A 57,671-nucleotide genomic window follows, 5' to 3' on the forward strand; every position below is an offset into this window, starting at 1 on the left:
ATCTAGGTTCACCACGACCAGAATCAGCAATCGCAACAGCAATTGAATCTTTAGATACGTCTAAACCAACAAATTTTTGAACATCCTTCATAATATAGGCTCCTTTTCGTGTGTAGCTCTACACTTGTTTTTTTATTTTTGGTAGTAACATTATGACCAAGTGCAATCTACGTTAAGCGATGGGAGCCGTTTTCGTTCATTATGACTAACGGGTGCGTTTGCTGAAGATCGGGGCTGTCTTTAAGGCAGCTTTTTCTTATGGCACTAAGGGGGCAGGTTAGTTCATGAAGGGCAAATGAAAGTTTATGTCGAAATAATTAAGAGGTTTGATTAAATGTAAAAGAGGTATAACAATGACTGTTTCCTTAAATCAAATTTCCACAGATGAAAAGCATATTCTTAAGAATTTATATTCCCTTTATTTACATGACCTTTCGGAGTATACCGAGGGTTTAGACATATCATCAGATGGTTCATTCGAATTTGATTCATTTGAATTAATTTGGAAGAGGGAAGGGTTAACACCATATTTTTTGAAAAAAGATAAGATGACTGTAGGGTTTTTATTACTATTGGAAAGGCCGTTTTTAAATAAGGAATATGATTACAGCATTAATGATATTTTTATTTTGAAAAAATATAGAAGAAAGGGTATGGCCATTGCATTATTAAAGGAATTGTTTAAACAAAAAAAGGGTTGCTACTTTGTTGTTGAATTAGCCAAGAATATTCCTGCCGTTATATTTTGGAGAAAGATTTTTAGTGAGCTGAAAATAGATTTTGAAGAAAAAAAGAAAATGATAGATGATGAAGAATGTTTGATGCAATCCTTTCAAGTTTAAACCGGATTATTAACTACAAGGGTTGCTGCGGCAGCCTTTTTCTAATGGAATGAACGGGCAGATGCTTATAAATTTAACTAGTGTGACGATCCAATGAGGATTCATGCATTTTTTATCATTAAATTTATAAAATGGTTAAAACTACAATAATGTGACTTGAACTTGTTAAGAGTGCATGATACGGTTCCTTTATCATGCAACCATACAGTTGCTTATTATTGACAAGCAACCTTGGGGTTGCTTATACTCGATATATGAATGGGGACAAAGACGCTATATTCAAAGCACTTGGAGACTCGACTAGGCGGCTTATATTAGACGAACTATCCGAACGCAACGAACTGACGTTGTATGAACTTACGGTACGTCTCATTATGAAGCACGACATTTCCATTTCGCGACAAGCGATAGCTAAACATCTTTCTGTATTGGAAGATGCAGGGCTCGTAAAATCAAAACGAAAGGGAAAGTATCGAGTAGTTATATTCAACAACGAACCACTTAAAAATTTGCTAAAAGGATGGATCGAGTAATTTTATAAAATCGGAACAAGACTTCTGGCAATTGTGTGGGTCCCTTTTGCTCGCAGCCGGATTGTTAGCACAGCACCATGCGTCACAAATATCAAAGGAGGTAAAACATTATGAAAATCATTGTTACCAGCATATTCGTACAAGACCAAGACAAGGCACTGGAATTTTATTCAGATAAGCTGGGATTTGTAAAAAAGCAAGACGTTCCAATGGGGAAATACAGGTGGATCACGCTTGTTTCTCCCGAAGCTCATGACGGTACCGAGCTTTTGCTCGAACCGAATGAGCATCCTGCCGCACAGGAGTATCAAAAGAAGATATTTGCAGATGGCATCCCGGCAACAATGTTTGGCGTTGCAGATATTCATGAAGAGTACAAACGATTATTGGAAAACGGCGTGAAGTTTACTATGGAGCCGACAAAAATGGGCGAAGTCACAATAGCTGTCTTTGACGATACATGCGGCAATCTTATACAGATAGCGCAGCAGTAACTTCATTGGTTTGTTTTAAGTTGGGTGAAGGCTTTAATCAATAATTAAACAGCTTTATGGTAACCCTGTCCTAATTTTAGGACGGGGTTATACATGTTTAGGAAATGGTTCTCATTCTGCAATGGAAATGTGCCATTGTGGATCATCTAAACTAACGGGTGCGTTAGCTGATTAAGGTCAACGGAATTAATAATTAATTCTTATAACTTTATAGTAATTCTGTATTTTACTGAATCACGGAAAAAGTGATACAGTTTTTGGTATATTTACAAATATTTTTTTAAATGGGGAGGTTGTCTATGGAAATGTAGATTCAATTTTTAAAGGCCATTTCTTCATTCTCATTCAATAGTCAAATGAGAGTGGAAAGATCTATTTAATGACATATTGTGTGATGAGGCTATTAATCTTTCGTTCAGGGAGGACAACATATGAAAAAGTTTTTTGCTTTTCAAGTATTAATAGCACTGTTTATTGGAGCACTTATCGGACATTTTTTTCCTGTACTTGGCCAATCCTTAAGACCGATTGGCGACGCTTTCATTCATCTTATTAAAATGATTGTTGTGCCTATTGTTTTCACCACTATCGTCATTGGGTCATCAGGCGACGGAAACATGAAAAAAATGGGTTCATTAGGACTTAAAACAATTATTTGGTTTGAATTTATTACCACTCTGATTCTAGGTATAGGTCTTATACTTGTTAACATGTTAAAGCCTGGTGCCGGGCTTAATCTGTCCCACCTTGCTCAAAAGGATATCACACAATTAAATGAAAGCGTTACCAAAGTTGTCGATTTTAAAACGATGCTTGTTAACATCATTCCAAGCAACATTGTTGATGCGATGGCAAAAAGCGATTTATTAGCTGTTATATTCTTCGCTATTTTATTTGGTGCAGCCGCCGGAGCAATTGGCAAAAAGTCAGAGCCGGCAATGAAGTTTATGGAATCAGTTGCAAATATCATGTTTAAACTGACACAAATGGTCATGGTAACGGCACCGATTGGTGTACTCGCTCTCATGGCAGCCTCTGTAGGTCAGTATGGCATTGCCCTTTTAATCCCTATGACAAAGTTGATTGGGGTTGTGTATCTTGGGCTTGCTATCGTTATTTTCGTTCTATTCCCATTAATTGGTTGGTTCTTGAAGATTTCTTACTTTAAAGTGTTTCGAATGATATGGGATTTGTTCCTTATCGCTTTTTCTACAACAAGTACGGAAACAATTCTGCCTCAGTTAATGGAACGAATGGAAGCATACGGTTGTTCGAAACGCGTTGTTTCATTCGTTATTCCTTCTGGGCTATCACTGAATTGTGATGGTTCGACATTGTACCTTTCAGTGTGTTCTATTTTCTTGGCACAAGCATATGGCATCCCGATGGATTTTGGCCAACAGTTGATTGTAATGGGGGTTCTTGTTGCAACCTCAAAAGGAATTGCCGCTGTTCCATCCGGTTCGCTAGTTGTCCTTTTAGCTACCGCCTCAGCAGTAGGGCTTCCTGCAGAAGGCGTCGCAATTATTGCAGGAATTGACCGTGTGCTGGATATGGCACGTACTGCTTGTAATACACCAGGACATGTTCTCGCTTGTATTGTCGTTTCGAAGTGGGAAAAAGAGTTCCGTCAGGGAGAATGGAAAGCTCAAACCGAACAGTCAAACATTCGGCAGGTGCCACCAACATTTTGATGATACGTTAAGCAAGCAAGAGCCTGATATTCTCTGACCCACTGTTGAAAGTCATGAGTATGGGGTCTGAATAGTCATCTTGAAGATTTTTTTGAATGCTATAGACATGGATCAGGAAAAAACGTCAGTGAAAGTTGAGAAATAACGTCTTCCTTATCTCACGTCTGTGTTAGCTTAAAATCGGAACTGCCTTTTAAGGCAGTTCTTTCTTTATGGAATTAAAGGGGAGGGATAGTTCAGGCACAGGGAACAGTTCGGATGGACTTGAGGAGGGCTGCTTAATGGCCAGTAAGAAGTCCTTCGAGAATTTGAGGGGAAACGGTTCAATGGAAGCTTCATCATTAGTAAAGTTCAATTTATTGTTTCTATTAGTGTATAGATTATTTCTATAATTCATCACTTCGTATAAAAATTATAATGAAGTTAAGTATTAAAGAAACTATATTATAAAATTCAAATATAAGTGGTGAAGAAGATGCAAAAAGTAGTTGGGATTATTGGTGGAATGGGACCATTAGCAACTGTTGATTTAATGAATAAAATTATTTCTTATACACCTGCAAAGAAAGACCAGGATCATATCCATATTATCGTGGACAATTATTCACAAATACCTGATCGAACAACAGCTATATTGGGAAAGGGTACAGATCCTGTTCCTTTTATTGTACAATCGGCACAAAGGCTAGAAAATGCTGGTGCGGATTTTCTGGTAATGGCTTGCAATACTGCTCACTTTTACTTTAAATCAATAAAAGAATCCGTTAGTATCCCGATTCTACATATGCCTTTACAAACAGCTCGCTTTTTACACGTAAATAATATGAGGAGAGTAGGCTTGTTGGCTACTGATGGAACAATAAATGCAAAACTGTATCAACAAAGTTGTCAATCCTACGATATTCATGCCATTGAGCCTGATAAGCAAATGCAAAAAGAAGTGATGGAAGGAATATATGCTATTAAAGGTGGGGATTTGGAGAAAGGTCGTTTTCATCTTTCAAGAATAGCTGATAAATTAATCAAAAGAGGGGCAGAAGCTATAATAGCAGGCTGTACAGAAATCCCTCTTGTACTTGAATCATCCCCAAATATCTGTATTATTGACCCGACAGAAATTTTAGCCAAAACGGCAATTAAAACAGCTACTGAGACAGAATCAGCTAAAGCAATTGGGTAAAGTGGATAGACGCAATGGTGAACTAAAATAAGGAGCTGTAAATATGAATATTGAAAATATTGAAGCCTTCATCTATGTTTGTCAACTAGGTAGTTTCAATAAAGCAGCCGATGCTCTTTATTTAACTCAACCTTCCGTAACGGCACGTATTCAATCCCTTGAACGTGACATTAATTTAAAGCTTTTTCATCGAAACGGAAACAAAATTTCTTTAACTGAAAAGGGAGAATATTTCTTTCCGCACGCACAAAAAATTCTTCAATCCTATCAGGAAGCAAAGTACGGATTGCAACAAGTAACTGTACCTTTTGAGCTCGTACTCGGGAGTGCTTTGTCCATTTCCAACAACATTCTCCCTGATATTTTGCCAGCTTTTAAATCTAAGTTCAAGGATGTTAGAATCAAAATTATAACAGGGCATTCTAAAGATATTTTACACAAGGTCATTAATAAAGAGGTTGACTTTGGCATTATACGAACAGAAACCCACCCTCAAGTAGAATCAATCCGTCTTTATAATGATCCTATTAGCCTTGTTGTACCTTCCAATCATCCGTTTTTAAAAGAAGAAAGAATAACAGTGGAGGATGTAAGTAAACAGCCTCTAATCTTTTTTGATTATGGATCTATCGATTGGCTTATCATTCATCGTCTATTTCAAAGTAATGGTGTAAATCCGAATATATATGTAGAAGTGGACAATATGGAAACGGCTAAAAATTTAGTATTACAAGGCCTAGGCATTAGCTTTTTACCTGAGCATTGTGTAAGGAAAGAAATAGAAAATGAAGAGTTATTTAGAGTGGAAATGACTCCTCCTGTGAAAACGAATATTAGTATCGACTTTATCTATTTAAAAGGTAAAACTAAATCTGTTTTTATGGATTTTTTAGAAAATCAAATGTGTGAAAAACAATAAACGAATGATGTGTCAATCATTGGTTGGAGGGGATTCGGAGACGATTGGACGATGGTCCTTAGCGTTGACACAATCTCATGTTGACTATGTTCTACAATTATTAAAAGTAAAGCAGACGGTACAGTGAGAATTTTATAGGAATTCTCGCCGTGCCGTCTATTTTTAATGAACATAAAGTTTTTGAGGCATTTCAATTGTTCTATGAACCAGCTAATTCAATGAATAGAGAATTAAGTTCATTTGAAAAACCCTATCTAAACAATGCCTACAAGGCAATTGTTTAGATAGGGTAGGGAATGCGAATTAAAGGAGAGATTTTGGCCAAGCCATAACATGAGGATCACTTAAGATTTCCAGATGGTTACTTAATCTTGCAAAGGCAGCTGTCTTTGGAAGTAATGCCCCTCGTGCTCCATTCTCAAAAGTCAAATTTATTACAACCTGGGAAGGACTTTTCTCGCGCCAAGGAAAAGCCAGGTACTAAGTACGAAAGGCATTGTCAGGGCTGGAAGTCCATAGGGTAAAAGCCAGGTAGCTACACTTGCCGTTAAGGGTACTGTCACACAAGCTGCGATGATCCCTGATATAGGCGCAAATCGATTATGGTCCTCTTTAAAAACTATAGATACGGCAATGCTGGTTAAAATCGCATTGTAGCCATAAAGACCCAAGATAATTAAAGAGTGTTCCCCTCCGAGTACGAATGATATGAGTAATGCAAAAGCATTACCTAAAATGGAAAAAAGGCCATATTTCCATCCGGCCCAAAATACGCCAATAAATAATAGAATGCCAGCTAAGGTGCTATCTAGAAAAAAAATTTGCCCAATCCCATTAAAACTCCCTTCCAGCCAATCAACCTTTCCAGAGATGTTTAAGGTCCAGTGTGATAAGTCTTGAGGAACTAGTCCCGGACTTAACTGGAAAGCCTTTAACTTGTAAGATGCAAGCAACATAAACCAAGTCAGAATGATAAACGGGAATGTAAGGATGGGAATCCCTGTGTTTCTCATAAAATGCATCATTGCTGCGGAAAAGACTGCGGCTAAAGCAGCTCCGACTAAAGCGATAAACCACTGAGAGGGTCCAGTTAAAAACAATGTTAGTGCAATGCCTGTTAGCACGGAGTTATATCCGTATAAACCTGAATTCACATTGTTTTCATTAGCACCTCCCAGTTTTCCGATTAGCGTTCCTATGATTGAGGAAGATAGAGTAATAATCCCTAAAGGATAAGAAAAAATCGTGATCGCCATTAGGATAATGAAACCAGTAACAGCATTCTCAATCAATATGACTTGAGAGATTCCTTTCAGTGATGACTTCATTAAAGAAAGAAACATTCCATCGGTCAATGAAGTACGTTTGTCTTTTTGCATAAACTAACCCCTCAATTAAGATATTTAAAAAAATAGGTTCAGATTCAATCATTTCATTTTCTGCAGTTTTAAAAAATATCCTCTGAAACAAAACATGTTAATCATGCATTAAGAGTTTAAGTACAGCTGAAGGACGATGTAAAAACCTAAACGAAAAATGTAGATAATCATTTTTCCGAGTTTACCTTTTTTATAGGGGATTTTTGCAAGTCCTATGTTTCCGGAAAGAGTTCTTCCTCCTATGAATATAATCCTTTAGCTTTTCTTAAATTTCCTCCTTACAAAGTCCATTCACTTACCTTTAAATTCATAAAATTATATATAATTTGATATATATGTATATTATGATATATTAATATTCCAGGGGAATCAATCCTTCATTTTATTGTAAAATCTGAATTTTTTTGTAAATAAAAAATAAAAAAAAGTTAATTCCAACATCATTGATTTTCTAAAATAGTGATATTCTGTATGGGATTTAATAGTATTTTTTTATCGTGCGATTGCAGATAATTCAGGTAACTTTATTGATGAATATTTGATTCTCCGTTCATACTTCCCAATTGGTTCAACTAAGCATCAATGGGTTTAGAAGAAATGTCTCGATAATTGATGGAATTTTCGCCATAGTTGGTCATTTTGAAAATGAGGAGGCTTTACGATGCAATTATTACCGCGTGAGATGGATAAGCTCATGATTGTAGTGGCAGCTGATCTTGCTAAGCGACGAAAAGAAAGAGGATTAAAATTAAACCATCCGGAAGCTGTAGCACTTATTACCTATGAAGTGTTAGAAGGGGCGAGGGATGGAAGAACAGTTGCACAATTGATGGAATATGGAGCAATGATTTTGTCGCGCGAAGATGTTATGGAAGGTATTCCAGAGATGATCCACGATATTCAAGTAGAAGCTACTTTTCCTGATGGAACGAAACTAGTAACGGTTCATAATCCAATCAGATAAGAATAGACAAGGAGGCATGCTCAAATGATACCAGGGCAGCTATTTTTAAAAGAAGAAGAAATTATTTGTAATGCCGGGAAAATAGTCACAAAGCTGTCTGTAATTAATACAGGAGATCGGCCTGTTCAAATTGGCTCTCATTTCCATTTTTATGAAATCAATGAAGCTATTCAATTCAATCGCGAAGAAGCGTTTGGGAAACGGTTAAACGTTCCTGCGGGTGCCGCCGTTCGTTTTGAGCCTGGAGATGAAAAAGAAATAGAATTGATTGATTTTGGTGGAGAACGTCGTGTGTATGGATTAAATAATAAAACAGATGGATCCGTGGAAAGAGGGGGAAATCAATGAGTTTCAAAATGTCAAGAAAGCAATATTCTGGGATGTATGGTCCAACGACAGGAGATTCCATTCGTTTAGCGGATACAGATTTAGTGATCCAAATTGAGAAAGATTATACTACATACGGTGAAGAAGTCGTTTTTGGCGGCGGAAAAGTAATCCGTGACGGGATGGGGCAACATCCTCTTGCAACTCGCGAAGATGGAGTTCCGGATGTAGTCATTACAAATGCTGTTATTCTAGACTATACCGGAATTTATAAAGCGGATATTGCAATCCGTGACGGGAAAATTGCTGGAATCGGAAAAGCCGGAAATCCTTTAATAATGGATAATGTGGATATTGTAATTGGTGCTTCTACAGAAATTATTGCTGGGGAAGGGATGATCGTCACTGCTGGTGGAATCGACTCACATGTACATTTCATTAATCCAGCACAGGTTGAGACTGCGTTGGCTTCCGGCCTTACAACTTTAATCGGAGGAGGCACGGGACCTGCTGCAGGATCAAAAGCCACAACTGTTACTCCAGGTGAATGGAATATTCATAAAATGCTGCAAGCAGCGGAAGGATTTCCAATTAACGTAGGCTTCACTGGAAAAGGACAAGCTGCGAACGAAGAGGCGTTGGCTGAGCAAGTACGTGCAGGCGTGATTGGATTAAAAGTGCATGAAGACTGGGGAGCTACAGCCTCTGCTATCGACCACGCTCTTCGAGTAGCGGACCAATATGACGTACAAGTTGCCCTTCATGCAGACACGTTGAATGAAGGCGGATTTTTGGAAAACACGCTAGCGGCGATTAAAGACCGAGTTATTCATATGTACCATACGGAAGGGGCAGGGGGCGGACATGCTCCTGATTTAATTAAATCAGCGAGCTTTATGAATGTTCTTCCATCATCTACAAACCCGACTTTGCCATATACAATTAATACGATCGATGAGCATTTGGATATGTTAATGGTGTGTCACCATTTAAACCCATCTATTCCTGAAGACCTTGCCTTTGCTGATTCACGGATTAGACGCGAAACGATTGCGGCTGAAGATATTCTTCAAGATATGGGTGTATTCAGTATGGTTAGCTCAGATGCACAAGCAATGGGACGAATTGGCGAGGTTATTTTACGTACATGGCAAACAGCAGATAAAATGAAAAAACAGCGAGGGGCGTTGGAAGGTGACAGCGAGCTTTCTGATAATAATCGCGCGAAGCGTTATGTAGCTAAATATACGATTAACCCCGCTATCACTCATGGTATTTCTGAATATGTCGGCTCGATTGAAGTCGGAAAAATGGCGGACCTTGTCATTTGGTCACCGGCATTTTTCGGCGTGAAGCCTGAAATGATTCTTAAAAATGGCTTTGTTGCAGAAAGCTTAATGGGTGATGCCAATGCGTCCATTCCGACACCACAGCCAGTTATTTATCGTCCAATGTATGGATCCTATGGAAAAGCCATGTCTAAGAGCTCAATTACCTTTGTTTCTCAAGTCGCTTTTGATGATAAAGTGCATGAAAAATTAGGCTTGGAAAAAACGGTTCTTCCAGTTCATGGTATTCGAAACTTAACGAAAAAAGATATGAAGCTTAATTCCGAAACGCCTGAGATTACGGTTGATCCACAAACGTATGAGGTAAAAGTAAACGGGGAACTCATTACTTGTGAGCCTGTGGATATAGTGCCGATGGGACAACGCTATTTCTTATTTTGAGTCTTATTTTGAGGTGAAAATATTGATTATTGAAAAAATCGTTGCAAATATCGAAGCAATGGACAGAGAAGAAATTGCGAAACGCCATATGGAAAAGGTGTACCTGGAAAGTGCTAATTTAGTGAAGCGGATTCAAAGAGTGACCACCGATCACGGCCACGAAATTGGCATTCGCTTAAAAGAACTGCGTGACCTTAAGGCTGGCGATGTTTTATATATGGATGATAAAAATATGATTGTCGTAGATGTCCTTTCCGATGATCTGTTGGTCATTAGCCCGCGAAGTTTAAATGAAATGGGAACGATTGCCCACCAATTGGGGAATCGTCACCTTCCAGCTCAATTTGAAGAGAACGATATGCTCGTTCAGTATGATTATCTTGTTGAAGAATTGCTGCAAGAGCTTCAAATTCCTTTTACACGTGAAGAGCGGAAAGTAAAACAGGCTTTTCGTCATATTGGACATAGCCATGAATCCTAATATTCTTTCTTTATTCCAACTATGTGATTCGAATTTTCCAACTGGTGCTTTTAGTCATTCATATGGTCTAGAGACGTATATTCAAGAAGATCAAGTGTATGATCAAGCATCGTTTTCCAAGTGGCTTCATGTATATTTAAATGAACAGCTCGTTTATTCAGATGGGCTGGCAACCCGTCTTGTCTATGATGCCTTGGAAAATGAGGATATACAAACGGTGTGGAAGATCGATCGAATGCTGACGGTTCAAAATTTGCCGCGTGAAACGAGAGAAGGTACCAAAAGAATGGGAGAACGCATGGTAAACCTTGTAGGATCTTTATATGAGTTTCCTGTTCACTCGCTATATCAAAAACGGATTAAGGAGAAGCACTCCTTTGGACATCCAGCTATTGCTTTTACGATGATAGGGCACCATCTTGGTGTTCCGAAAACAACTACCACCCTCTATTATTTGTATTCTACTGTTTCAAGTCTTGTTCAAAATGCCGTTCGGGCGATTCCGTTAGGACAGACCGCGGGACAGAAGACGATTCATGAGTTTCAAAGTGCTTTAATAGAAGCAACAGAAAAAATTCAAACTTTGGATAAAGAGGATTTTGGAATCATTTCACCAGGTTTAGAGTTATCTCAAATGAAACATGAGCGTGTGAACATTCGTATTTTCATGTCTTAATTATAGAAGGAAGTGTTTTTATATGGAAGCGATTAAAATTGGAGTAGGCGGACCTGTTGGAGCCGGAAAAACGATGTTGGTTGAAAGGCTAACCCGTCATTTAGAAGGTGAAATCAGCATGGCCGTTGTGACGAATGATATTTATACAAAAGAAGATGCCAAATTTTTAATGCAAAATGGAGTCCTACCGGCAGACCGTATTATTGGGGTTGAAACAGGCGGATGTCCACACACAGCTATTCGTGAAGACGCCTCCATGAATTTTGCGGCTATCGATGAATTAAAAGAGAAGCATCCGGACGTAGAGCTCATTTTTGTGGAAAGTGGAGGCGATAATCTTGCGGCGACTTTCAGCCCAGAGCTTGTGGATTTCTCCATCTATATTATTGATGTAGCTCAAGGCGAAAAAATTCCGCGTAAAGGCGGACAAGGGATGATTAAATCAGATTTATTCATCATTAATAAAACTGATTTAGCACCTTTCGTTGGCGCAAGCCTCGAAGTGATGGAGTCTGATACGAAGGTTTTTCGCGGAAATAAACCGTTTGTTTTCACCAACTTAAAAGATAACAAGGGTCTTGACCAGGTCATTAATTGGCTTATGAAGAATGCATTATTAAAAGGATTGGAATAATGGAAGACTGGACTGGAGTTTTGTGTCTGGATGTCGAAGATCGGAATGGAAAGACTGTAGCGAAAAATGTATATTTTCAGGGCGCATTGAAAGTGATGCGTCCGGTTTATCATGATGACTCTGGACAAGCTTGTTATTATATTTTGAACCCCGGTGGAGGCTATCTAGACGGAGATCGCTATAAAATACAAATTACGCTCGAGAAGCAAGCGAGACTAACCTTAACGACACAATCCGCAACAAAGGTTTATAAGACACCTAACACTCATGCCTATCAGGAAACAGAGATCTTTCTAAAGTCTGGATGTTATCTCGAGTATATTCCGGATCCGCTAATTATGTATCAGGACGCGCGCTATAAACAAAAAAATGTCATTCGCATGGAGAAAGGGGCGACTTTCCTTTATTCCGACATTTTAACCCCGGGGTGGTCTCCGGATGGAGATCGTTTCAGTTATAATCGGCTTCAATTCATCAATGAAATTTATATGGACGATGAGCTTGTGGCCTATGATCACATTCAATTGAATCCTGCTGCCCAAAATATAGAGAAGATTGGATTCATGGAAGGGTTTTCACATTTAGGTTCCATGATTGTGGTTGGCGAACAAACAAGCCCTGACCTCCTTGATCGGTTATATCAGGCCATTAATGGAAATACAGATCGATATAAAATTGGACTATCTTTATTATCTGTACCAGGATTTACGGTTCGTGTATTAGCCAACTCGACACAAGTAATAGAGGAAGTCTTTACTGAGTGTCACCGAATTATTAGTCAAGAGTGGTTTATAACCGAACCGTGTTTTCTAAGAAAGTATTAATGCTTAGAACCCGGCAATCAAAAGGTTGCCGGGTTTTTATCCGGGTTAATCAGGCTGTGGTAAACCCCACTTATGGAAGTTTCACTTTATACGGGACAAAAAGTTTAAAGGAGAAATATTTATGGATGTTACATTGTTTTCAGTTTTAACGATAGGTTTTGTTTTGGGAATCAGGCATGCAATTGAGCCTGATCATGTAATTGCAGTATCAACAATTGCAAGTCAAAGCAAAAAGTTATGGCACGCTTCTCTAGCAGGAGTATTTTGGGGGATAGGTCATACGATAACATTATTTATAGTTGGTATTATTCTTATTCTTATGAAGGGTGAAATACCAGGGAAATGGTCTATGTCCTTAGAATTTTTAGTAGGAATCATGCTTGTTTATCTGGGTGTTACAACGATCCTTTCTTTCAAAAGTATCCATGTTCATACGCATGCACATGATGGAGATGAACATAAACATGTCCATGCCCATCCCCATGAGAATGGTGGTAAACATGTGCATAAACACAAACATAAAGATGTTTCATATTTGAAATCGATGTTTATTGGTCTAGTCCATGGTCTCGCAGGAAGTGGCACTATGGTTATATTGACGATGAGTACAGTAAAGAGTGTTTGGGAAGCGGCTATTTATATCCTTTTATTTGGAGTAGGAACGGTCATTGGTATGCTTTTTTTCACTACGATTATTGGCATCCCATTTGTGTTAAGTATGAAACGCGTTAAAATTAGTAGAACACTTGTATTCACAATGGGCACAATTAGTATGGTTTTTGGAATATATTATATGTATAATTTAGGGGTAAATGAAGGATTATTTAACCTTTGGTTTTAAGTCAGTAAGGAATGTTGGATCGATGAGTGCGAACATACACACTATTATTGAACGATATATATGGATGAAGGGGGATTAGATGAATACGCTTGGATATGCGATACTTAGTTCGCTTGGTAGAAATCCATGTTCTGGCTATCAATTAGTTAGGTATTTAGAGGTATTATGGCCTGCGAAGCATAGTCAAATATATCCTCTGTTAACTAAAATGGAGAAGAATGGGCTTTTGGAATTTGAACATATTGAACAAACGAGTAAACCCGATAAAAAAATATATTCAATTACAGAAAAGGGAAGAGAAACTCTGGAAAAATGGGTCACTGAATTGCCTTCTGATCCCATCATTCGAGATGAATTTTTTATTAAGATATATTCGATTTGGTTATCGAATGAAGAAAATGCGAAAAAATTAATTCAGGACCGAATTTCTAAATTAGAACAAACCGTGGCTTTGCGAGAAGAAAATATAGCCAAAATTGAACAAGCACATGGGAAAAATGGGTTAGAAATGACTTCTAAACATTTTGGAGGTTATATTCTTTTTAATAGAAGGAATAGGTTAGATGAAGAAGAAATTTCATGGTGTAAGTGGGTTCTGAATTTGATTGAGAAAGCAAAATTAAACAATTTATTGTTAGGAATCATGGTAGGAAAACTTAATATAATTATTCAAGACACGACCTTGATTTATTGACTATAGTAAAAAAGTTACACATAACCTAATGTAAAGATAAACATGACTGAAATGTATCATGCCTTTTACTTTTTACTTTCACAATCGCGCCCGATTGCTGGAATTTGTTTACCTTATTTCTGAATTCGTTGCCGTAAGATTCCCACGAGCAGTTTTATAAAAAAGATTGATTAAAATCATCTCACCTCTATAGATTTCTTAGAGGTGAGATGATTTTTTTATTGAATATTTATGTTCGTGTCACTATTAAGATTGTGAAGAAATGTACTTAAACTAACGGGGCAGTTTACTTCAAAAGGAAATATTTGAATACTATAAATATCATTGTTCTTTTTTTTGATTGCATGATAAAGGGCACCCAAAGGGATGCCCTTTTATTACAAATTATTTTTATCCTTCAACTTTATTTTGCTTTTCCATTATCTTTTGGAGAACGATAGGCAGTATTCGCTGCTTCAGCAAGTGGTAATATGGTTTCCAGGCAAAATGAGTTTTTTGTTTTGGCTGTTTTCGCATACTTTGTTGCTATTTACCAAGTAGTGAGGTGTGGCTGATTTCCCCTCCAGATGCTCGCTTTCCGCGGGGCGGGCGGTGAGCCTCCCCGGCGTAAATACCTGTGGGGTCTCACCTGTCCCGCTGCTCCCGCAGGAGTCTCGCACTTTCGCTCCAATCAACCTTAAATCGTTTCATTTTAAAAACAACAATCTTTACGAAAAGAGCCTTTGTTTTTAAAGGTGAAAAGAAAAGTTCGAAATTAATATTAAAGTCCATACTTATTTATCTTTTTGTAAAGAGTGACTCTTGAAAAGCCTAATTCCTTAGCTGCCAATGTCTTATTACCGTGCGTTTTTTCTAATGCACTTTTTATTCGTTCTTTTTCTATTAAGCTTATCTCATCTTGAAATGTGATAGTAGCATGTTCAAACGCTATTTTTTTCGCCTTTTGCGGAAGAATATTCAATATGTCACTGGCTTGCAATACAGCGTCATCAGTCATGACCACAAGTCTCTCTACAAAATTTCTTAATTCTCTTATGTTACCAGGCCAGTGGTATGAGGAAAATAACTCCATCATATCATTCGATTGAAATTGTATTTCTTTTTGATATTTAATAGAGAACTCCTCTATAAATAAATGTACCAGCTCTGGAACATCTTCTAATCTCTCTCGAAGTGAGGGGATATGAAGGGGAACCACATTCAGACGATAATATAAGTCTTCTCTGAATTCCCCTTTTTCCACCATCTCCTCCAGCATGCTGTTTGTAGCTGCTATTACCCTTATGTCTACTTTGATTGCTTTTGTGCCACCTACTCTATATATTTCTCCTTCTTGAAGAGTTCTCAAGAATTTAACCTGGATATCTAAAGGCATTGTGCCTAGTTCATCTAAAAATAGTGTACCACCATTTGCTTCTTCTAGTTTTCCTGCCTTGCCACCCTGTTCAGCTCCTGTAAACGAACCTTTTTCATAGCCGAAGAATTCGCTTTCAAACAAGGGGGAAGGGATCGCACCACAATTAATAGGAACAAATGGCCTTTTTTTTCTAGAACTTGACTCATGAATGGCCTGTGCAAAAAGTTCCTTCCCTACACCGCTTTCTCCTAATATCAGCACTGTTGCGTCAGTTGCTGCTACTTTAATAGCGGATGCCTTTATCTGATTAATAATTTTGCTGCTGCCTTTTATGCTGGAGAACGGTAAGTTTTTAGCCTGATTAATGATTTGCTGTTTTAAATCTTGTAGCTTCGAGGTTGTAACGGAAAGCTTATCATTTAGTTTTACGGTAGCTGTTATATCACGATCTACCGATATGGCGCCAATCAGGTTGCCGCCATGGTCAAAAACAGGAGAAGAACTGATTGAAATATGCTTATCAGGACGAGGTTGATGATAAACATCAAATATCGGCTGTTTACTCTTTAAGATTTCGTACAATTTAATGTCCTTCATTTGAAAATAGTTCTCTATGTTTTTCCCTATTATTTCATTTGATTTAATTTGATAAGTATTTTCTGCTGCTTCATTCCAGTAAACGACCCGCCCCGTTTTATCAACAGCTGTGACTGCATCTTTACTGGTTTTTAAAATAGCTTCTAAATAAAAAAGGATAGTATCTCTGCTAAAATCCGCTATTTTGATCTGCCTCCTTTTACGGCTCTTTTGTGTAAGTTTACAGGTTTACATTATGTAAATAATATTTACACTTTTTATAATATTTTAAAAATGAAGTCTATTCAATATTTATATGTAGAGTTTGATTTTTTTTTTTATTATTACGTATTAATCTTGCTATTGTACCCTCCCTTTAACCCAGCTCCATCAGTTCAGAATAAGGAACATACACGTTATATAAAAGAGAATGACTTATTGTTAATTTTGTTTTTCTGATCGAAGTTATGCTGGAAAAAGGTTTTTGGCATGCAAATTGCATTATGTCTAGTAGAATGCAAATTTTTGTGAAAAAAGAGAAGGTGTAGTGATGATCAATTTTTCTAAATTTATTGAAACAATCGATACCCACACAATGGGTCAGCCAACAAGAATTATTGTAAGTGGGGTTCCAAAAATTTCAGGAGATACAATGTTAGAAAAGAAAAATAATCTTAAAAAAGAAATACCTTGGCTAAGAAATTTATTAATGAACGAGCCACGCGGTCATCAGGATATGTTTGGGGCTATTCTTTGTGAACCTTCTCAAGAAGGTTGTGATGCAGGCTTAATATTCATGGACAGCGGTGATTATCTTAATATGTGCGGTCATGGCACAATCGGCACTATTACTGCAGGTATACAGTTTGGCTTGTTACCTCAAAAGGAATTGTTTTTTCTTGATACACCGTCAGGCAAGGTGGAATGTACAGCTAAATATAAAGATCAGAAAGTTAGTGAAGTGTCGTTCCGGAATGTGCCATCTTTTGTTCTTGAAAAAAATGTGAATATTGTTATTGAAGGCTATGGAACCATCAAATTAGATATTGTATTCGGCGGCAGCATATTTGCTATTGTGGACGCGTCACAATTTAATTTGAAATTAGAAACAAGCGAAACCCTTGTCTTATCTAAACTTGGTATGAGAATAAAACAAATGCTTAATGAGCAATTTTATTTTGAGCATCCGCAAAACCCAAATATTTGCACGGTGGATCTTATAGAGTTCAGCTTAAAAAAGGAGAAGAATCATTATCGCAATGTTGTTGTTTTTGGGAATGGACAAATTGACCGTTCCCCATGCGGCACAGGTACTTCAGCCAAATTAGCAGCCCTGGATCTTCAAATTGGTGAAAGTATTATTCAAGAAAGTATTATCGATTCCAGATTTATAGGTAAGGTAGTTGGGAAAACGACAGTATCAGGTTTCGATGCTATCATTCCTGAAATTACAGGTTCAGCCTGGGTTACCGGATTACATCGATTTGCTTTAGAAGAAACCGATCCGTATCAACAAGGCTTTACTTTAAATCAACAGTTTGTATTGGAAAATGCTTAAGGCACAGGAAGCTGGTGACAGTGAAGTATACCTATATGGCTTGCTGCACTTAATCAAGATTGATGAGGTTTCCACATTATTTATAAGCCTGTTTACGAACTTATTTTCTATAAAGGAGAAAACTACATGACTATGAATGCTACATTACAAGAAAAATATAAGCACGAGCCATTCACCGATTTTACGATTGAAGAAAATAAAAATGGATTTAATCAAGCATTAAAAGTTGTTCAATCAGAGAGGGGTAAAGGCTACCCCTTAATTATCGGGGGCGAGTCGATTACAACAGATGAACAAATCATTTCGATTAACCCAGCGAATAAGGAAGAAGTAATTGGAAGTGTTTCCAAAGCAAATAAAGAGTTGGCTGAAAAGGCGATGCAAGCCGCGCTAGTTGCTTTCGATACTTGGAAAAAAGAAGACCCTGAAGTACGGGCGAATATTTTATTTAGTGCAGCAAAGATTCTCCGTGAACGAAAACATGAATTTTCTGCTTACCTAGTGAAGGAGGCCGGAAAGCCATGGAAAGAAGCGGATGCAGACACGGCAGAAGCGATTGATTTTCTGATTTTTTATGGACGCCAAATGATGCAACTAAAAGGGGGGGCTCCTGTAGAAAGCAGAGAAGGAGAAGCAAATACTTTTAATTATATTCCACTTGGTGTAGGGATCATTATTTCCCCATTTAACTTTCCATTGGCGATTATGGCTGGAACTGCGGCAGCGGCAATCGTAGCAGGGAATACCATTCTTTTAAAGCCATCGAATAATACACCTGTAATAGCAGCTAAATTTGTAGAACTATTACAAGAAGCTGGCCTTCCTGAAGGAGTAATCAATTACATTCCAGGAAGTGGTGCAGAAGTAGGTGATTACCTTGTTGATCATCCTAAAACCCGCTTTGTATCTTTCACTGGTTCACGTGAGGTTGGCTGCCGTATTTATGAACGTGCCGCAAAAGTACAGCCAGGCCAAATCTGGTTGAAGCGTGTGATTGCTGAAATGGGTGGAAAAGATACTGTTGTAGTAGATAAAGATGCTGATTTAGATTTAGCGGCATCCTCGGTCGTGTACTCAGCATTTGGATTCTCGGGGCAAAAATGTTCGGCTGGTTCACGCGCGGTTGTACATCAAGATGTCTATGACGAAGTTTTAGAAAAAGCAGCTGCTTTAACAAAGACTTTATCAATCGGTAATCCAGAAAACATGAATAACTACATGGGGCCAGTTATTGATCAAGCTTCTTTTAACAAGATTACAAAATATATTGAAATTGGAAAAGAAGAAGGCAAGTTGATAACCGGCGGTGAAGGGGACGACTCTAAAGGCTACTTTATCCAGCCAACTATTTTTGCTGATGTGGATGAAAAAGCACGCATTATGCAGGAAGAAATTTTTGGCCCTGTTTTGGCTTTCTGTAAAGCCCGCGATTTTGATCACATGATGGAAATAGCGAACAATACGGATTATGGGCTAACTGGAGCGTTACTCTCAAATAATCCTGATCATATTGAACGGGCAAAAGAAGAATTTCATGTAGGAAATCTTTATTTTAACCGCGGCTGCACAGGAGCCATTGTTGGCTACCAGCCATTTGGCGGTTTTAACATGTCAGGAACAGATTCCAAGGCAGGAGGCCCTGACTATCTTATTTTACACATGCAGGCAAAAACGATTAGTGAAACAATTTAAGAAAGAAGGCAGCTTTTATGCTGCCTTTTATAAAGGATGTTAGCAACCGGTTTGAAAAATTGAAGTAAATTTTATTAAGTGAAATTCTGGGATTAACGCTAAATATAATTGAATGGGTAAAAAGTCCAGTTCAAAATGATGGAGGTCACTACTTTGACAATAACAAAAGATTTTTTTATTATGCTTTCTCAAAATAAGATGCTTAATAGCGGTGCAAAACGATGGGGGCTTAAACTTGGTGCCCAGTCTGTCGTAGCAGGAACGAATATTGAAGAAATGGTGAAGAGTGTTAAAGAATTGAATGCAAACGGAATTTCTGCAACAATCGATAACCTTGGTGAGTTTGTATTTGAAAAGGAAGAAGCCTTGCAGGCGAAAACCAAGATTCTTGCCGTTATTGAAGCTATTTATGAGCATCAATTAGATGCCCATATTTCCTTAAAGCCTACTCAGCTGGGCCAGGATATTGATTATAGTTTCTGCCTTGAAAATCTATCGGAAATTGTTGAAAACGCGTACAAATATAATGTATTCATCAATTTTGATATGGAAGATCATGGTCATCTTCAGTCATCATTTGATTTAATTGATGAACTTTCCAAAGACTATGATAATATTGGAACGGTTATTCAGGCTTATTTTCATGATGCGAAAGATATGATTACAAAATATAAAAATTACCGGTTAAGAATCGTAAAAGGCGCTTATAAAGAGTCTGAAAATGTCGCATATCAAGACAAAAAAGATATTGATCAAAATTTCATTGAGTTAATCGAGTATCATCTCCTGCATGGTAAATTTACATCCATTGCTACACATGATCACCAAATCATTAATCATGTGAAAAAGTTCGCGAAAAAGAATAACATACCAACAGAGAAATATGAATTCCAAATGCTTTACGGATTCAGAAAGGATATGCAGTTGAGTTTAGCCAAGGAAGGATACAATTTTTGTACTTATGTTCCGTTTGGAGTGGACTGGTATGGATACTTTATGCGCCGTTTGGCGGAGCGTCCCCAAAACCTTAACTTAGTAGCTAAACAGACATTCAACAAAAAAACGAAAACCCTAATCGGGATCGGAGCGGGTGCCTTTCTATTAGGAAGATTAAGCAAGAAGAAACCAACGAAAGTATAAAGAAATATGCAGCCATTTATTACAGGATATTTTAGGAAGGGCTCTTTCAGCCGTTCCCGCAGCTTTAATAAGTATTAAGGGGGAATAACAATGGATAAGAAAGTGTCCTTTTCACAAGTGCTGTCTATTGGGTTAATGCTCTTTGCCATGTTTTTAGGAGCGGGGAACGTTATATTTGCCCCGATGTTAGGTCAACAGGCGGGAACAAACACCTGGCTTGCCATGGGAGGTTTTTTGATAACAGGCGTTGGACTGGTTTTACTAGCTATCATTGCTCTGACTCGTGGAGGTGGTACGGTAGAAAAACTTGCAGGAAGGGTCCACCCACGCTTTGCAACATTCTTTTCAATGTTACTTTTTCTAACGTTGGGACCTATTTATGTTATTCCCAGAACAACTTCCGTTGTTTATGAAATCGGTTTAAATCCCTTAATTCAAAGTGTAGCAAATGAAAGGCTGTATCTGCTTGTATTTTCAGTGTTATTTATTCTATTGACGGTTCTGCTCTCCTGGGATGCAAAGAAATTGGTAGATAACCTGGGTAAAATTATTACCCCCATCTTTTCAATATTGCTGGCAGTATTGATTATAAAATCATTTATAACACCGATGGGCAAAATAGGGGCTCCTGGAGAGGAATACATAGATGGCGTTTTCTTAAAAGGGTTTACGCAAGGCTACTATACAATGGATGTACTAGCTGCTTTTATATTTGGCGGCATTTTCATTAAGTCAATTGGTTCGTTAGGAATAAAATCTGAAAAAGAAGTTTCCAAGCTATTTATCAAAGCAGGGATCATAACTATTATTGGGTTAGTTGCTTTACAGGTTTCAATGGCTTGGATGGGTGCTTCCAGTGTAGATGCAATTGGGTTAAAAGAAAACGGGGGAGAAGTTTTAGCTGCGAGTGCTATTGCTCTGTTTGGGAATTATGGAATTTATATCATAGGAACAATTATTTTCCTCACAGGAATTACAACAAATGTTGCATGCCTGGCAGCCGTTTCTGAATACTTTGAACGAATTGTTCCGTCTATTAGCTATAAAAAATGGATTATAGTTTTTTCTATCATAGGAACAATCATTACAAACTTTGGATTGAATACTGTATTGACACTTGCTTCTCCAATATTGCTGCTGCTTTATCCATTGGCCATTGCTTTGATTGCTTTAATATTTGCCAATAATCTATTTAAAGGTTATCGGTCCGTATATGTGAGCACTGTAGCGGGAGTCGGATTGGTCGCTCTGCTTGATGCTTTAAAAGAAGCGCATATCTTAACAAATGCAATTAACCATACATTTGGATTCATTCCATTATTCGAGTATGGAGTTGGATGGATTAGCACAGGATTAGTGGGCTTTTTGATTGGACTAATAGTCGCGAAAACTAAACAAGAATCCAGCGTAATTATTGATATAGCTGGACAAGTAACTGATAAAGTTTCGTAATGGGGCAATGGTATACAGATAGAAAAAGTGTCTGTAATAGGTTTCATTTGATCAACGGTTGTTATTTTTACGTACCGGGGCAGAAAATGAATTTTTTTGAGGTATATAGTATTTTAATTTGGAATGAAGAACCGAAAATAATTAAAAATAAAAAGCAGACGGTACTTTGAGAATTTTATAGAATTTCTATCTGTACCGTCTATTTTTAAATGAACATAAAGTTGTTGAGGCATTTCAATTGTTTTGATATTACCAATTATTTTTCAAAACTATTTTTCCTATCGCCTTGCCGGACTCCATGTACTCATGGGCTTTTGAAACCTCATCAAACGTAAAAATGTTTGGATCCACAAGCGGACGCAGCTGCTCTTCCTCAACCAACCGGGCAACCTTCTTCAAAATTTCCCGATAATGCTTATGCATGTCCTTGTTTAATATCTTTAACAACATAAAGGTAACATGCAGAGAAAGTCCCTTTGCATGCACGGAGGAGAGGTCATGGGTCGAACGGGCAGCGATGGCTGCTACCGTTCCATGTACTGCGGCCGCCTCAAAGGAGCGATCAAGGTTTTCTCCTCCTACCGTGTCAAACACAACGTCAAATCCTTTTCCGTCTGTATATTTCTGTACATAGTCGTGAACGCTTTCTTCTCGATAATTAATCGTTACATCTGCACCAAGACGCGTGCCGATCTCCAGCTTCTCCTGCGAAGAGGCGGTTGTATAGACTGTCGCCCCTCCCCATTTCGCCAGTTGGATGGCAATGTGTCCTACTCCGCCGGTCGCTGCATGGATCAGTATATCCTGTCCAGGGACAAGATTTGCCCGATTGAATAATGCTTCCCATGCAGTAATGGCAACCAATGGTAAAGCAGCGGCTTCTTCCATCGTCAAATTTTTCGGTTTGTGAGCAAGTAAATCGACATCTGCAAGCATAAACTCTGCAAGTGCACCGCCAGTCCCTCTAAAACCTCCCGCACATCCAAACACTTCATCGCCAATTTTAAACTCGGTTACTCCTTCACCTACTGCAGCTACCAAACCTGCAACATCTCCATGTAATACTGCCGGAAACTCGGGGGCAACGGCTGGAACTGCACCAGCACGGACTTTCGTATCAATGGGATTTACACTTGTAGCCTTGACTTGAATAAGTACATGTCCAGGTTTTAGTTCAGGTTTTGAAATCTCTTTACATTGAAATACGGAGGGTTCACCAAAAGATTGAATAATTTGCGCCTTCACTTTAGTCACTCCTATTTATTTTTTTTGGGAAATGTCTCATCACTTATTTTGAAAAGAACGAATATTTAGTCTTCTCTTGTAAAACCAATGATACTTCATATAATATAAAATGAAAAGTAGGCACATTTTTGTTGGTTAGGGTAAAATTTGTAATATAGCCTTACTTTCATATGGGAGTTGCTTAGGCAACTCTTCTTTTTATGCAACCAGAGGGACATGTTAACAAGGAAGGTATAATGAAGGAACTTAATGAGGTGCAAAAATGCTTTTAAACGATTTTATGAATGGGAATTTCCCGAACTTAGAACTTAGACCGCCGTTGTTTTATAGTTGGAAAACGGGCATCCGTTTTGAATTAGGTGTGGACTATGATAGTGAATTTGCTTATGAAAATAGCCCATATCTACAAGGCGTATATAAAAGGGCTATCACTTTATTCAAGTCCTTGCATTCTTATAACGATGATATTTATATCGTAGTTGACGTAAACGATTATGCCGATGGTTTTAAACATAAATCAAACACTTTTTCACGGTATATTAAGGAGAAGTCGATCTTATACCGGTTAAACCAAAAGACAACCCTTCATGACGATGATGAAGAAGGAACATATAAAACACATAGATTTACGTTAAAGTGCAGAACGTCTGACTTCAAATACATTCCTATGCTAAAAGCAATCTGTAATCAAGATATGGGAATAAAGCCAAGTATATTTAATAGGGTCTATTTTATAAACATCAACAGGAAAACTATATTTCACGTGTATGATGACAGGGGTTGTGATTTATTGGCGACTTCACCCGAAACGATAAGAGATGTTTATGATAAATTTAACGACTGGATATTAGATTATGACAGAAATGAAATAGACGAAGTATTCAAATAAGGGATAGCACCTTGTTAAGACATCAGGTGCTTTAGCAAAGATCAGAGCTGCCTTTAAGAAGAGTTTTTAGACAAAAGGTGTATCCAGAGTATAAGAAAGTTGATTGGAGCAGGTGTACGACACTCCTGCGGAAAAAGCGCGTCCAAGCGTGAACCCGCAGACGCAAAGAGCGACGAAGGCGAGTGCCTGGAGGCAACGTTTGAATGTACGAACCCTCAAAAAAATATAGACAAAATCAATTACTATCAAGTTAGTCTACAAGTATGGAGCTGTCTTTATGGCAGCTTTTCTTTCCAGGACAATGGTTCATAACAACTTTTACTTCAATAAGGAAGGTTGCTGACGCAGCCTTTTTCTAATGTACTAAAGAGGTAGATTAGTTGAATAAGGAAATGTGATTTTGGAGATGGAGAGAAACTTTTTTAAAAATATTCACATTTAATAATAGGTTGAAATATCAGGGGTTGCTGCGGCAGCCTTTTTCTTATGGAACTAACGGGGCAGGTTAGTTCCATAAGGATTCAGTAAAGAGGTTTTCCAAAATAGAAAAAGAATAGATAAGGATATAAGTTTTTTAGTTTGGGGGATTCATATGCCATTTGAGCAATGTCATAGCATTACTTCTTTAATGTCAGGGTTTAATAAAACGTGGTTCTTTGCAGGTGGTTGGGCAATTGATCTTTTTATCGGCAGAGAAACAAGAGAACATCAAGATATAGAGATTGCACTATTTCGAGAAGACCAATTATATCTGAAGGAATATCTTAAAGAATGGGATTTTAAAAAGGTTATTAAAGGTAAATTCTATTCTTGGGAAAATGAGTTTTTAGAGTTACCTATTCACGAAATACACGCTTTGAATAAGTCAAATGGAGATAAATTAGAAGTTCTTCTAAATGAAACAAAGGAGAATGATTGGAAATTCAGAAGGGATTTAAGGATTTCCCATCCACTTAAGTCAGTTTGGAGTTATTCTAATACAGGCATTCCTTATCTAAATCCAGAAATTGTACTTTTATATAAAGTGAAAAACACAAGAGAAAAAGACCATCAAGACTTTATGGCGATAATAGACAAACTAGATAATCAGAGGAAAAAATGGCTTCATTATGCTATACAATTGCACGAACCAGAACACAAATGGCTTCAATTCTTAACATAATGTCATAAAGAACTAACGGGGCAGGTTAGTTGTATAGTGCTGTTTGATCTTTATTCAACAATTAGGCCAAAACCCCACTTTTTTAATGTGTACGCTGTTTCTGCGTTGATCAATCAATGTGTATTTGGAGCTCGGTTATAAAGTCTTCATCATTTGAAGTAGCATAATTATTCGGCAGTGAAACTTCGTTCACATTATTTTTCATTGGGAAGCCTGACGTATAGTAGGCTTTTTTTAGTTTGCTGAAGTGACCATAATAATCGGCTTTAGACCACTTAAAGGCGATACACATATATGTCCCTTTTGGGATGGAATCGACATAAACACCTGAGGGATTTAGATCGGTTTTAGTAATATGAGTATAAAGACTGCTGTAATGAATTTTTTCTGTTGATTCGTAATGCTTTAACGGATATATACAGCCATATTGAAGATCAACAACTGTCCCTTCTTTCTCAAGTGCATCCGCAAGTTCTCTGAAATATATATCGGGTTGATCTAGTGGAGTCACTACGTTTTGGCAATCTACTTTTAATACGTTGCGCTCATCTATTTTACGGGTATAGACGACACCGAGTTCCTGATTGTTTAGAAGTATTTGCTCGTGAAGCTGGCTTTTGTAGTGATTTAGCAAATGTTGAATATTTTCTAGTTTTTTGATTTGTTCTTCTATAGTCAATTCCTGCTTTTCTAGGAACTCATACATTGATTCAGGAGGCAGTGCGATCATTTGGCGAATTTCCTCAAGTGGCGTACCGATGTGTTTCAAGTATTTGATAATATCTAAATAAAAAATTTGTCTAACACTATAATAACGATAATGATTATCGGGATTAATGTATTCTGGTTTAAAAAGGCCGATTTTATCATAATAACGAAGAGTTTGAATTGATACATTATTTAACTTTGACATGTCGCCTATTGATAAATATGTCATTATAATTTACTCCTGTATTTAAAAAATATTATAAAAAACACTTTCATTTTCAAATAGTCTTGACTGTATAGTAACTATAGACTTTATTATACATCCATAGGATATCTTGTACAGGATAGTATCATTTGAAACTGAATTATATTTTTAGAGTTATTATAAATGGAGGTTTGGTGTTTATTATGAGTAAAACAATAAGGTTAATAGCCCCTGATTGGCAAGGGGGGAATAAGCGAGAATATTATTTTGGTGCAGAATTACTGTCATGGTTAGCTCCTAATAATGCTAACCAAAAAGAGATAAAATTAGATATTGAGGAACCGAAAAATGAAGAATTAGAAAAAGAAAATGGGGTGGTTGCTCAATCTAGTGTTAAACGAAATGTGAGTATGGCAGCAGAAGTATTGAAAGAAGAATTACCTGATAAAATTATTACTTTTGGTGGGAGCTGTTTAGTATCTCAAGCCCCTTTTGATTATCTTCATGGTAAATATGGCAAAGAACTCGGAATCGTTTGGATAGATTCTCATCCTGATGTTTCAACTCCAAAAGAATATCATCATGAACATGCTATGGTTTTGGGGAATTTATTAGGAGCAGGAGATCCAGAGTTATCTATAAGTGTTGAAGTTCCTTTTAATTCAAATTCATTTTTATATGTTGGAATGCAAGAGCCGAATGATTTAGAAGTAAAATTATTAGAGGATTTAAATCTAAATTATACTGTTCAAGATAAAAGGATTTTAAAATTTGAAGAAATACAAAAGTGGATTAAAGAGAATGGTTTTACAAAAATAGCTGTTCATCTTGATTTAGATGTATTAGACCCAAATTTATTTAGATCTTTATATTTCTCTGAGCCTGGTGTGACAGAGTTTCCCTCAGAATCAGGAAAGATGACTCCTAAAGAATTACTGAATATATTAAAAGGCATTTTTGAAGAAAATGATGTTGTGGGATTAACGATTGCCGAATTTTTACCATGGGATTCTATAAATTTAAAAAATATATTATCTGATTTAGATATTTTTGAATAATAGATAAAAATGGATCTGTTTTTTTAGCAGATCCATTTTTGTTTTTGTGGTATTGAAACGAGTTTCCTCTTGTCTTGAATTAACAGAAGTACATTCTAGATGCGGCAGCAAATCAGAATTGTAAAGGGTAGCAAAAGATGTACTGTGAATCGTAATGGCTTATATTAAGTGACAATAGCGTTTGGTTCAAGGATGCTTTAATGGAGTAACGCAAAATCCGGATTTTTCTATTTTAATACTGAGGAGCTGAGATTTTTAATATGTGAATTTCTGTAACTTTGTAAACTCACTAAATATTATTCAACAATCGGGCGCGATTCTGGAATAAGTTTCGCTTTTCTTATAGAACTAACGGGTGCGATAGGGGGAGGGCGATAAAATGTGGTGTGTTTTTATTGGTATAACACTTCTTCTTTTGGTAATTTCATGATGTCAATCAAATAATATTGAGGAAGTAGAACTTATTTATCGTTTAAAGTTATTCCCCCATGGTAAAAATGTTTTAAAAAAGAGGTGATTTATTATAGCTACTATTAAAGTTAATGATAATGGTTCATTACGTGTATCAGGGAATGTAGAGCTAGTCGATGGTGAAGGGAATAAAATTGAAACAAAAGAAGCCTTTTCCCTATGCAGATGTGGACTTTCCGATAATAAACCTTTTTGCGACGGATCCCACAAAAGTAATTTCGAAAGCGTAGTTAGGGCTGAATAAAGCTAGTGGGACAGAAGCTTTAGGGCACCCTTTTGGGAAATCGAACCCCAAAAAGTCGCCCGATTCATTTTTCTTTTACGAAAGAGTATGTTGTTGAACTATCGGGTGCGTTAGTTGAGAACCGGGGCTGCCATTTGGTGGCCTTTTTGCTTAATGAACTAAAGGGGCAGGTTAGTTGCATAAGGCGAACATGTCCTTTACGTCGCATAAGACACAAATTGTGATGTTAATGCTGGTGATTTGATGTATAACCACACAGTGGTAAAAACAATTCCGGTGATAATGATGTAATTTTATAATTATTGGCTCTGTTAAAGGATGTTGTTGATTTTTTTGATGAACTAAAAGGACAGTTTAGTGTAACAACAATACAGTTTTTTTACGGCGATGAAAATTGTTAACAACGACTAAATACTTTTAAAGTGTTACATCCAAGGTGGATGAACAGAGTTTACTGTAAAAGATTTAAAATGCCAAAATAGTGATCAAGGTTATTTTGATCACTATTTTTGGTTCCAAATTTCCTATGTCTTCTATTCAATTTAAAATTAAATACTAGAGCAATGATCAATATGGGTTTCCTAAATTATGAATTATATGTTTCTCTGTTTAGATTCACAATATCTTTATGTGAAAATCTAGCTGAAAACTTCTCCATCGCCGTATCCCGTAGGAATGGGGCTTTTTCTTTATTTGCCTTTTTTAACCCTTCCGTTAGTTCCTCTTTTGTTAGTTCTGTGCAGTATGCAGGAGTTCCTGGCTGTTGTCTCCATGAATCATTTAAAGAACCACTATCTACTGCGTCGAAGCCTAGCTCGTTTACTACGTTCATGATTATTTGTTTTTGTGATAGGTTATTACCAGCAATCGCCATGGCAATGCGTCCACTAGTACCTTCGGGGGTTTCCTTATTTTCTAAAGTATAAGCTAATTGATTGTTGAAAGCTTTAATGATAGGTCTACCTAATTGATTTGAAACCCAAGCACTTTCAACCATCCCGTTCTCAATTTCTTCAATTTTATTGTCTCTAAAAGGATAATAATTTGAAGTGTCTACAACGATTACTTCCTCTCCAGATTTATCTACAATGTTGCGAATGCTTGGCATTACATGAAAAGGGATAGATATTATAAGAACATCAATATTTGTTATTACATCTTCTACACTCACAGTTGTTCCAGCAAGCTCTTTTCCTTCTAAACGTTCAATTCCTCGAGCATCTGCAATTTTGACATCATGTCCATTCTTAACTAATTTTTTAGAAATAATTGTCCCTATTGGTCCTGCACCTATAATTCCAAATCTCATTATTGTTCCTCCTAAATATAATTTTGTTCGATTATGATTTAATATCAGCTAGCCTCAACACGAAATTGGCTACATTCCTTTTTTGTAAGCATTAAGGTAATTGATCTTGGTTATAAATAATATAATGAACTCATTACTCTTACTTTTGAAGTAGGCAATAAAAAATGATATAGTACACTTTTTTGTACTTTATGGAAGAAAAGGGATGTAAGTATGGCTAGAATATGCAAGGATGGATTTGAAAAAGAGTTTATTAAGGAGCAAAGAGACGTTTATGGTATTGCGTATACCCAAAATATGCTTTCAGGGCGCTGGAAGTATCTTATTCTTTGGTTTTTAAAAACAAAAGAACGTCGTTATAGCGAAATTAAAGCTTTTTTATGGGACATTTCACAAGGTTCTCTTACAAAACAGTTGAGAGAATTAGAAACAGATGGATTAATTAATCGAGAAGTTTTTCCTGAGGTACCTCCACGTGTTGAATATTCATTAACAACTAAAGGGCGTGAATTTATCCCAATACTTGATATGATGGAGAATTTCGGCAAAAAATTCGGGGAGAAACCTGAGTGAAATAATAAAATGATATTTTTTATTAATTGAGCCGATATTGTGAAGGGTTGTAATTAAACTAGCGGATGCATTAGCTGAAGATCAGAGCTGTCTTTAAGGCAGCTTTTTATTATGGAACTTTCGGGGCAGGATAGTTCAAGAGTGCTGTTTGATCTATGTTCAACAATTTGGCTATGTAATTGAATAAGCTAAAATGATAAATTTGAGTATAAAAGGATTTTTTTTTATGAAGAGGTAGTGATTATTTTGATTAAATAAGAAAGTATCAAAAAATCAAATCGATACTTTCTTATGTTATTCGGAGAAATTAGAACGAAGGGTAAGCAAATTATTTATTTATATAGATCTGTGCTTAGATATTTAAGACCAGAATCATTTATAGTTAATACGATATTTGCTCCTTTTTCTTCCTGCTTCAATAGTTTTAATGCAGCAGCAACATTCGCTCCTGAAGAAAATCCTGCAAATATCCCTTCTTTTTTTGCTAAATCTCTTGCAACTTGTGTAGCCTCTTCATCTGTAATATGAATATAGTTTGTAACTAAATTTTTATCCAAAAGAGGCAAGTTCATTAAATATCCACCGCCTTGAATCTTATGATTTGGATTCATTACAGGTTTACCAGAGTAAAAGGGAGCAGAATCTGGTTCAACTAAGTAGCAACGAATGTCGGGTTTATACTTTTTTAAAGTTTTTGCACATCCGGTAAAAGTACCACCAGAACCTGCAAAATCTAGAAAAACATCTATTTCTCCATTTGTTTGTCTCCACATTTCTTCCCCTGTGTGATATTCGTGAGCATGTATATTTCCAATATGATTAAATTGGTCTGCACGGAATGCGTTTCTTTCTTTTGTTATTTGTTCTGCGACCTCTTCAACTTTGGCGAGATCCTTTCCAGATACTTGCCCTACCGGTGAACCAGGGACTTGGTCTACTAATACAACCTCTGCTCCCAGTGCTTCCATCATTCTTGCTCTTTCTAAGGAATTTCCCTTAGACATTACAGCTACAAATTTATAACCTTTCACTCCACATACAATAGCCAGTCCTGTACCAGTATTGCCACTTGTCAGTTCCACAACAGTTTGATTAGGCTTGAGTAATCCTGCCTTTTCAGCCTCTTCAATTATCTGTAAACCAATTCTATCTTTTTTGCTAAAACCAGGATTTAAATATTCAAGTTTAGCAAAAATATTTCCATCAAGACCTTCTGTAATTCTAGATAGGTGAACCATGGGAGTGTTACCAATAACTTGATGAACACCTGAAAGTATAGAACGGTTTTCCATAGACAATTTCCCCTTTTTCATATATTTTGGACTATATAGTGTATATTTGAACGCTATATAGTTTATATAGTATATTATAACGTACGTTTGTGCAATATAACGTATATATATTTTATTGGAGGTTCATATATGGATCAAATTAATAAAAGTATCAGCAAAAATATAAAAAGTGTCCGGCAAGAAAGAAATTTAAGTTTAGAAAAAACATCTGAATTAACAGGTGTTAGCAAAACTATGTTAGGACAAATCGAAAGAGGCGAGTCGAATCCAACTGTAACAACTCTTTGGAAAATAGCTAATGGGTTACGATTATCATTCTCTTCACTAATTAGTCAAGATAGACCATCTGTTACTTTAATAAAAAAGAATGAAGTAGTGCCAGTTATTGAAAATAATGGACAATATCGTGTGTATCCACTTGTATCATTTAATCCAGAAAACCAGTTTGAAGTCTTTTTAATAACCCTAGAACCAGGATGTGAGCATAAATCAGAACCGCATAATGCAGGTGTTGAAGAATACATTTTTGTAAATGAGGGGACTTTAGAAGTTGAAGTTAATGAAAAGCTTTATGAAGTCGATTGCGAGGACACTATGATTTTTGATGCAGATAAACCTCATATTTACAGGAACAATGGAAATAAGATAGTAAAGTGTTCAGTATTAATTCATTATCCTATTTAATCATTTAAAAATTACTTTGGAATATTTTTTGATTTACTACGAATCCTAATTTTAGGAGGCGACAAAATGAAAAAACAAGAAAAATCAAAAAATCTCGGCCAAAAAGCCGATTCAATGAATGCTTTGGATCAGGGGTTAAACTTGTTTCCGCAAGTAGTTAATAACGCCACTGGTATTGACAAGGGGAACGACGGTAAAATAAATAAAAATGATTAAATTGAACGCCTTTTTTGGGGCGTTTTTCTATCTTTTCTAATGATCTTCCCCAGCCTATTTCCTCCTTCACTTGTCCACTCAACAATAAGTCTGATAGAACTACCATGAATTTTAAGAATGAAAAAAGAGGAGAGCGATAATTAATTAGTCTATGGATTAGGTGATTTACAACGTTAAGCACATTTTCAAGACGTTACCCCTATATATCTTTGGATTGATCATTTTTGCCATGTATCGAAAAAATGGCGATTCACCACAAATAATGAAAGTAGTTAGGGAGTGTTAAGTGTAACTATAGCATTGAACGCGACAATGTTTCCTCATCTTTTTCCCCCAGAAATATGATCTAGGAACGGCACATAGAATAGTATAGAAATACTGCGGCTAATGCCGGACATGGAGGGGATGTATTTATATGAGTACCAGATTAATCAGGCAGCTGATAAGGTCAAGGCAACAGGAATTAGTCGAACTTGCTGCTTCATTCATTCGAATTCCATCTGAAAATCCATCGCCCGAGTTTAAGAAGCGGTCAGCAGAAATGGGACGCCATATTAGCCGATACCTGGCAGCAAAAGGTTTCTTGATTACCGAGCACCGCCGTAGCGAAAATTCGCTGGTCACCGTCGTCTGTGATGCTCCCTTAACCAGGGCACCTGGTCCACGGCTCCTATTTTGTGGACATACAGATGTCGTACCGGCAGGCGATTATTCACATTGGACCTTCGATCCTTTCTCAGGAGAAGTCAGAGCAGGTATGCTTTTGGGCAGGGGAGCCTCCGATATGAAAGGAGGCTTGGCATCACTGGTTTTTGTGGCTGGACTACTTCAGGAGTTCGCCCCCACACTTAATTTAAAAGGAAGTCTGGGAGTTATTGCTTCTCCGGATGAAGAGACTGGCGGCATTGAGGTGGCCTCGCTCCTGGATCAAGGATTGATTAAGGGGGATGCTTGTCTGATCGGTGAACCGTCGGATCCCTACCATCCCAATGCCGGTGAAAAGGGCAAGGCATGGATGCAGGTGATCATACCAGGTCAGGCAGATCATGGAAGCCTACAACCGCTTTATGGAATCTCCGCCGTACGAAGAGGGGCAGCCGCGGTCGAAGCACTAACCAAGCTATGGGAGCTCAAGGCAACACCTCCGGCAGAGCCTTGTCAACTTTTGTACAATACTGAGTGGCTCCTATCTCAGAGTCCAGAAAATCCCCTACTGTCACAGCTACTTTATCGCCCCTCTTACAATCCAGGTGTAATCCAGGGCGGAACAAATGTGAACGTCGTCGCAGACAAGTGTATCATTAAAGTGGATACCCGGGTTCCATTCGGTATGAAGCCCGAGTTTGTACTTGATGTCGCTAGGAATCTTGTTAGTGCTGTAGCGCCAGGTGCGGTTGTAGAGCCAATGGTACCCTTTATTAACCCGAACTGGACCTTAGAGAATCGTCCAATTGTGAGGGCCATAGAACTGGGAATCCAGCGTGTCCTCGGAATGGAGGAACCCGTCTTCAGCGTACTTTTGCTTAGTTCAAGTGATGCCAGTCACTTCCGGCGCCATGGCATTGATACTGTCCTTTACGGTCCTGGCCTGGATAACACTATCCATGGGTACGATGAGCGGGTTTCAGTGGAGAACTTAGTAGAATCTGCCGAGATATATGCTGAGACGGCAGTCAAGTATCTTAGGTCATTTTAAATCTATTTTCACGAAACTTTATGTAGGGGTAACGTCAGGATTTTGACAATTTATAAGGTTAAGATAGAACCCCTTGTATCCATATTACATGAAACAAGGCTTACTAGTGTCCCGTATAACTTGTCACAACAACGATATCCACTTCCTAGAACAGCTTAACGTTGTAAATCCGCATTTTCCTGACGCTGCCCCATAGCCATAGGGGTGCAGCCAACATCGTGTAAAAGCAGGTCACTAATGGTGATAAATACCATTAAGTGGCCTGTTTACTTTTTTCCTATTCATATTCCTCCAAGGATTAAATGGGTACCCTCGACACTCTCCCAATCCTAGTCATTTAGCTGAAGCCCACTTTTCAAATTCACTGGTGTGCTCTGTAATAATGTTTGATTAAAATCACATAACCTCATTAGGTTTTCATAGATGGTTTTTTGATATATATGTTAAAAATTATAAAGATTGTGAAAACATGCACTTAAAATAACGGGGCAGGATAGTTCCATAAAGAAACGCAATAAAGTCTTGGTTTTATTGGTGATAATTGAATGAGCAGAATTAAATTCCAACAAAGTCATATTTTATGGTAAAATAAGGTTTTGTTTGAACTGGAAGGAAGGGTCGATGGAGTGTATTTAATTAATGGTAGTTTGCTTATTGGAATTGGAGTTATATGTTATTTGGCTGGAAGAGGTATTTTAATAGGGTTTAAATTAAAAAAAGGAAAACAAGTATATTGGTTAAGGGAAGTTATTAATTTTCTTTTTGTTTTATACGTACTTATGGTTGTTTCCGTTACACTGTTTCCATTAGCTTTATGGATTGATTTTAATATGCAAAATATTAAGTTTGGCTTAAACCTAATTCCACTTGTTGGAATTATAAATGATATTAAAAAAATAGGTATTGCATATGACGGTGATACCGTGTTTATGATTAAACTAATTATTAGAAATGTGGGTGGAAATATATTATTATTGATGCCTTTGGGTGTATTATCACCGATAATATGGAATAAATTTAAGGATTTTAAAAATATTGTACTATTCGGATTTGTTATATCAATTAGTATAGAATCTATACAATTTACTGAACTAATAGCAGGTGGTTGGGGAAGAACAGTTGATATTGATGACGTAATTTGTAATGTATTAGGTGTTATTCTTGGATACTTCATTTATAAATTTACGTTTAAATTAGCCGATAAATTTCAAATCGAAATATTACAAAATTTAAACTCTAGGAATTCAAGATTGTTTGATAACGATAAAGGAACTCAATTATAAATTTTATTGAACAAACGGGTGCGTTAGCTGAAGATTGGAGCTGTCTTTTAGACAGCTTTTTCTTATGGCACTAACGGGGCAGGTTAGTTGAAGAAGAATAATGGGTTATTATGGTAATATGAGATTATAAGGGGGCTATCTAAATGAAAAATCTAATTATTGGTATCATAGTTTTATTGGTACTTTGGCTAATACTTCCGTTATTCAATATAAACTCATCATATTTAATTCCTATTGTTATTGAATGGGCTACAAAGTTTATACTTCCGTGGATAGTATTGTATTGGATTATCAGACTCATTAAAAATTTAGAAAAAATTTATTAGCCTTTATTGAACTATCAGGTGCTTTAGCTGAAGATCGGAGCTGTCTTTAAGACGGCCTTTTTATTATGGAACTATCGGGGCAGGATAGTTCCATAATGAAAACCTTAATAGTAAATCTAAACGATGTTATCCATAAAAATAATTTTTTTGGGACAGAATATAAAGAAAAAGGATTGAAAGAGGACCGGTGCTATGGTTTCTTTTTTTAAACAAAAAGGACAAATGAAGAAACGCAAGAAGCAAAAGGTAGACGAAAAAGGAAAAGATCAATCTATAATGAAACCTCCCCAAAATATTGAGAGCTCTATAACAGCCAATCTGGATATCGTGAAGCAGAAAACAGGAAGCAGCCCGGATATCATTGTACGAACGTTGAAAACTAGTCAAAATCCTGAGATCAAGGTGACTATTTTGTATGTACAGGGTCTGATAGACAATCTAAGTGTTACCGATTTTTTAATTGAATCCATCATGAAAAATCCTCATCTAAAAGAAAAGTTACTTCCACATGAAGTGCTGGAAGTGATCTCTAAAGACGTGGTTTCACTCGGCGGTGTAGAAACCGTCACGGACTGGGAAAAATTATTTTTGTCATTATTATCAGGGGATAGCGTCATTTTTGTTGATGGCATAAGCATAGCCCTGGTTGCCAGTACAAAAGGGGGGGATAGGCGTTCTATTCAGGAACCAAGCACAAATTCGGTGGTCCGTGGGTCAAGAGAAGGGTTCACTGAATCGAATGCAACAAACATAGCCCTGGTACGCCGCATTATTAAAAGTCCAGATTTATGGATAGAGTCGATGAAAATAGGCACTGTGACAAAAACGGATGTTTCCATTATGTATATAAATGGGATAGCAAAAAAAGGAATCGTCGAAGAGATCAAAGACCGCTTAAAAGGAATAAATATCGATAGTATTCTTGAATCAGGATATATTGAACAATTGATAGAAGATCAGGTTTTGACCCCATTCCCTACCCTTGATCATACAGAAAGACCTGATAAGGTCGCTGGCAATCTCCTTGAAGGAAGGGTAGCCATTTTTGTTAACGGAACGCCTTTTGTCTTGGTGGCGCCTGCGTTATTTATTCAGTTCTTTCAATCTGTCGAGGACTACTATGCTCGCTTTGATATAGCCTCATCTATACGTGTTTTACGTATTATTATTTTCTTTATTTCGTTAGTTGCCCCGTCTGTTTATGTAGCAGCTACAACATATCATCAAGAAATGATTCCTACAAAGCTGCTCGTCATTCTTGCAGCACAACGGGATTCCGTTCCTTTTCCGGCAGTTATCGAAGCACTCATCATGGAAATAACATTTGAACTCTTACGAGAAGCAAGCCTAAGGATGCCCAAAGCCATTGGGGCGACTATGTCCATTGTTGGTGCTCTGGTGATTGGGCAGGCGGCAGTTCAGGCTGGAATCGTTTCACCGGCAATGGTCATCATGGTATCGATCACGGCCATCGCAAGTTTTGCGACCCCATCCTATACCATGGCAACTGCGGCTCGCTTGCTGCGGTTCGTATTTATCATTTGCGCAGGTGCAATGGGTTTTTATGGTATGAATTTAATCTTTTTTGTCGTCCTAGTCCATTTATGCAGCCTGCGTTCATTCGGAGTTCCTTATATGTCACCATTTGCTCCGCTTAATCCGGAAGGACTGGGAGATACATTCTTCAGGAGTCCATTGTGGGCGTTCAAAAAAAGACCCGTATTTTTAAGCTCCAATACTAATCTGAAAAGAGAAGGCGATAATCAAAGGCCGCTGCCTCCTACATCACGTGGAATGAAGACTTCTAACATGAAGAAGAGGGAAGACTGAACCGTGACATGCTTTTACTATACGGGTGCGTTACCTTAAAATCAGAGCTGTCTATAAGGCAGCTCTTTCTTTATGCAACTTAAATGAAAGAAAAAATGGCGATTATTAAAGTAGGTGGGTCGTAGGAAATATTAAATGAATTTGGGTTTAGTTACTAAGCTACGAGCCAGGTAAGTATAGAATTAATAACGCGAAAATCACCTTAATGATAAAATTAGTTTAATTGCATCATTAAAGGGGGAGAAGGATGGAAATCCGTTCAGTGAAAGGGTCCGATTATTATGCAATATCGCCACTGATCAATGAGTGGTGGGGCGGAAGGCAAATGTCTGATATGTTACCGAAGTTATTTTTTGATCATTTTACAAAAACAAGTTTCATAGCTGAAAAGGAAGGGAAAATAGTCCTTTCCTGATAGGGATTCTATCTCAATCTCAATCTGATGAGGCATATATTCACTTTGTTGGCGTACATCCTGAATACAGAAAAAATGATATCGGACGACATTTATACCATCAGTTTTTTAATGTCGTTCATCAAAATGGCCGCAAGATTGTCCGTTGTGTAACGTCTCCTGTCAACAAAACCTCTATTGCCTATCATCTCAAGATGGGATTTGAAATGGAAGCGGGAGATAAATTAATGGATGTTATTTCAGTCCACTCTGACTATGACGGACTAAATCAAGATAGAGTTTTATTCGTGAAGCAGTTATCAAATTACAATGAAATCCTATTCTAATGAACGAAGGTCGGCCAGTGTCAATCACTGGTCGACCTTTTTTCATAGAACATTATATAGCAGGACTGCCAGCTAAAGTGTTTTTATTCATTGCTTATCTTTATCTGCATGAACGTTTTATCTTCCAGGTTTTCATTATCCTTGTTCCCATTTCCTTTTTCTTGAAAGATTGCAAATCCTATTAGTGTATAAATGATGTGTAACAGCGGCATCATGCTTGTTATACCGCCTCTATTGAGTAAGTTACCCCGGTCTGTATTTGGAATCCTTTAGATAAAGCGGTGAAAATGGTGTTTATATCATAATTTGTTTGAATTGAAGCAGCAGCAATCACCCCGCCTAAGGCTGATATTACCTCTTCTTTTATGGTTCCATAGAAACAGGCTAGTTCACGTAAGATAAGATATAATTTGGATTAATATACAAAATTTTAATGAAAATAGAAAGGAAGCATGAATATGACAGAAATGCTGCCGCTGACATCGGAGAATTTGGAGCAATGTATCGAACTCTACATGAACGTTTTTAATCATGAACCATGGAATGAAAGTTGGACATATGAAGCGGCTAAAGAGAGACTTTCCGACTTATTGCATACGCCTAAATTTTTTGGCTTTTTATTTCAGGATGCTCACAATCCAGTTGGTTTTGTTGCTGGAAATAGTAAGGTGTCTTATCAAGGTTTAACTTATTATTTGGCAGAACTTTGTGTGAATAATGAAAGGCAAGGTAAAGGGTATGGCTCAAGGATGCTCCAATCTTTAGAAGCTGAACTGCAGAAAAGAGAGATTAAAAGTCTATATTTATTAACTGCTAATGGCGGGCTTGCAGAAGCATTTTATCTGAAAAATGATTATGTTGTAAATGAAGATCGGGTGGTCATGAAGAAAAATTTTTAATTTTATGAATTTTACTGTTTAGTCAAGGGGTGATGGAATTGTCGAAATCTGTAAAGCTGTATCAATTAAGCCGAAAAATACATAAATGGACTGGATTGGTTTTATCCGTTTTTTTTATGTTCATCGCAGTCACAGGCCTCGTGCTTGTTTATATGTTACCACTCGGAGTGGCTGATGAGTTAAGGACGGGGAAAGAGGCGGGTCCAGATCAAGCGATACCTATGGAGAAGGTCGTATCCATTGCTACGTCTCAGGATCTTCCAGGTGCGGACTCGGTTGAAGATATATTTAGAATTGAATATAGACCAAGTGCAAATGTGTACCAGGTTCGCTTTAATAACGGTCAAGGTGTTCAAATGGATGTGAGTACGGGAAAAGTGTTATCCACAAATCCAGATTACTCGACGTTCCTCATCACTTTGCATGATGGAACCTTTTTTGGCGATTGGTATAGATACAGTATCCTCACAATGACCGGTTTATCCTTAATCCTGCTGTCGTTTTCAGGGTATTACATGTTCGGGTATCCTCTTTATAAGCGTCTAATGGCGAAAAAAAAGCAATCTTAATATGAGGTGGCAGTGTGTCTATAAAGGGTTTGAATCACTTTTTATTTTCAGTTTCCGATTTAGAGAGATCCATAGAGTTTTATCAAAATGTTTTTGATGCAAAATTGTTAGTTAAGGGGAGAAACACTGCCTATTTTGACTTGAATGGAATGTGGCTAGCCCTGAATGCAGAAAAGGATATACCCCGTAATGAAATAAGCCAATCATACACACATATAGCATTTTCCATAGAAGAAGCTGACTTTATGAACATGTACGAGAAACTAAAGGAATTGAATGTAAGCATCCTGTCAGGACGTCCAAGGGATGAAAAAGATAAGAAGTCCATTTATTTCACTGATCCAGATGGTCATAAGTTCGAGTTTCATACAGGTACTTTACAAAATAGAATGGATTACTACAAACAAGAAAAAGCATATATGGAGTTTTTCGACTGATAATTAAACGATGAAAAGGGGAATGTTTGTGAAAACGATTGGCCTTATTGGCGGAATGAGCTGGGAATCGTCGCTGGAATATTATCGACTCATCAATGAGGAAGTGAAAGCCAAATTGGGAGGATTGCATTCAGCCAAGTGTATTTTATATAGCGTGGATTTTGAGGAAATCGAACGCTATCAAGCTGAAGGCGATTGGGATAGTTCCGGTAAATTATTAGGGGAAGCAGCTCTGTCTTTGGAAAAGGCAGGTGCCGAAATGATTGTCATCTGTACGAATACGATGCATAAAGTGGTCGGATATATTGAAGAGAAAGTCAGTTTACCGATTTTACACATTGCTGATTCAACAGCAAAACAAATTCAAGAGTCCAAAATAAGTACGGTTGGGTTACTTGGCACTAAATATACGATGGAGCAAGACTTCTATAAAACACGAATTGAGTCTAATGGTATCAAGGTTTTGATACCAAATGAAGAGGATAGAAAAGTGATCAATCAAGTCATTTATGAAGAATTATGTTTAGGGGAAATCCAACAATCATCAAGAGATTATTACAAAAAGGTCATCAAGGGGTTGGTTGATGATGGAGCGGAAGGAATAATATTAGGCTGCACCGAAATTGGATTATTGGTAAAACAAGAGGATTCAGAAGTGCCATTATTTGATACGGCCGTAATCCATGCCGTTGATACTGTTAATATGGCATTGGGAAAATGACTGTGCTTCAATAAAAGGGGTTGCTGCGGCAGCCTTTTTTTTGTGGAGTAAGAGCAGTTTTTAATATGTAACCAAATAAATGGAATGATGTGTTAAAGTTTCATTAAGAGGGCTGGGGAGTCTGTAAGGGGAGGTAAAGATGAGAAATCAAATATATATATTTATTACTAGTTTGATTTGGATCTTATCAGGAACTTTCTTGTTCATCCATAATAGGGGGATGTTGAATGTAAGTCCTTGGGGGATGCACAGCTTTGTTAATATAACGATACAACTAGCAGTTATTCTATTACCGATTATTGGGCTATTTTTGTCCATTCTTATTAAGAAAAGATTCATGAAGTATGTAATGATTTTAGGATGCCTAATAAACATTTATTATCTATCCATCCCATTTATCTTATTCTGGTTACATTACTTTAAGGTCAATTAATCAGGCAGATTACTTAGAAAATTAATCTAACAGGAGCTTTTCTTCAATCTTTAAACATATTTTACAATATCGTGCTGACAGGATTATCCCATTTCGGTTATGGAAAGTAGACAGCAATGTGGATCAATCATCCGAGATGAGGAGAGAGGGTACTATATGCTGACCGAGTGTTTTCGCCAATGGGGATATAACTTAATCCCTTTATAAATGGTTTGCAAGGGCTTTGATTAAGGCTCTGTGTACGAATGTAGAGATGATAAAACAAAAGGGGAATAAAAATGAAAGATATGCTTTCCACAAAGCTTAAATCTGTCTTGATAGTCAGCAGTATTCTCGGAGGGTTCTTTCTCCTATTGGAACTTCGAACAGGTTTGCCAATCTATTTTATATTCGTGATGGTATATGCCTTCATAGGCAATGTTGTTTACGGGATACCCGTTTCCTTTCTTTCGGATTTTGTAACAATGAAGATCGGAAAGAATCGATTTATTTTCGCATCCTTGTTCTATCTGGTGTTCGGTTTTCTGCCCTCGATATTTTTAGGAGATCTCGGAATTTATGCGGTCATCTGCTCTTTGCTCTTTTTCCTATCAGAAGAATGGCAGAGAATGAGAAAATACAACAGGGGGATAAAGCCGGCCAACAAGGTAATGATTACGAACACGCTATCTACCGTTATCTTATTCTCTTTAGCATTATATGGCTCAATGACTGTCTCGGGTCCATTGTTCGAAAAGCATACAAATGAAGTCTATCTCATTCCAAAAGGGTATGAGGGTGAAGTTAGAGTGGTGTACAATATCAAGGATGCTCCAAAACCTAAAAAAAGTGAAGACTTTGATATTTATCGAATGAATGAAAAAGGATACACACTCAGCCCGCTTCCTGAAAGAGAAGGGATTATCAATAATCAATATTTTTATATTGATAAAGAAGGAAATAAAGAAAGAATTGATGATTCTTGCATTAATCTTGGAGGCTCGGAAGGTGTACAAATAGATGACTACGAGTACTCCAGCACCTACTTTACTGTAACAAATACACATTGCAGTGAATCGTTTAGTACAGATGGAGACCCTGATTTACCACGGGGAATCTCGTTAGAAGGGATTATTAAAGAAGAAGGATTGGATAAACCTAAAAACTAAATGGAATTTTTTCCGGTAAGAGCTGCATCGGCAGCTCTTTTTTGTATGGAACTATAAGGGGCGGGTTAGTTTAAAAAGAATGTTTAAACCGTAAAGACAGATTTTGATATTTATGAAATTTATAAGAAAAATGAGGGGGGGATTTCAGTGCAACATATAAAATGTCCTTGCTGTGGATTTCCGACATTAGACAGCGTGGGGGGATGATATATGTGAACTTGGTAGGGAAGGGTAATACTAGTTTCTAGTAATAAAAAAGAGAATATACGATAATCCACTAACTTAAAGCAAAAACGGCGTAAGCTCTGATTTCTTCATTTGGGTCATCAATACATTATTGATAAAGGGGCAAGCAATCTTTCGTCAGGAAAGAATTGAGCTGTCTCTGTTCCCCATTATCATTTATCATTTCCTCAGTTAAATCATTATCATCGGGCATAGGAGCGTATTTTTCTTGATCTTTGTTCATAATTTTCACCTCTGTTTCATTGTATCTCATATACATCCTTAGTTCGCATAACGACACAAGAAGGAAGCCAGCACAGAAAGACATCCCTTAAGGGATCAGGGATTTCTTTAGTCCCCTGCTTTTTCTCTAAGCAGGGGACCTACCAACCAAAAGAGCTATTGTAAGCAAAAAAATGAATATTTTTCTGTTTTTGTATCAAAATAATTAATGTCCAAAGGCTTTTCGATCCGGAATCTGCTTGTACCCCAGTTTGACTTTATTTCTCATTCTTGCATAATGGTATCCCATGGAGATGACATGATAAAATGAAATTTAACAAGAAAAAAATCAACGTTGTAGATATTCAAAAGGCGAAGAAAAGTGTGTTTGCTACAGGGGTAGGAAACGCTATGGAGTGGTTTGATTTTGGCTTATATTCCTATTTAGCTGTTATCATTAGTCAAAACTTTTTTAGTGCTGTTGAGAATGATGAGCTAAAATTAGTGTTCACCTTTGCAACATTTGCGATTGCCTTTTTAATGCGCCCAGTAGGCGGTATTATATTTGGTAAAATCGGAGATAAATTAGGAAGAAAAGTCGTTTTAACAACCACGATTATTTTAATGGCTTTTTCAACATTACTAATCGGTTTATTACCTACATATGATCAAATCGGTATATGGGCACCTATACTCTTATTAATAGCTAGAATTATTCAGGGTTTTTCAACTGGTGGCGAATACGCTGGTGCAATGGTCTATATTGCAGAATCTTCTCCAGACAATAAGCGTAATATGCTTGGAAGTGGATTGGAAATTGGTACGCTCATTGGTTATATATTCGCTTCAATACTTGCCAGTACACTCTTTATCACTCTATCTGATCAACAGATGGCCTCATGGGGTTGGAGAATACCGTTTCTACTTGGCTTACCTTTAGGGCTTATTGGGTTGTACTTAAGAAAAAGTTTAGAGGAATCACCGATTTTTGAAAATGAACTTTCTGATGATGAAGTCAAAGAGGAAAGCTTCCTATCTATTTTTAAAAATCACAAAAAAGATATTCTTGTATGTTTTGTAGCTGTTGCATTCTTTAATATTACAAGCTATATGCTATTATCATACATGCCTTCTTATTTAGATGAGATTATTGGATTATCTAGTACAGTAGGAACCCTATTAATTACGATTCTAATGATTATTATGGTGCCACTTACTTTAATGTTTGGAAAGCTCAGTGATAAAATTGGAAATAAGACTGTTTTCTTAATCGGAACAGGCGGATTAACCCTATTATCTGCCCTTGCTTTTTATTTAATAAACTTGAATGCTTTAGTATTTATTTCTTTAGGTATTCTAATTCTAGGTGTTCTGCTTTCAATTTATGAAGGCACAATGCCTGGATCGTTACCAACCATGTTCTATACTGATATTCGATATCGGACATTATCAGTGACCTTTAATGTTTCAGTTTCAATATTTGGTGGAACTACCCCATTAGTTTCCACATGGCTAGTTCACCAAACGGGGAATAACTTAGCACCTGGTTTCTATCTAACAGCCGTGAGTATTATCGGATTTTTAGTGATATTATTCTTGTTCAAAAGTACTTCAGGGAAATCCCTAAAAGGTTCTTACCCAACAGTAGCTTCTAAGTCTGATTATCAAGAAGCTGTTGAAAATCCAAAAGATTCCCTATGGTGGAAGACGGAACAAAGAGAAAAATAAACGTAATTAAAAAGCACATTCAATGGGATGACTATCCGAAATACAGACGCTCAAACATGAGCGTCTGTATTTCGGGTTTTAGTTTTACTTATTGTATGCAGACATTGAATTGATTCAGCGTCTATTTAATGAAAAAGCTACCGAAAAAATATTGTACACGAATGCATTAAAATGGTATTTAGTAATTAAGCCATAAGGTTTAGAATGAAAATTTAAAGTTTGTGAGTGAGTACACTTAAACTAACGGGTGCGTAAGCTTAAGATCAGAGCTGACTTTTAAGGAAGCTTTTTCTTATAGGGGCAGTTTAGTTAAATAAGCATTTTACTAATAAAGGGACAGTACCTATTTGTCATGGTAGTGTCCCTTTATCTTATTTTTTCAAACCAGCTGCAAAGAAGGGTCCATTAACTGTAATGGTCGATAGGATGCGAGCCATTTCTTGAGGGGATTCCTTCCTGCCGCTATCCAGCCATTGTTGAATGACTCCTATATGTGCAGATACAACGTAGGAGGCTAAATATTGTCCTGGAACAAGTAAATGTTCCTCCTTAATAAGTGCGTTTGGATCATTTCCAAACAGTGTTTTCCACATAAAATCTTTCAGTCTTGTTTGAAATGATAAATCTCCTTTTGGGCCTAACACCGCTTTCATAAATCCACTATTTTCATTAAAATACTCAAATATTGAAACTGCGAGGGTAAATGGTGCTAAAGTGGGGGCGCCGGTTCCAAGTGCAGCAATAACAGCTGGAAAGTTCTGTTTTGCTATTCTGGACATTTCAAGCATGATTTCTTCTTCGTATTTAGTCATTAAATCAAATTTGTCTTGATAGTGTGCATAAAATGTGCCTCTATTAATTTTTGCCCTGGTTGTTATATCTTTAACCGTTATTGCTTTGAAACCTTTTTCATCGATTAATTCTACAAGTGCATTTCGGATGGACTCTTTAGTCCGAATGATCCGCAAATCCGTATTACTATCTAGCAAGCTAATGCCTCCTTAATTTTATCCAACATATTTATTTACGGTGTTCCGTAACCAACACATGTGCCATTTTTGATTATTGAAACAGAACTCGTCCCCAAATTATAATTTGGAATGTAGTAAACAAAACAACAGGTTGTTCTTTATTATAACCGAAACCAAGGAGGGGTAAAATATGTTCAAAAATAAACTGGTATTGGTTTCACCGATCATCGCATTGGCCGTTATTTTTATTTTTTCACTGACATTATTTCCATCGGTTCAGCCACAACCGAAAAATCTGCCGATTGCAATCGTAAATGAGGATGAAGGAGTGGTAATTCCTAATCAACCAAAGATGAACATGGGGCAAACGATTGTTGAAATGATACAAAAGTCTTCAGCATCAACAAAGGGAAAGGACCCTGCTGTAAAATGGGTGGAAGTGGACAGTATGGAGGCAGTCCAAAAAGGTTTAGATAATCAAAAGTATTACGCGGCTTTAGTTATCCCAAAGGATTTTAGTCCAAAGCAAGCATCATTACGGACACCAGCACCTTCTGCACCTGAAGTGCAAATATTTATTAATCAGGGAATGAATGCGGCTGCTTCGACGATGGCAGGACAGGTCTTGAATGGAGTAGTTGACAACATGAACGATACTGTCCGAAAACAACTACTTGATGGTTTTGAAAAACAAGGAGCAACTTTGACAGCAAAACAGGCAGCAAGCCTTGCAGTTCCAATCGCTAAGAAAGTCACGAATGTCAATGAAATCGGCACGAATAGTGCGAACGGAAATGCTCCTGTTTCCTTATTCCAGCCATTATGGATGGCTAGTTTGGCTAGTGCTGCGGTAATCTTTATTTCTATTAGCAAAATGCCGATCCGCACTAGAAAAGAAAAACTTGTCACAAAGGCCGGGCAAATTTTAATGGGTGCGGTTGTAGCCCTGGTAATTGGATTTGGCTTTACCTGGATAGCAGATGGAATGGTTGGTTTGAATATCCCGAATTTCATGGATACGGCTTTATTCTTATCAATTACCGCCTTTAGTTTCTTCTTAATGATTTCGGCTGTATTTTCGTTAGTTGGGATTAAGGGCATTGCAGTCTTTGTCTTATTACTTTTCTTCGGTGCCCCTTTACTGGCAATGGCACCTGAAATGATGTCTCCGTTTTATCGGGATTGGATTTACTCTTGGTTGCCAATGCGATTTATGGTAGAAGGTCTTCGGAAATTACTCTTCTTTGGTGAAGAATTAACTTGGAACACGCCAGTTACTGTCTTTGTTTGGATTGGATTAATAAGCATGATTGTGATACTGAGTACTGCTGCTTTAAAACGCAATGAGGTGAAGGAAGTAGTATCGGATTCTCGAAATGTATAAAAAGTGTTTGCATGGATATAGTTGGCCACTTTGTTGCCAGGTTTAACAAAAGAGTGGTTTTTCTTATAGGGAAAGCGGTTCTTTTTATAAAAGAGAAACGATACAAACAATGGTCACCAGGACTATCTGGTGACCTTATAGTACCAATGGCAACATTAGATTATTAAAGAGAAGTGAGCTGCTGCCTCATCATATGTAAATCATTTTAGCTTCAGACATCATATCTTTCATTAATTTTTCAACGGTTTGACTTTTGGCTAATCTGGGACTTTGTCCAGACCAGAGTGACATGAAATCTTGATTATTTTGACTGCTGCTCGTTTTTCTGATTACTTGAGTTAATAGGTTTTGAACAGGAAAATCGGGTACAAGCAATTCATGCTCCAGCATATCTGCAATAAATTTGTTTTTAATACCTCTTGCCCATTTACCGGAAAAGGCACGAGTAAAGGTTGTCTGGTCTTCAGCAGCATTCAATATGGCTTCTTTATGTACCTTGTGTGCCCCACTTTCTATACAAGTCAAGAAAGCTGTCCCCATTTGTACACCTTGTGCCCCTAAGAAGAGTGAAGCCATTAATCCTCTTCCATCCATAATTCCTCCTGCAGCGATTACAGGTATGCTTACATTGTCAACAACCTGCGGAATAAGTGACATTAAACCTACCAGGCTCTCCTGATGACCATCAATAAAGTTCCCGCGATGCCCGCCAGCTTCACTGCCTTGCATAACAACCATATCCATTCCCGCCTTTTCATTTTCAACGGCTTCCCTAACCGTTGTAGCTGTTCCTATAAGAGTGATGTTATGCTGTTTTAATTCATCCATCACTTCCTTAGGAGGGATACCGAATGTAAAGGAACAAATAGATACATTCTCTTCAATGACAACCTGAACTTGTTCAATGAAGCTTTCATGAATTTTTTTATACTCAGGAATGTCAAAGCTGTCTATTTGTTCTACATTTAATTGCTTATGTATGGTGTGTAAAAGCTGGTTGGCTGACTGGACCGCGTCAGGCGTTACGTTAAATTCGTTTGGCACGAATAGATTGATGCCAAAAGGGTTTGACGTTAACTGCTTGATTTCTCTAATCTGCTCTCTTGATTGTATGGGTGTCTGATAGCCTGCTCCGATCATTCCAAGTCCCCCGGCATTGGACACCTCGGCTACTAAATCCGAAGTCGTGATCCCGCCTGCCATGGGAGCTTGTATTATAGGATTCTTAATCTTTAAATGCTTCATCATTTCATTATTTAACATCATTGACTCCCCCAATTTTGTATTTTAACCCTCATTAACTCTCTTCTGTTTTTTTATATTGGCTGGATGAACGTTAGGGTTGATCTCGAAATGAATCCCGCTTGAAAGCAAAATTGCCCCAAAGAAGACAACACTTGCTGCACCAATAAAAGCAGCATTGAAATCATGTGTGAGTGATGATAAAGCCCCAGCAAGGGTTGGTCCTATCAACTGTCCAATAGCATAAATAGCGGTAAGCATGCCAATGGTCCGATTGCTATCAGATGGATTCATTTCCCGTCCCAATGTTGTAGCCAGGGTCGTGATACCCATAAACGTGGCTCCAAATAATAAAGCACTTATGACAAAGCTTGTTTTTGACATCCAAAAGGCTGGCATCGCAATACCAAAGGATTGCAGAGCCATTGCAAGTACTAAAGATTTAATGAATCCCCATTTTTTAGCTAGTAAAGACCAGATGAGACAGGATGGAATCGCAGCCAATCCCACCATCATCCAAACTAAGGTAGCACCATTATGAAAGGATGAGGTCTTTTCAGCGATGGATACGATAAACGTTCCTGTAACAATGTAACCCAACCCTTCTAAACCATACGCAATAATCAACCATATAAGCCAGTTAGCGGGGGGCACTTTTACAATCATATCTTGTTTATCTTTCTTCTCGACAACGTTAGGGGTTTCATCGAGCCAGATCCATACAAAGATAGCAAGAATTCCACTCACGACAGCTAGCCCTATCCATGTTCCTTCCCACCGAAATAAATGGTTTAATCTCGGAATCATTAGACTGGAAGAAAAGATTCCCAAACCTACTCCCCCATAAAAAAAACCCGACCAACTGGTTTTTCTTATAGTTGCAAGTTTATCTAACACGATACCGGAGGCTAAGACCAACACAAACGCACTGGCAAACCCTGATAGAAAGCGAAGTCCATACCAAAGATGAGAGTATGAGAGACCCATCAGGGCCGTGGTTAAGATACTGATGATTAGACTTATTCTTAACAAAATGGTTCTATACTTCTTAAAAGGAATGGCACCTGCTAAAATGGCTCCAAGCAAATATCCTGCGTAATTACTGGATGCTAGATAACCAGCAACTGTATTAGATAAAGTAAGTTCTTTTTGCATAAGGGGAAGAATGGGAGTATAGGCAAATCTTCCAATCCCCATAGCAATGATTAAAGAAAAGATTCCCCCCATTAAAAAAAGATAAGATTGATTCTTCAAAACTTCCCCTCCTTGTATACTAAAAGCATACATTCATAGCTATAATGAACCTGTTAGAAACTGTGCTTCCCCTCGTCCAAAACTCCAGTCAGCATCGCTATTTTCCGTTATGGAAACCATCAAGTCCTGTGAAGAAATCCCACAGTCCGATTCAAGTTTATGAGCAAGAAGTGAGTATAAGGTTTCCTTCTGTTTTACCGTTCTTTTCTTACTTACAATACTAATGACTACTAGGTCTCTGCTTCTTTTAAATCCCAGTCCGGTATCCTCGATCATTAGCTCATGCGGCGGGTGCTGATGAACGATTTGATAACGGTCGCTTTCAGGCACTTGGAAAGCTTCCACCATCGCATGGTGGGCCGAATCCAATAATTTTTTTAACGTTTCTTCACTTCTTCCTTCTACCAAATCAAAACGTAATAATGGCATGTTGTGTATCTCCCCTTAAAAGAAATAATGGTTTTAGAGTGTCCATTTACATGTAGGATATTATAAGCATATCTTTTCTTTGCTATATGGTATAATACTTAAAATTTATATTTGGTATCACTATTAATGATGGCTAAAAGATAAATCAACTAAGGAGAGATTATTTTGGATTTGCATTCATTAAAGATTTTCCAGAGTGTAGCTAAGATGGGGAGTATTTCTCAAGCAGCAAGAGAACTTCAATATGCACAGTCAAATATCACGATGAAAATACAGCAGTTGGAATCGGATCTTCAAACAACTCTTTTTTATAGACATAATCGCGGCACTGCATTAACTGACAAAGGAAGCATGCTGCTGACATATACAGAAAAAATATTCGATCTTATAGAAGAAACCAAAAATATGATGAATGATGATCAAACTCCTAGAGGTCCGTTAACTATTGGTTCAATGGAAACAACCGCAGCAGTTCGCTTACCAGTCTTGTTTTCAAAGTATCATAAAGATTTTCCAGAGGTCGACTTAACTTTAAAAACAGGCTCCACTGAACAAAATATTCAAGCAGTGCTTCAGAATGAATTGGATGGAGCATTTGTGGCAGGACCCATTAATCACCCGGATCTCATTCAGAAAGAAGTGTTTGAAGAGGAACTAATTCTCATTACTGATACAGTCCATCCCCCTATATCTTCTATCAAAGATATTCAAACAAGGACACTGCTCGTATTTCATGCAGGATGTGCTTATCGGGAAAAGTTTGAACTATGGCTAAAACAAGAGAAGATGATACCCAATAAGATAATGGAATTTGGCACTATAGATGGGATCATCGGTTGTGTCGCAGCTGGTCTAGGTATAAGTATGCTTCCACAAAGTGTGATTGCCAAGCATGAACAAGACGGCCTTAGACAACATTCAATTCCGAATCTATGCGGAAAAGTCAAAACAGTATTCATTTATCGAAAAGAGAAGTATGCACCTGCGTCTTTAAAAAAATTCATCAATATGTTAAGTGATGAGGAGGAATTGTTAGAAAATAAAAAGTTCATTTAAGCGGGGGTATATTAACAGGCCCTTTATTAAAGGCTGTTTTCGTATACTTTGTTGCTATTTACCAAGTAAGGCGGTGTGGTTGATTTCCCCTCCAGATGCTCGCTTCCCGCTGCTCCCGCAGGAGTCTTGCACCTGCGCTCCCATCAACCTTAAATAAAAACAACAATCTTTACGAAAAGAGCCTTATTAAAAGAAGAATGGTGCCTAAACGATATTAATTTTAGATGACAAGGAGTTTGAGGTTTTCAAGTATTGTACTATGATAAATTTAATTAGAAGGGTATGGGACAGTGATACTCTTACAGAATTACCTAAGGAGTGATAAAATGGCACGTGTTTTATTTATTAATGGTGGATCAGAAGGACATATCAATCCAACTCTTGGAGTTGTGCAAGAGCTTATTTCGTGTGGAGAAGAGGTAGTGTACTTTACGATAGAAGCTTTTCGAGAGCGTGTTGAGAAGACGGGAGCCACTGTACGAACATTTGACGGTGAAAAATTTATAAAAGCTTTTATCTCAGGCGGGAGAAATTATTTACTCGAAAGAATCAACGGTCTTTTACATACGGCAGATATCGTCATACCTAGCGTTCTTGAACAGATCAAGGGAGAGCATTTTGATTACATCATCCACGACTCCATGTTTGGTTGTGGCCGTTTACTTGCCCAAATCCTTAAGCTTCCTGCAATCAATTCTTGTACTTCTTTTGCGCAGACGAAAGCATCATTCGATAAAATGTTGGAACAGCTTTCTAAAGAAATCCCTGCAAGTATATACGATGAATTTCAAAGCCTGACGGAAATGGTGAAGGGGAAATATGATGTGGAGATCCATTCTCCTTACGAGGTTTTTTGTAATCCTGCACCACTTACAATCGTTTATACAACTAGAGAATTTCAACCTTTTGGAGAAGCATTCGACCAAACTTACAAATTTGTAGGTCCATCCATCTCTTCACGATTAAAACAGGATGATTTTGACCTTACTGCTATCAAAGGAAAAAGTCCCATTTACATTTCGCTCGGTACAGTTTTTAACCGTGATGTTGATTTTTATAAGCTTTGTTTTGAAGCATTTGGAAATAGCAATCACACGGTTGTAATGTCGATCGGTCAACAAACCCCACTAATTGATTTAGGAGAGATTCCCCAAAACTTCATTGTAAAAAAATATGTTCCACAAACGGAAGTGCTAAAATACACGAAGTTATTTATCACACATGGTGGAATGAATAGTACCAATGAGGGACTCTACTACGGGGTTCCGCTAATTGTAATCCCACAAAGCGCGGATCAGCCAATTATTGCAGAGCAAGTTGCCAATATCGGAGCAGGTATTAAATTACAAATGCAAAGCTTGAATGCAAATCAACTACGTGAGGCCGCAGATCATGTGTTAAACGACCCATCTTTCCATAAAGATGTTTCATATATAAGGGAATCCTTTCAAAAATCGGGTGGATATCACAAAGCTGTTGATGAGATTTTTGAATTTAAAAGTCAATATGATATCTAGATGTAAAAATTTCTCAGCTGACATTAGCGGTGACATATAAAGGTATTGTCCTTTTTACATAGAATGTTTTAAGAGAATGGCATGTGTATAAATGGGGGACATATATGGATATTTGTTTTATTGGCGGCGGAAATCAGACGAATAATGAATTAGGTGAAGTGTTCCTGGAACTGGCAAAAATGATTAAACCTGAAGCTAAGCTTTTGGTAATCCCTTTTGCAACCGACAATTCCAGGTATGAAAGTTGGATGGTAAGTATCAAACAAGCCTTTTCAATAATGGACAATGTAAGTATTGAATTATTAAACGAAGACCTTTCGGACACTGAAATGAAAAGTTCTATAATCGAACATGATATTCTTTATTTTATTGGTGGAAAGCCAGAAAGGTTGATCCATGTAATAGAGGAAAAAGGACTTGCCCCAATTATCAAAGACTTTCAAGGTTTAATCATTGGATATAGTGCGGGTTCATTAGCTTTTTGCAAGGATTGCATAATAACAAAAGATAAAGACTATCCAGAAACGATAGTGATCAAGGGCTTGGGGTTAGTCGGATTTAGTGTTGAGGTCCATTACGAGGATAATATAGATGGAGAATTAATTCCCCTATCAAATGAACGAAAGATATATGCAATACCGAATGGAAGTGCAATTTTCTCCAAGAACGGGGAACCATTTAAAGTTACAAACGATATCTATTCCTTTCAAAATATGAAAAAGGAAAGTTGTAAAGGTTTCGATCAATTATGCTTTGAATGAGTGTTTTGTTTCGCTTCATCCGCTTTCAATCGAAATTGAGGAAATCAGGATGGAAACTTATATGGAGAAACTGGAAGCACATGGTTGGCGTGTTGTCTCAAAAGAAGAATTGAAAAGTATGTCCCATAAAATGATGTAAGGAGTATGTAAATGGAAAAATACTCAACAACCACTTTAAAGATGACAAGAAATTTTGATGTAGTGCCTGAAATGGTTTTTGATGCATGGTTGAACCCTCAGATGATGAGAAAATGGTTTTTTACATTGGAAGGGACAAATAAGGCGGCAAAAAATGATTCTCAGGTGGGAGGAACTTGGGAAATTATTGATGAGCGCGATGGAAAAGATTATCGGGCGATAGGGGAGTATCTTGAAATCGACCCTCCCAATAAATTAGTGTTCACTTTTAAAATGCCTCAGTTCAGTGAATTAGTAGATACCATTACAGTTGAGCTGAAAGAACTTCAAAAGGGCTGTGAAATGACATTTTCACAAAATATCATCGTTCCTCATGAAGAAAATTGGACAGAATCCGATATTGAAAAAGCTCTTGGAGACTATCACGATGGATCTGAACATGGCTGGAATTTAATGTTTATGGGACTGAAGGAATTGGTTGAAACTGGACAGGTCAGCTTTAAAGGCTAATAGTCGTTAGCGCAGTTTGTAGACAAGAGGGAGTTCGGAATGGTGCTCATCCCGAAACACAGTTTTTAAAGAAAGGCTAAGTAAACTTTGTGTTTTTTTAACTTTGGCTGTTTTCGTAAAGTTTGTTGTTTGGGATAGAGGGATAGTATGGTTTGTGATGAATAAATTAGTGAGTAATCTATTTAAGGAGTGATTAAATGACATATGTTTTTTCTTTATTCATTATTTTTGTAATAGGCTTTGTTTGTTATCGGATGATTAAAAAGAAATCAATACCTTCAAATAGATACACACCTTATGATGACATCACTATGGGAATTAAAGATGACGATATACAACAAGATAATCCAATACATGATACCAAGCATCATAATCAATATGAAGAGAAATCAAATAACGACAAGACCGTTTAAAGCGGTCTTTTATTATGAACAACATTTCAACAGGCGTGCAGTTCGAGAAGGCAACAATGTATGTGAACAGCCTTTACTTTTTATGAAACCCTCATTGGATTGAAGAAATTTGCTAGCCAAGACCCCACAGCCGCTTACTTTGATGAGGCTTGGCAAGTTGGCGGGTAGGGAGCGAATTTCTGAAATCAACTGGAACGTTTTTAAAACTGCAGACAAACTCAATTATTACCGAGTTTGTCTGCAGTCTGAAGCTAATAGACTAGCCAATGATAAGCTCTCCATTTTAACTGGAGGGCTTTTTCGGAAGGGATTTTTATATATTGACAATTCCTTTTGGATTGGTAATATTTACTTTATTATTACATTAATACCGGATGTGATTTTTAATAGAAGGCGGTTAAATTATGGATGGGAAAATCATTTACGATGAGCTGATAGAAAGTGGGCAATATCGCAAATTGGTCATTTTATTATGACAAACTTTATGTACATATTTTGTTTATTAGTATGGGGACTTAATTTTATTGCCGTTAAGATTCAAGGTACGCCTGTAAGTTTAGAATTATCTTTAACATATCGTTTAGGTTTGACGGCCATCCTATTTTTCATTTTATTGTGCATTCTTAGACCTAAAGGAAAACCCAGGAAAAAGGATGTTCCATTTATTATTGTGTTTGGAACTTGTAATTTTGCTTTAAGCTATTTATGCCTTTATTACGCCACCATCTTAAGTTCAGCGGCCATGGTCACTTTAATATTTTCATTGAAAGTCATTCTAACACCCATTGCCCTTCGTGTTTTTTTGAAGGAACCATTACATTCACGTATCTTAATTGGTGGGATAATTGGTGTGCTGGCTGTTTGTATTGTTATTTACCCGAGTTTAAATAATATTCATGGATTCAATGATATAAAGGGTATCATGATGGCTGTTCTTGGTACCCTCCTTACTGCATTGGGCGATGCAAGTTCAGCTAGAAATGCCAGGAAGAAAGTAGACCCAATCTATGCTAATGCACTTGGATTTGCAGTAGGAGGAATTCTTTTATCGGCAATTGTGTTCATTCAAGGACAAGCGGTCACTTTACCGACATCTATTACCTATTTATCTGCTTTGTTCTATTTAACTATATTCGCTTCCTTTGGAGCTTGGCTATTCTACCTCAAGCTTGTAGAAAAAATAGGCGGGGCGAAAAGTGGATACATGGTTGCCCTTTTTCCGGCAATTGGAGGTATAGCTTCAGTGATGATCGGTGAATCAGATCCATCCATTTTCTTGGGAGCTGGCTGTCTTTTCAGTTGTTTAGGTGCCGCTATTGCATTAGGTTTTGGTATGGATATTGGTAAAAGTAACTTGAAAGAAGAAATATAGTTCGATTTACAGAGAGGGATGGGACAATGGAAAGTAAATGGCCAAATGAAATGAAAGTAGCGCAAATCCGGGTTGCACGGCCTACTGATCAACTTAAAAAGGTTGTAAGCTTCTATTGTGAAGGCTTAGGCTTGAAAAAAATCGGGTCTTTTGAAGGGCATGAGGGATATGACGGCATCATGATTGGGCTTCCAGATTCCAGCTATCATCTGGAGTTTACCCAACATAAAGATGGCAGCCCTTGTCCTGCCCCATCACAAGATAATCTGCTTGTCTTTTATATTCCTGAACGTAAAACCATTGAGGACATCACGAATAGATTGAAAGGTATGGGCTATCAACCGGTTTCTCCGGAAAATCCATATTGGGAGAAATCCGGTGTTACCATTGAAGATCCGGATGGCTGGAGAATAGTTTTAATGAATTCGCCCGGCATAGGAAATTAAATTTCAGTTTAGCAATGTAAATGAAAACGACCGAAAAGCACCATGCTTTTCGGTCGTTTGGGGTTTATGAGGACATCGTGATCCCGCCATTGATGTGAATGCACTGCCCCGTTATATAAGCACCTTCATCAGATGCAAGCAGCACATATGCGCCTGCATGGTCCGCCGGCTGCCCAGGGCGGCCAAGCGGTGCCTCGGTACCGAACTCGGCAACGGATTGTTCGTCGAACGTCGCCGGGATGAGCGGAGTCCAAATCGGGCCTGGTGCCACCATATTGACCCGGATCCCTTTTTTAGCCACATTCTGTGCAAGGCTGCGTGTGAATCCGACGATTGCCCCTTTTGTCGCTGTATAATCCATCAATGTTGCATGCCCTCTATATGGGTTGATCGATGTTGTGTTGATGACTGAATTGCCTTGTTTCATATGAGGAACCGCGTGCTTGCTCATGTAAAAAACTGAATAAATATTGGTGCGGAACGTTTTGTCCCATTGCTCGTCCGTAATATCCTCAATGTTTTCCGTCGGGAATTGCACCGCTGCATTATTGACGAGGATGTCCAGCTTCCCAAACTCGTCCAACGTCTTCGTAATCAATTCCTTACAATTCTCCTCCACGGAAACGTCACTTGGAAGCAAGAGGCAGCGAACGCCTTCCGCTTCAATCAGCTTCTTCGTTTCCTCGGCATCACCGTGCTCATCAAAATAATTCACAACCACATGGGCGCCTTCCTTTGCATAAGCGATGGCAACCGCACGTCCGATGCCGCTATCTCCGCCTGTTATCAAGGCAACTCGGTCCTTTAGCTTACCGCTTCCTATGTAATCCTTTGGCTGAATCGGAAGTGGATTCATCTCAGATTCAATGCCAGGCTGTCTTTCCTGTGTTTGTCCGGGCTGTCCGTTTTTTTGCTGTTCATATATATTCAAAGAAAATCTCCTCCTCTTAAACTATTGATCTAGTCATACTTTAGCCGTAAAAAAGTATGGTTAAACATCGTGATTCCGATCGATTAATTCTGCAAACGATTACAAAAATATCGAAGCAAGAAAGGAATTACGGTGTTGGAAGTTGAAATACATGCTAATAAAACTTTCAGGGGTGTTAATGTGAATTCGATAGAAACAATACAAGAATTAACCAATAAAGAACAATGGTTAGAAGCCTTTCCAATCATGAATCAGCTGCGAACTGACTTAACTCAAAAAACATATCTGGAGTTACTTGAAGAAATGAAGAAAGATGGGTATCGTTTGTTTGCTTTATATAAGGATAACCAGGTTGTATCCTTGGCTGGTTTAAGCTGGAGAGTGAACTTTTATAATAAACGTCACGTATTTATTTATGACCTTGTAACAGATTCTGCCCACCGTTCTTTTGGATATGGAGAGAAGTTATTGAATTATTTACATGACTGGGCAAAAGAAAACGGAGCTGCCTATGTGGCATTGGAATCTGGAATCCAGCGAAACGATGCCCACCGTTTCTATGAAGAGAAATTGGATTATGATAAATGGTGCTACTCATTTAGAAAAACGCTGTGAGTGGAAATAGCTGAGTAATCAGCTTTTTTTTATGTTGGAGAACAAAAGAAGAAATGAAGTGAATGTAAGAATCATCGTCCAACGAGTAAACGCCGATTCACGAGTAAAAGCGTGAAATTCACGAGTAAACAGGCTAAATTCACGAGTAAAAGCGTGAAATTCACGAGTAAACAGGCTAAATTCACGAGTAAATCGCTGAAACTCACGAGTAAAGCGCCGACTCACGAGTAAAAGCGTGGAATACACGAGTGAGTTTTCTGTATTTTGGTTTGTTTCAATACAATTGAAGAGATTGAAGTAGGCAATAATTTTGCTTTCATAAGCAGTTATT

59 protein-coding genes and 1 pseudogene are annotated in these 57,671 nt (G+C 37.5%); 46 read left to right on the forward strand and 14 right to left on the reverse strand.

What is annotated here, in order from left to right:
* Positions 1-353: 353 nt before the first annotated feature.
* The 6 genes from N0M92_RS21825 (at position 354) to N0M92_RS21850 (ending at position 5,662) form a co-directional block, all read left to right on the forward strand.
* Positions 354-842 carry a GNAT family N-acetyltransferase gene (locus N0M92_RS21825; protein ID WP_260287883.1) on the forward strand — a complete coding sequence of 163 codons (489 nt, stop codon included), beginning with the start codon at positions 354-356 and terminating at the stop codon, positions 840-842.
* Between the two features lie 254 nt (positions 843-1,096).
* Positions 1,097-1,375, forward strand: coding sequence for an ArsR/SmtB family transcription factor (locus N0M92_RS21830; RefSeq protein ID WP_260287884.1), 279 nt, complete (start codon positions 1,097-1,099; stop codon positions 1,373-1,375).
* A gap of 110 nt (positions 1,376-1,485) precedes the next feature.
* Positions 1,486-1,869, forward strand: coding sequence for a VOC family protein (locus N0M92_RS21835; RefSeq protein ID WP_260287802.1), 384 nt, complete (start codon positions 1,486-1,488; stop codon positions 1,867-1,869).
* Between the two features lie 431 nt (positions 1,870-2,300).
* Positions 2,301-3,563 (forward strand): dicarboxylate/amino acid:cation symporter, encoded by a 1,263-nt coding sequence (locus N0M92_RS21840; RefSeq protein WP_260287803.1) that lies wholly within the window; start codon positions 2,301-2,303, stop codon positions 3,561-3,563.
* Between the two features lie 475 nt (positions 3,564-4,038).
* Positions 4,039-4,743, forward strand: a complete 705-nt coding sequence (locus tag N0M92_RS21845; protein ID WP_260287804.1) for a cysteate racemase — start codon at positions 4,039-4,041, stop codon at positions 4,741-4,743.
* A gap of 43 nt (positions 4,744-4,786) precedes the next feature.
* Positions 4,787-5,662: a LysR family transcriptional regulator gene (locus tag N0M92_RS21850; RefSeq protein ID WP_260287805.1), complete on the forward strand. Its 876-nt coding sequence runs from the start codon at positions 4,787-4,789 to the stop codon at positions 5,660-5,662.
* A gap of 434 nt (positions 5,663-6,096) precedes the next feature.
* On the opposite strand, the gene N0M92_RS21855 is transcribed toward N0M92_RS21850, so the two are convergent.
* A complete protein-coding gene (locus N0M92_RS21855) occupies positions 6,097-7,041 on the reverse strand; it encodes an urea transporter (protein WP_260287807.1) in 945 nt (314 codons plus the stop codon).
* Positions 7,042-7,702: 661 nt separating this feature from the next.
* On the opposite strand from N0M92_RS21855, the gene N0M92_RS21860 reads away from it, so the two are divergent.
* The 9 genes from N0M92_RS21860 to N0M92_RS21900 all read left to right on the forward strand — a co-directional run bounded on the left by N0M92_RS21860 (position 7,703) and on the right by N0M92_RS21900 (position 14,212).
* Positions 7,703-8,005, forward strand: coding sequence for an urease subunit gamma (locus N0M92_RS21860; protein ID WP_260287808.1), 303 nt, complete (start codon positions 7,703-7,705; stop codon positions 8,003-8,005).
* A 24-nt stretch (positions 8,006-8,029) separates the two neighbouring features.
* Positions 8,030-8,353 carry an urease subunit beta gene (locus N0M92_RS21865; protein ID WP_260287810.1) on the forward strand — a complete coding sequence of 108 codons (324 nt, stop codon included), beginning with the start codon at positions 8,030-8,032 and terminating at the stop codon, positions 8,351-8,353.
* Positions 8,350-10,062: an urease subunit alpha gene (gene ureC / locus N0M92_RS21870; RefSeq protein WP_260287811.1), complete on the forward strand. Its 1,713-nt coding sequence runs from the start codon at positions 8,350-8,352 to the stop codon at positions 10,060-10,062. The genes N0M92_RS21865 and ureC overlap by 4 nt, the downstream gene beginning before the upstream one ends.
* Positions 10,063-10,084: 22 nt before the next feature.
* Positions 10,085-10,543 carry an urease accessory protein UreE gene (gene ureE, locus N0M92_RS21875; RefSeq protein WP_260287812.1) on the forward strand — a complete coding sequence of 153 codons (459 nt, stop codon included), beginning with the start codon at positions 10,085-10,087 and terminating at the stop codon, positions 10,541-10,543.
* Positions 10,533-11,219, forward strand: coding sequence for an urease accessory protein UreF (locus N0M92_RS21880; protein WP_260287813.1), 687 nt, complete (start codon positions 10,533-10,535; stop codon positions 11,217-11,219). Before ureE ends, N0M92_RS21880 begins: the two co-directional genes overlap by 11 nt.
* A 22-nt stretch (positions 11,220-11,241) precedes the next feature.
* Positions 11,242-11,853: an urease accessory protein UreG gene (ureG, locus tag N0M92_RS21885; RefSeq protein WP_260287814.1), complete on the forward strand. Its 612-nt coding sequence runs from the start codon at positions 11,242-11,244 to the stop codon at positions 11,851-11,853.
* Complete coding sequence (locus tag N0M92_RS21890; protein WP_260287815.1) at positions 11,853-12,677, forward strand: urease accessory protein UreD; 825 nt, start codon at positions 11,853-11,855, stop codon at positions 12,675-12,677. The genes ureG and N0M92_RS21890 overlap by 1 nt, the downstream gene beginning before the upstream one ends.
* Before the next feature lie 121 nt (positions 12,678-12,798).
* Positions 12,799-13,518 carry a HoxN/HupN/NixA family nickel/cobalt transporter gene (locus tag N0M92_RS21895; RefSeq protein WP_260287817.1) on the forward strand — a complete coding sequence of 240 codons (720 nt, stop codon included), beginning with the start codon at positions 12,799-12,801 and terminating at the stop codon, positions 13,516-13,518.
* 79 nt (positions 13,519-13,597) lie between these two features.
* Positions 13,598-14,212 (forward strand): PadR family transcriptional regulator, encoded by a 615-nt coding sequence (locus N0M92_RS21900; protein WP_260287819.1) that lies wholly within the window; start codon positions 13,598-13,600, stop codon positions 14,210-14,212.
* 760 nt (positions 14,213-14,972) lie between these two features.
* Here N0M92_RS21900 and N0M92_RS21905 read toward each other — a convergent pair.
* Complete coding sequence (locus N0M92_RS21905; RefSeq protein WP_397443909.1) at positions 14,973-16,349, reverse strand: sigma-54 interaction domain-containing protein; 1,377 nt, start codon at positions 16,347-16,349, stop codon at positions 14,973-14,975.
* A 346-nt stretch (positions 16,350-16,695) separates the two neighbouring features.
* Here N0M92_RS21905 and N0M92_RS21910 point away from each other — a divergent pair, with 346 nt between their 5' ends.
* From N0M92_RS21910 to brnQ, 4 genes are all read left to right on the forward strand, one after another.
* Positions 16,696-17,703, forward strand: coding sequence for a proline racemase family protein (locus N0M92_RS21910; protein WP_260287820.1), 1,008 nt, complete (start codon positions 16,696-16,698; stop codon positions 17,701-17,703).
* 132 nt (positions 17,704-17,835) lie between these two features.
* Positions 17,836-19,395, forward strand: coding sequence for an L-glutamate gamma-semialdehyde dehydrogenase (gene pruA / locus N0M92_RS21915; RefSeq protein ID WP_260287886.1), 1,560 nt, complete (start codon positions 17,836-17,838; stop codon positions 19,393-19,395).
* Positions 19,396-19,575: 180 nt separating this feature from the next.
* Positions 19,576-20,535 carry a proline dehydrogenase family protein gene (locus tag N0M92_RS21920; RefSeq protein ID WP_260287887.1) on the forward strand — a complete coding sequence of 320 codons (960 nt, stop codon included), beginning with the start codon at positions 19,576-19,578 and terminating at the stop codon, positions 20,533-20,535.
* A 90-nt stretch (positions 20,536-20,625) separates the two neighbouring features.
* Positions 20,626-21,987 (forward strand): branched-chain amino acid transport system II carrier protein, encoded by a 1,362-nt coding sequence (gene brnQ / locus N0M92_RS21925; RefSeq protein WP_260287822.1) that lies wholly within the window; start codon positions 20,626-20,628, stop codon positions 21,985-21,987.
* Positions 21,988-22,236: 249 nt separating this feature from the next.
* Here brnQ and N0M92_RS21930 read toward each other — a convergent pair whose 3' ends face one another.
* Entirely contained in the window at positions 22,237-23,232 is a 996-nt protein-coding gene (locus N0M92_RS21930; protein ID WP_260287823.1) for a zinc-dependent alcohol dehydrogenase family protein, read from the reverse strand.
* Positions 23,233-23,494: 262 nt separating this feature from the next.
* Here N0M92_RS21930 and N0M92_RS21935 point away from each other — a divergent pair, with 262 nt between their 5' ends.
* Positions 23,495-24,121 (forward strand): DUF3885 domain-containing protein, encoded by a 627-nt coding sequence (locus N0M92_RS21935; protein WP_260287824.1) that lies wholly within the window; start codon positions 23,495-23,497, stop codon positions 24,119-24,121.
* Between the two features lie 592 nt (positions 24,122-24,713).
* Positions 24,714-25,283 carry a nucleotidyltransferase domain-containing protein gene (locus N0M92_RS21940; protein WP_260287825.1) on the forward strand — a complete coding sequence of 190 codons (570 nt, stop codon included), beginning with the start codon at positions 24,714-24,716 and terminating at the stop codon, positions 25,281-25,283.
* Between the two features lie 109 nt (positions 25,284-25,392).
* Here the strand turns inward: N0M92_RS21940 and N0M92_RS21945 are convergent, their stop codons facing one another.
* A complete protein-coding gene (locus N0M92_RS21945) occupies positions 25,393-26,220 on the reverse strand; it encodes a MerR family transcriptional regulator (RefSeq protein ID WP_260287826.1) in 828 nt (275 codons plus the stop codon).
* A 179-nt stretch (positions 26,221-26,399) separates the two neighbouring features.
* On the opposite strand from N0M92_RS21945, the gene N0M92_RS21950 reads away from it, so the two are divergent.
* Both N0M92_RS21950 and N0M92_RS21955 read left to right on the forward strand, forming a co-directional pair.
* Complete coding sequence (locus N0M92_RS21950) at positions 26,400-27,254, forward strand: arginase family protein (RefSeq protein WP_260287827.1); 855 nt, start codon at positions 26,400-26,402, stop codon at positions 27,252-27,254.
* Positions 27,255-27,774: 520 nt separating this feature from the next.
* Positions 27,775-27,969 carry a CDGSH iron-sulfur domain-containing protein gene (locus N0M92_RS21955; protein WP_081109037.1) on the forward strand — a complete coding sequence of 65 codons (195 nt, stop codon included), beginning with the start codon at positions 27,775-27,777 and terminating at the stop codon, positions 27,967-27,969.
* A gap of 586 nt (positions 27,970-28,555) precedes the next feature.
* On the opposite strand, the gene N0M92_RS21960 is transcribed toward N0M92_RS21955, so the two are convergent.
* Positions 28,556-29,278, reverse strand: coding sequence for an NADPH-dependent F420 reductase (locus tag N0M92_RS21960; protein WP_260287828.1), 723 nt, complete (start codon positions 29,276-29,278; stop codon positions 28,556-28,558).
* A gap of 213 nt (positions 29,279-29,491) precedes the next feature.
* On the opposite strand from N0M92_RS21960, the gene N0M92_RS21965 reads away from it, so the two are divergent.
* The gene (locus tag N0M92_RS21965) at positions 29,492-29,851 is read left to right on the forward strand and encodes a winged helix-turn-helix transcriptional regulator (protein WP_260287829.1); all 360 of its coding nucleotides are present in this window, start codon (positions 29,492-29,494) and stop codon (positions 29,849-29,851) included.
* Between the two features lie 332 nt (positions 29,852-30,183).
* On the opposite strand, the gene N0M92_RS21970 is transcribed toward N0M92_RS21965, so the two are convergent.
* A complete protein-coding gene (locus tag N0M92_RS21970) occupies positions 30,184-31,143 on the reverse strand; it encodes a PLP-dependent cysteine synthase family protein (protein WP_260287830.1) in 960 nt (319 codons plus the stop codon).
* A 129-nt stretch (positions 31,144-31,272) separates the two neighbouring features.
* Here N0M92_RS21970 and N0M92_RS21975 point away from each other — a divergent pair, with 129 nt between their 5' ends.
* The 6 genes and pseudogenes from N0M92_RS21975 (at position 31,273) to N0M92_RS22000 (ending at position 37,919) form a co-directional block, all read left to right on the forward strand.
* On the forward strand, positions 31,273-31,827 hold the full coding sequence (locus N0M92_RS21975) for a helix-turn-helix domain-containing protein (protein WP_260287831.1): 555 nt from the start codon (positions 31,273-31,275) through the stop codon (positions 31,825-31,827).
* Between the two features lie 66 nt (positions 31,828-31,893).
* On the forward strand, positions 31,894-32,043 hold the full coding sequence (locus N0M92_RS21980) for a hypothetical protein (protein ID WP_192206567.1): 150 nt from the start codon (positions 31,894-31,896) through the stop codon (positions 32,041-32,043).
* Positions 32,044-32,458: 415 nt separating this feature from the next.
* Complete coding sequence (locus N0M92_RS21985; RefSeq protein WP_260287832.1) at positions 32,459-33,739, forward strand: M20 family metallopeptidase; 1,281 nt, start codon at positions 32,459-32,461, stop codon at positions 33,737-33,739.
* A gap of 626 nt (positions 33,740-34,365) precedes the next feature.
* On the forward strand, positions 34,366-35,022 hold the full coding sequence (locus N0M92_RS21990) for a VanZ family protein (RefSeq protein WP_260287833.1): 657 nt from the start codon (positions 34,366-34,368) through the stop codon (positions 35,020-35,022).
* 518 nt (positions 35,023-35,540) lie between these two features.
* Positions 35,541-37,178: a spore germination protein gene (locus N0M92_RS21995; RefSeq protein ID WP_260287834.1), complete on the forward strand. Its 1,638-nt coding sequence runs from the start codon at positions 35,541-35,543 to the stop codon at positions 37,176-37,178.
* Between the two features lie 247 nt (positions 37,179-37,425).
* Positions 37,426-37,919, forward strand: a pseudogene (locus tag N0M92_RS22000) (GNAT family N-acetyltransferase).
* 83 nt (positions 37,920-38,002) lie between these two features.
* Here N0M92_RS22000 and N0M92_RS22005 read toward each other — a convergent pair.
* Entirely contained in the window at positions 38,003-38,134 is a 132-nt protein-coding gene (locus N0M92_RS22005) for a hypothetical protein (RefSeq protein ID WP_260287835.1), read from the reverse strand.
* A gap of 243 nt (positions 38,135-38,377) precedes the next feature.
* On the opposite strand from N0M92_RS22005, the gene N0M92_RS22010 reads away from it, so the two are divergent.
* The 6 genes from N0M92_RS22010 to N0M92_RS22035 all read left to right on the forward strand — a co-directional run bounded on the left by N0M92_RS22010 (position 38,378) and on the right by N0M92_RS22035 (position 42,126).
* A complete protein-coding gene (locus tag N0M92_RS22010) occupies positions 38,378-38,818 on the forward strand; it encodes a GNAT family N-acetyltransferase (RefSeq protein ID WP_260287836.1) in 441 nt (146 codons plus the stop codon).
* Positions 38,819-38,856: 38 nt separating this feature from the next.
* Positions 38,857-39,387, forward strand: coding sequence for a PepSY-associated TM helix domain-containing protein (locus N0M92_RS22015; protein ID WP_260287837.1), 531 nt, complete (start codon positions 38,857-38,859; stop codon positions 39,385-39,387).
* Between the two features lie 14 nt (positions 39,388-39,401).
* Complete coding sequence (fosM, locus tag N0M92_RS22020) at positions 39,402-39,824, forward strand: FosM family fosfomycin resistance protein (protein WP_260287838.1); 423 nt, start codon at positions 39,402-39,404, stop codon at positions 39,822-39,824.
* 28 nt (positions 39,825-39,852) lie between these two features.
* Entirely contained in the window at positions 39,853-40,545 is a 693-nt protein-coding gene (locus tag N0M92_RS22025) for an aspartate/glutamate racemase family protein (RefSeq protein ID WP_260287839.1), read from the forward strand.
* A 139-nt stretch (positions 40,546-40,684) separates the two neighbouring features.
* Positions 40,685-40,978: a hypothetical protein gene (locus N0M92_RS22030; protein ID WP_260287841.1), complete on the forward strand. Its 294-nt coding sequence runs from the start codon at positions 40,685-40,687 to the stop codon at positions 40,976-40,978.
* A gap of 278 nt (positions 40,979-41,256) precedes the next feature.
* The gene (locus N0M92_RS22035; RefSeq protein WP_260287842.1) at positions 41,257-42,126 is read left to right on the forward strand and encodes a DUF6843 domain-containing protein; all 870 of its coding nucleotides are present in this window, start codon (positions 41,257-41,259) and stop codon (positions 42,124-42,126) included.
* 334 nt (positions 42,127-42,460) lie between these two features.
* On the opposite strand, the gene N0M92_RS22040 is transcribed toward N0M92_RS22035, so the two are convergent.
* Positions 42,461-42,595 carry a hypothetical protein gene (locus N0M92_RS22040; protein WP_260287843.1) on the reverse strand — a complete coding sequence of 45 codons (135 nt, stop codon included), beginning with the start codon at positions 42,593-42,595 and terminating at the stop codon, positions 42,461-42,463.
* 305 nt (positions 42,596-42,900) lie between these two features.
* Between N0M92_RS22040 and N0M92_RS22045 the strand changes: the two genes are divergently transcribed.
* Complete coding sequence (locus N0M92_RS22045; protein ID WP_260287844.1) at positions 42,901-44,301, forward strand: MFS transporter; 1,401 nt, start codon at positions 42,901-42,903, stop codon at positions 44,299-44,301.
* A gap of 371 nt (positions 44,302-44,672) precedes the next feature.
* Here N0M92_RS22045 and N0M92_RS22050 read toward each other — a convergent pair whose 3' ends face one another.
* A complete protein-coding gene (locus tag N0M92_RS22050; protein WP_260287845.1) occupies positions 44,673-45,290 on the reverse strand; it encodes a TetR/AcrR family transcriptional regulator in 618 nt (205 codons plus the stop codon).
* A gap of 172 nt (positions 45,291-45,462) precedes the next feature.
* Between N0M92_RS22050 and N0M92_RS22055 the strand changes: the two genes are divergently transcribed.
* Positions 45,463-46,656 carry a YhgE/Pip domain-containing protein gene (locus N0M92_RS22055; protein ID WP_260287846.1) on the forward strand — a complete coding sequence of 398 codons (1,194 nt, stop codon included), beginning with the start codon at positions 45,463-45,465 and terminating at the stop codon, positions 46,654-46,656.
* A gap of 189 nt (positions 46,657-46,845) precedes the next feature.
* On the opposite strand, the gene N0M92_RS22060 is transcribed toward N0M92_RS22055, so the two are convergent.
* From N0M92_RS22060 to N0M92_RS22070, 3 genes are read right to left on the reverse strand one after another with little or no spacing between them, the layout of a single operon-like run.
* A complete protein-coding gene (locus tag N0M92_RS22060; protein WP_260287847.1) occupies positions 46,846-47,919 on the reverse strand; it encodes an NAD(P)H-dependent flavin oxidoreductase in 1,074 nt (357 codons plus the stop codon).
* A gap of 24 nt (positions 47,920-47,943) precedes the next feature.
* Positions 47,944-49,152, reverse strand: a complete 1,209-nt coding sequence (locus N0M92_RS22065) for a YbfB/YjiJ family MFS transporter (RefSeq protein WP_260287848.1) — start codon at positions 49,150-49,152, stop codon at positions 47,944-47,946.
* A gap of 39 nt (positions 49,153-49,191) precedes the next feature.
* Positions 49,192-49,581, reverse strand: a complete 390-nt coding sequence (locus tag N0M92_RS22070) for a tautomerase family protein (RefSeq protein ID WP_260287849.1) — start codon at positions 49,579-49,581, stop codon at positions 49,192-49,194.
* 165 nt (positions 49,582-49,746) lie between these two features.
* On the opposite strand from N0M92_RS22070, the gene N0M92_RS22075 reads away from it, so the two are divergent.
* The 7 genes from N0M92_RS22075 (at position 49,747) to N0M92_RS22105 (ending at position 55,794) form a co-directional block, all read left to right on the forward strand.
* Entirely contained in the window at positions 49,747-50,637 is an 891-nt protein-coding gene (locus tag N0M92_RS22075; RefSeq protein WP_260287850.1) for a LysR family transcriptional regulator, read from the forward strand.
* Between the two features lie 326 nt (positions 50,638-50,963).
* Positions 50,964-52,154, forward strand: a complete 1,191-nt coding sequence (locus N0M92_RS22080) for a macrolide family glycosyltransferase (RefSeq protein ID WP_260287851.1) — start codon at positions 50,964-50,966, stop codon at positions 52,152-52,154.
* A gap of 104 nt (positions 52,155-52,258) precedes the next feature.
* Entirely contained in the window at positions 52,259-52,915 is a 657-nt protein-coding gene (locus N0M92_RS22085; protein WP_260287852.1) for a Type 1 glutamine amidotransferase-like domain-containing protein, read from the forward strand.
* Between the two features lie 150 nt (positions 52,916-53,065).
* Positions 53,066-53,563 (forward strand): SRPBCC family protein, encoded by a 498-nt coding sequence (locus N0M92_RS22090; protein WP_260287853.1) that lies wholly within the window; start codon positions 53,066-53,068, stop codon positions 53,561-53,563.
* Between the two features lie 197 nt (positions 53,564-53,760).
* Positions 53,761-53,976 (forward strand): DUF3951 domain-containing protein, encoded by a 216-nt coding sequence (locus N0M92_RS22095; protein ID WP_260287854.1) that lies wholly within the window; start codon positions 53,761-53,763, stop codon positions 53,974-53,976.
* 472 nt (positions 53,977-54,448) lie between these two features.
* Complete coding sequence (locus N0M92_RS22100; protein ID WP_260287855.1) at positions 54,449-55,348, forward strand: DMT family transporter; 900 nt, start codon at positions 54,449-54,451, stop codon at positions 55,346-55,348.
* 26 nt (positions 55,349-55,374) lie between these two features.
* Positions 55,375-55,794, forward strand: a complete 420-nt coding sequence (locus N0M92_RS22105) for a VOC family protein (RefSeq protein ID WP_260287856.1) — start codon at positions 55,375-55,377, stop codon at positions 55,792-55,794.
* Positions 55,795-55,858: 64 nt separating this feature from the next.
* Here the strand turns inward: N0M92_RS22105 and N0M92_RS22110 are convergent, their stop codons facing one another.
* A complete protein-coding gene (locus N0M92_RS22110; RefSeq protein WP_260287857.1) occupies positions 55,859-56,725 on the reverse strand; it encodes an SDR family oxidoreductase in 867 nt (288 codons plus the stop codon).
* 180 nt (positions 56,726-56,905) lie between these two features.
* Between N0M92_RS22110 and N0M92_RS22115 the strand changes: the two genes are divergently transcribed.
* On the forward strand, positions 56,906-57,340 hold the full coding sequence (locus N0M92_RS22115) for a GNAT family N-acetyltransferase (RefSeq protein WP_260287858.1): 435 nt from the start codon (positions 56,906-56,908) through the stop codon (positions 57,338-57,340).
* Between the two features lie 18 nt (positions 57,341-57,358).
* Here N0M92_RS22115 and N0M92_RS22120 read toward each other — a convergent pair whose 3' ends face one another.
* On the reverse strand, positions 57,359-57,586 hold the full coding sequence (locus N0M92_RS22120) for a hypothetical protein (protein WP_260287859.1): 228 nt from the start codon (positions 57,584-57,586) through the stop codon (positions 57,359-57,361).
* Positions 57,587-57,671 lie beyond the last annotated feature (85 nt).

It is taken from the genome of Peribacillus aracenensis, from assembly GCF_025175645.1.
Classification (GTDB): Bacteria; Bacillota; Bacilli; order Bacillales; family DSM-1321; genus Peribacillus; species Peribacillus aracenensis.

Bases quoted from the DNA above. Each gene is read 5' to 3' on its own strand.
- N0M92_RS21825 (WP_260287883.1), top strand. From the start codon at position 354: ATGACTGTTTCCTTAAATCAAATTTCCACAGATGAAAAGCATATTCTT.
- N0M92_RS21830 (WP_260287884.1), top strand. From the start codon at position 1,097: ATGAATGGGGACAAAGACGCTATATTCAAAGCACTTGGAGACTCGACT.
- N0M92_RS21835 (WP_260287802.1), top strand. From the start codon at position 1,486: ATGAAAATCATTGTTACCAGCATATTCGTACAAGACCAAGACAAGGCA.
- N0M92_RS21840 (WP_260287803.1), top strand. From the start codon at position 2,301: ATGAAAAAGTTTTTTGCTTTTCAAGTATTAATAGCACTGTTTATTGGA.
- N0M92_RS21845 (WP_260287804.1), top strand. From the start codon at position 4,039: ATGCAAAAAGTAGTTGGGATTATTGGTGGAATGGGACCATTAGCAACT.
- N0M92_RS21850 (WP_260287805.1), top strand. From the start codon at position 4,787: ATGAATATTGAAAATATTGAAGCCTTCATCTATGTTTGTCAACTAGGT.
- N0M92_RS21855 (WP_260287807.1), bottom strand. From the start codon at position 7,041: ATGCAAAAAGACAAACGTACTTCATTGACCGATGGAATGTTTCTTTCT.
- N0M92_RS21860 (WP_260287808.1), top strand. From the start codon at position 7,703: ATGCAATTATTACCGCGTGAGATGGATAAGCTCATGATTGTAGTGGCA.
- N0M92_RS21865 (WP_260287810.1), top strand. From the start codon at position 8,030: ATGATACCAGGGCAGCTATTTTTAAAAGAAGAAGAAATTATTTGTAAT.
- ureC (WP_260287811.1), top strand. From the start codon at position 8,350: ATGAGTTTCAAAATGTCAAGAAAGCAATATTCTGGGATGTATGGTCCA.
- N0M92_RS21880 (WP_260287813.1), top strand. From the start codon at position 10,533: ATGAATCCTAATATTCTTTCTTTATTCCAACTATGTGATTCGAATTTT.
- ureG (WP_260287814.1), top strand. From the start codon at position 11,242: ATGGAAGCGATTAAAATTGGAGTAGGCGGACCTGTTGGAGCCGGAAAA.
- N0M92_RS21890 (WP_260287815.1), top strand. From the start codon at position 11,853: ATGGAAGACTGGACTGGAGTTTTGTGTCTGGATGTCGAAGATCGGAAT.
- N0M92_RS21895 (WP_260287817.1), top strand. From the start codon at position 12,799: ATGGATGTTACATTGTTTTCAGTTTTAACGATAGGTTTTGTTTTGGGA.
- N0M92_RS21900 (WP_260287819.1), top strand. From the start codon at position 13,598: ATGAATACGCTTGGATATGCGATACTTAGTTCGCTTGGTAGAAATCCA.
- N0M92_RS21910 (WP_260287820.1), top strand. From the start codon at position 16,696: ATGATCAATTTTTCTAAATTTATTGAAACAATCGATACCCACACAATG.
- pruA (WP_260287886.1), top strand. From the start codon at position 17,836: ATGAATGCTACATTACAAGAAAAATATAAGCACGAGCCATTCACCGAT.
- N0M92_RS21920 (WP_260287887.1), top strand. From the start codon at position 19,576: ATGCTTTCTCAAAATAAGATGCTTAATAGCGGTGCAAAACGATGGGGG.
- brnQ (WP_260287822.1), top strand. From the start codon at position 20,626: ATGGATAAGAAAGTGTCCTTTTCACAAGTGCTGTCTATTGGGTTAATG.
- N0M92_RS21935 (WP_260287824.1), top strand. From the start codon at position 23,495: ATGCTTTTAAACGATTTTATGAATGGGAATTTCCCGAACTTAGAACTT.
- N0M92_RS21940 (WP_260287825.1), top strand. From the start codon at position 24,714: ATGCCATTTGAGCAATGTCATAGCATTACTTCTTTAATGTCAGGGTTT.
- N0M92_RS21945 (WP_260287826.1), bottom strand. From the start codon at position 26,220: ATGACATATTTATCAATAGGCGACATGTCAAAGTTAAATAATGTATCA.
- N0M92_RS21950 (WP_260287827.1), top strand. From the start codon at position 26,400: ATGAGTAAAACAATAAGGTTAATAGCCCCTGATTGGCAAGGGGGGAAT.
- N0M92_RS21960 (WP_260287828.1), bottom strand. From the start codon at position 29,278: ATGAGATTTGGAATTATAGGTGCAGGACCAATAGGGACAATTATTTCT.
- N0M92_RS21965 (WP_260287829.1), top strand. From the start codon at position 29,492: ATGGCTAGAATATGCAAGGATGGATTTGAAAAAGAGTTTATTAAGGAG.
- N0M92_RS21970 (WP_260287830.1), bottom strand. From the start codon at position 31,143: ATGGAAAACCGTTCTATACTTTCAGGTGTTCATCAAGTTATTGGTAAC.
- N0M92_RS21975 (WP_260287831.1), top strand. From the start codon at position 31,273: ATGGATCAAATTAATAAAAGTATCAGCAAAAATATAAAAAGTGTCCGG.
- N0M92_RS21980 (WP_192206567.1), top strand. From the start codon at position 31,894: ATGAAAAAACAAGAAAAATCAAAAAATCTCGGCCAAAAAGCCGATTCA.
- N0M92_RS21985 (WP_260287832.1), top strand. From the start codon at position 32,459: ATGAGTACCAGATTAATCAGGCAGCTGATAAGGTCAAGGCAACAGGAA.
- N0M92_RS21995 (WP_260287834.1), top strand. From the start codon at position 35,541: ATGGTTTCTTTTTTTAAACAAAAAGGACAAATGAAGAAACGCAAGAAG.
- N0M92_RS22005 (WP_260287835.1), bottom strand. From the start codon at position 38,134: ATGATGCCGCTGTTACACATCATTTATACACTAATAGGATTTGCAATC.
- N0M92_RS22010 (WP_260287836.1), top strand. From the start codon at position 38,378: ATGACAGAAATGCTGCCGCTGACATCGGAGAATTTGGAGCAATGTATC.
- N0M92_RS22030 (WP_260287841.1), top strand. From the start codon at position 40,685: ATGAGAAATCAAATATATATATTTATTACTAGTTTGATTTGGATCTTA.
- N0M92_RS22035 (WP_260287842.1), top strand. From the start codon at position 41,257: ATGAAAGATATGCTTTCCACAAAGCTTAAATCTGTCTTGATAGTCAGC.
- N0M92_RS22040 (WP_260287843.1), bottom strand. From the start codon at position 42,595: ATGAACAAAGATCAAGAAAAATACGCTCCTATGCCCGATGATAATGAT.
- N0M92_RS22045 (WP_260287844.1), top strand. From the start codon at position 42,901: ATGAAATTTAACAAGAAAAAAATCAACGTTGTAGATATTCAAAAGGCG.
- N0M92_RS22055 (WP_260287846.1), top strand. From the start codon at position 45,463: ATGTTCAAAAATAAACTGGTATTGGTTTCACCGATCATCGCATTGGCC.
- N0M92_RS22060 (WP_260287847.1), bottom strand. From the start codon at position 47,919: ATGTTAAATAATGAAATGATGAAGCATTTAAAGATTAAGAATCCTATA.
- N0M92_RS22070 (WP_260287849.1), bottom strand. From the start codon at position 49,581: ATGCCATTATTACGTTTTGATTTGGTAGAAGGAAGAAGTGAAGAAACG.
- N0M92_RS22080 (WP_260287851.1), top strand. From the start codon at position 50,964: ATGGCACGTGTTTTATTTATTAATGGTGGATCAGAAGGACATATCAAT.
- N0M92_RS22085 (WP_260287852.1), top strand. From the start codon at position 52,259: ATGGATATTTGTTTTATTGGCGGCGGAAATCAGACGAATAATGAATTA.
- N0M92_RS22090 (WP_260287853.1), top strand. From the start codon at position 53,066: ATGGAAAAATACTCAACAACCACTTTAAAGATGACAAGAAATTTTGAT.
- N0M92_RS22095 (WP_260287854.1), top strand. From the start codon at position 53,761: ATGACATATGTTTTTTCTTTATTCATTATTTTTGTAATAGGCTTTGTT.
- N0M92_RS22100 (WP_260287855.1), top strand. From the start codon at position 54,449: ATGACAAACTTTATGTACATATTTTGTTTATTAGTATGGGGACTTAAT.
- N0M92_RS22105 (WP_260287856.1), top strand. From the start codon at position 55,375: ATGGAAAGTAAATGGCCAAATGAAATGAAAGTAGCGCAAATCCGGGTT.